The organism is Pseudomonas sp. KK4 (assembly GCF_001984065.1).
Classification (GTDB): domain Bacteria; phylum Pseudomonadota; class Gammaproteobacteria; order Pseudomonadales; family Pseudomonadaceae; genus Aquipseudomonas.
Map to the genome: position 1 here is coordinate 56,576 of NZ_LYVP01000007.1, position 57,210 is coordinate 113,785.

A 57,210-nucleotide genomic window follows, 5' to 3' on the forward strand; every position below is an offset into this window, starting at 1 on the left:
GCCCAAGTACAAGCCGATGGCAGCGTCTATACCGCCGGCGCGACCATTGGCGGTATAGACGCCGACTTTATCCTGAGCCGTTACTTGCCCGACGGGCAACTTGACCGAAACTTCGGCAACGGTGCCGGATGGGTTCGCACCCGGTTCGGCCCCAGCCTCGACACGGCAACTTCAGTGGCGTTGCAGGCCGATGGAAACATCGTCGTCGGCGGTTATTCGCTGGACGGCAATTATCATGCGATCGTCGCTCGTTATTCAGGTTGAGTTTGCCCGCACTTGATCTTCTGATTCGCTTACGGCAACTTGCGCGCTTCTTATTACAAGGAGTAGCCGATGTCCGGTTCCATGGCGCAAGCGTTCGCGCACAATTTCCTCGGCAACTCTCCTCGCTGGTACAAGCTTTGTATCGTCGGTTTTCTCATTGTCAATGCGCTGGTGTTGTGGACAATAGGTCCGGTGGCAGCCGGCTGGCTGCTGGTTCTGGAGTTCATTTTCACCCTGGCCATGGCGCTCAAGTGCTACCCGCTGATGCCTGGCGGTTTGTTGCTGGTGCAAGCCCTGCTGTTGAAGATGACCACGCCCCAGGCGCTGTATGACGAACTGCTGCACAACTTCCCGGTAATCCTGCTGCTGATGTTCATGGTGGCGGGCATCTATTTCATGAAAGACCTGCTGTTGTTTCTGTTCTCACGATTGCTGCTGGGCGTGCGCTCCAAGGCCATGCTCGCGTTGATGTTCTGCTTCCTCTCGGCATTCCTGTCGGCGTTTCTCGATGCCTTGACCGTCACCGCGGTGATCATCAGCGCCGCCGTGGGGTTTTATTCGGTGTATCACCGCGTAGCTTCGGGCACCGACCCGCGGCAAGACACCGGATACAGCGACGATCAACACCTGCCGCACCTGCACCATGACGATCTCAACCAATTCCGCGCCTTCCTGCGCAGCCTGCTGATGCACGGCGCGGTGGGCACGGCGCTGGGGGGAGTCTGCACGCTGGTGGGCGAACCACAGAACCTGCTGATCGGCCATGAGATGGGCTGGCACTTCGCCGAGTTTTTTCTGAAGATCGCCCCGGTGTCGCTGCCGGTGCTGGTGGCGGGCCTGGTGACCTGCGTGCTGCTGGAGAAACTGCGCTGGTTCGGTTACGGCACGTTGCTGCCGGACAACGTGCGGGCCGTGCTGGCCGATTACGCGGCCCAGGACAACGCCGAGCGCACCCCGCGCCAACGTGCAGCGCTCATCGTGCAGGGCCTGGCGGCGCTGATTCTGATTGCCGGGCTGGCGTTTCATGTGGCGGAAGTGGGCCTGATCGGCTTGATGGTGATTGTGCTGATCACCGCGTTTACCGGAATTACCGACGAGCATCGCCTGGGTTCGGCGTTCAAGGACGCCATGCCCTTCACCGCCTTGCTGGTGGTGTTCTTTGCCGTGGTGGCGGTGATTCACGATCAGCAACTGTTCACGCCGCTGATTCAATGGGTACTGGCCCTGCCGGCCGATCAGCAACCGGGCATGCTGTTCATCGCCAACGGCCTGCTCTCGGCGATCAGCGATAACGTGTTCGTGGCCACGATCTACATCACCGAAGTCAAACGGGCCTTCATGGCCGGGGAAATGACTCGCGAACATTTCGAGACGCTGGCCATCGCCATCAACACCGGCACCAACCTGCCGAGTGTGGCGACGCCCAATGGGCAGGCGGCGTTTCTGTTCTTGCTGACGTCGGCGATTGCGCCGCTGGTGCGGCTGTCCTATGGGCGGATGGTGTGGATGGCGTTGCCGTATACGGTAGTGATGGGGGTGTTGGGGTGGTATGCCGTCAGTGCCTGGCTATAACTCCCTGTAGGGGCGAGCTCGCTCGCGATGGTCGTCAACGATAACGCGGGTAGTCTGGTAGCCCGTGTTGTCCTGACGATCTTCGCGAGCGAGCTCGCTCCTGAACGGGTGGTCAGTGTTTGAGGATGTATTGCTCGATCGCCTGCGCTACACCGTCGTCACTGTTGCTTGCCGTGATTGCATCCGCCTGGCGCTTGACCTCTTCCTGCGCCTGCCCCATGGCAATCGACAACCCGGCCACATGAAACATCGCCGGGTCATTGCCGCCATCGCCGATGGCCGCCGTGTGCTCCAGCGGCACGCCGAGGTGCTCGGCCAGTGTCGCCAGCGCATCGCCCTTGTTGGCTTGCATCGCGGTCACGTCCAGGTAAACCGGTTGTGACCGGGACACCTGGGCCTGGCCTTCGACCTGCGCCAGCAATCGCGCTTCGAGCTCCACCAGCAATTGCGTGTTGTTGCTGGCGGCGACGATTTTGTCGATGCGCGTCAGATAGGGCTCGAAACTTTCCACCACCACCGGCGGATAGCCGAGGCCATGCTGTTCGCGCGGCACCAAAGGACCCTCGGGATCTTTGGCCAGCCAGTCACCGCCGCTGAACACCCATACCTCGACGTCCGGCTGATCGGCGAACAGCGCCAGGGTGGTCAGGGCTGCCGTGGCCGGCAGGTAATGCGCCACCAGCAGGCTGCCATCGGGATTGACCAGCGTGCCGCCGTTGAAGGCGGCTGTGGGCAGGTCGACGCCCAGCGCTTCAATCGTCTGCAACATGGCCTTGGGCGGACGCCCGGTGGCGAGGCTGAACAACACGCCAGCCTCGCGCAACGCACGCACCGCATCGATGGTGCGCTGGCTGAGACTGTGATCGGGCAGCAGCAAGGTGCCGTCCATGTCGCTGAGCAAAAATCTGATCGGTTGTGCCGTGACTTCGCTCATCCCAGGCCGTGCCAGACGCGACCATCGCGAGTCAGCAATTCTTCGGCGGCCTGCGGCCCGTTTTCGCCCGCGGCGTAACCCTGCACCGTGGCATCCTGCTGCCAGGCATCGAGGAAGGGTTGCACCGCGCGCCAGCCGTTTTCAATGTTGTCGGCGCGCTGGAACAGGGTCTGGTCGCCGGTCAGGCAGTCGTAGATCAGGGTTTCGTAGCCGGTGGACGGCTGCATCTCGAAGAAGTCCTTGTAGGCAAAGCCCAGTTCGATGTTGTCCATCTTCAGGGCCTGGCCCGGCCGCTTGGCCAGCAGGTCGAACCACATGCCTTCGTTGGGCTGAATCTGGATCCGCAGGTAGGTGGGCGCGAGCTCATCCACCTCGGTATCGCGGAACTGCGCATAGGGCGCCGGTTTGAAGCAGATGACGATCTCGGTGTCGCGCACGCTCATGCGCTTGCCGGTACGCAGGTAGAACGGCACGCCGACCCAGCGCCAGTTGTCGATCATCACCTTGAGGGCGACATAGGTTTCGGTATTGCTATCGGGTGCCACCCGGTCTTCCTGGCGATACCCGGCCAGGGCCTTGCCATCGACTTCACCGGCGGTGTACTGACCGCGAACCGAATTGGCCCGTGCCTCCTCGACCGTCCAGGGCCGAATCGCGCCAACCACCTTGGCCTTCTCGCCACGCACCGCATCGGCGCCAAACGCCGCCGGCGGTTCCATGGCCACCATTGCCAGCAACTGGAACAGGTGATTGGGCACCATGTCCCGCAGGGCGCCGGTGTTTTCGTAGAAACTGCCACGGGTTTCCACGCCAACGGTTTCGGCGGCAGTGATCTGCACGTGGTCGATGTAGTGATTGTTCCAGAATGCTTCGAACAGGCTGTTGGAGAAGCGGCTGATCAGAATGTTCTGCACCGTCTCTTTGCCCAGGTAGTGATCGATGCGATAGATCTGCTTTTCCGACATGACCTTGAGCAGGCAGGCGTTCAAGGCCTCGGCCGTTTGCAGGTCGGAACCGAAAGGCTTCTCGATCACCACCCTTCTGAACGCTTCGGGGCTTTCTTCGAGCAAACCGGAGGCACCGAGGCGGCGCACCACTTCACTGAAAAAGCGTGGCGCGGTAGCCAGGTAGAACACCGCGTTGCCCGTGCCGCTGTCGGCGATTTTCGCCGCCAGCGCCTGATAAGTGCTGTCGTCCAGGAAATCGCCCTGAACGTAGCTGATGCCTTTGGCCAGTTGCTCCCACAATTGGGGGTCCAGGGACTGGTCGCCCTTGCCCACTTTGCTGGCTACTTCCGTGCGGATGAAGTCTTCGAGCTTTTGCGCGAAGCCTTCATCGCTGATGGCGTTGTGGTCAACGCCGACGATCCGCAGTCCATCCCCGAGTAAACCGTCGCGCTTGAGGTTGTAAAGCGCCGGCATCAGCAGGCGCTTGACCAGATCACCATGGGCGCCGAACAGAAACAGCGTGGTCGGTGGAGCGGGTTCAGTCTTGGATTTCCTGCGGATCGCATGGGTCATTTTTTCGGAGTCTCCACATGGCCGCCAAAGCCGAAGCGCTGGGCCGAAAGAATCTTGTCACCGAAGGTGCCCTGGCCGCGCGAACGGTAGCGGGCGAACAGCGAGTTGGACAGTACCGGCACCGGCACCGCTTGTTCCATGGCGGCCTCAATGGTCCACTGGCCTTCGCCACTGTCGGCTACCGAACCGGAAAAACCGTCGAGCTTCGGATCGCTGGCCAGGGCATCGGCGGTCAAGTCGAGCAGCCAGGACGACACCACGCTGCCACGGCGCCACACTTCGGCGATGTCGGCGACGTTCAGGTCAAAGCGCTGATCTTCCGGGAGGTTGGTGCTGGATTTGGTCTTGAGAATATCGAAGCCTTCGGCAAAGGCCTGCATCATTCCGTATTCGATACCGTTGTGGATCATCTTGACGAAATGCCCGGCGCCTGCAGGGCCGGCGTGAATGTAGCCATGTTCGGCGCGGTGGTCATCGGACTTGCGATCCTTGGTGCGCGGGATTTCGCCCATGCCCGGTGCCAGGCTGGCGAACAGCGGATCGAGTCGCGAAACGGTCTCGGCGTCGCCGCCGATCATCATGCAGTAACCGCGCTCCAGGCCCCAGACGCCACCGGAGGTCCCGACGTCGACATAGTGCAGGCCTTTTTCCGACAGGGTCTTGGCCCGGCGAATGTCGTCCTTATAGAAGGTGTTGCCGCCGTCGATGATGGTATCGCCGGCTTCGAGCAGATTGCTCAGGGTGTCGATGGTGTCTTCGGTCGGTGCGCCTGCCGGCAGCATGACCCACACCGCTCGTGGTTTGGCCAGGCCAGCGACAAGGGCCGGCAAATCGGCGACGCCATTGGCGCCTTCTGCGCTCAGAGCGTCGACGAAGGCGGTATTGCGGTCGTACACAACGGTGGAATGGCCGTTGAGCATCAGGCGCCGCGCAATATTGCCGCCCATGCGGCCCAGTCCAATAATCCCGAGTTGCATGTGCTGATGCTCCCTACTACAAATAAAAGTGTGTCTATGGTTATAGCCCAACGCGACTACTGAGGGTTAGTCCAGAGCGCTGGCGTGAAGTTTCCGGGCATTGTGCCCGAACCAGAGAGATAACGCCTGTAATCACGCCGAAGACACAGCGACCATGAAAAATAAAAAAGTTCCCTTCACGGGCAAAAGAAATCAAAATTGGCGCCGATAGTCATTCTGGCTCCGATGTCGGGGCAGATTTACAGTTGAGGCACGCCATTTGCGAGGTGAGCAATGGGCACAGTACACACCGCACTGCCAGCACAAACCCTTTACGTCACTATCCGTCGCGACGAATTGCGTCAGTTGAAGGACGAGCGTGACCAGCTCAAGCAAGAACTGGCGCAACTACGCTTGCTCATCCAGGGCCAGCAACCCTTACCTGTGACTCAACGCGCGCCCCACGCCTGATCCCTCGCTTTTGATCGGAAGCAGCATTTCGTTGCTTCCGATGCACCGCAGCCCTTGGCCGATTCCGGCGAACTCACGAAGTTTTCACATCCGGTTATAGATACTCCCGCCGATTGTGGCCGCTCGTACGCGCGCGCCACCCGTTCGTCTGCGCTTTAGTGGTCTGACGTCTGAAGTGAACATTGGCTGGAGCATTAAATGGCTTGGTTTAAACGCAGTGATGCGACTGCGAAAGGTTTCGATTGGGCGGGGTTTCTCTGGCTGTTCCTGTTCTTCTGGTATTTCTCCGGCATCACCCAACTGCTGATTCAACTGACGGGCACTTCCGGTTTTTCCGGTTTCCGCCAGGCCTTCGTGATGAGTGCCCTCTGGCTTGCGCCAATGCTGCTGTTCCCGCGCCAGACTCGCTTGCTGTCCGCGCTGATCGGCGTGGTGCTATGGGCCTGCTCCATGGCCAGCCTGGGTTATTTCTTCATCTATCAGCAGGAATTCTCCCAGAGCGTCATCTTCATCATGTTCGAGTCGAACGTGTCCGAAGCCGGCGAATACATGACCCAGTACTTCGCCTGGTGGATGGTCGTGGCGTTCCTCGCCCACACGGTTTTCGCCTGGTTCCTCTGGACTCGCCTTCGACCGGTGTACCTGCCCCGTGTCCAGGCCCTGGTGGCGGCGACCGCCATCGTGGTGGCCGTGGTCGGTTACCCGCTGATCAAGCAGACCCTGCGCACCGGCAGCTTCGCCGAAGGCTTCGAGAAGTTCGAAACCCGCATCGAGCCTGCGGTGCCGTGGCAGATGGCCGTGGCCTATCACCGCTACCTGGATACCCTGGGCGGCATGCAGGACATGCTCGACAGCGCCAGCAAGATCCCGCCGCTGCATAACCTCAAGGACGCCGCGGCCAATCAGCCGGCGACCCTGGTGCTGGTGATCGGTGAATCGACCAACCGTCAGCGCATGAGCCTCTACGGCTACCCGCGCCAGACCACCCCGGAACTGGACAAGCTCAAGGATCAACTGGCGGTCTTCGACAACGTCATCACGCCACGCCCCTACACCATCGAGGCGTTGCAACAGGTGCTGACCTTCGCCGACGAAGACAACCCGGATCTGTACCTGTCGACCCCGTCGCTGGTCAGCATGATGAAACAGGCCGGTTACAAGACGTTCTGGATCACCAACCAGCAGACCATGACCAAGCGCAACACCATGCTCACGACCTTCTCCCAGCAGGCCGACGAGCAGGTGTACCTGAACAACAACCGCAACCAGAACGCCGCCCAGTACGATGGCGATGTGATCGAGCCGTTCAACAAGGCCCTGGCCGACGCGGCGCCGCGCAAGCTGATCGTGGTGCATCTGCTTGGCACCCACATGAGCTACCAGTACCGCTACCCGTCGACCTTCGACAAATTCCAGGATCGCGTCGGCGTACCGGCCGGAGTGCGTGACGATCAGTTGCCGACCTACAACAGCTACGACAACGCGGTGCTGTACAACGACTTCGTGGTCTCGAGCCTGATCAAGGACTACGCCAAAACCGATCCGAACGGCTTCCTGCTGTACCTGTCCGACCACGGCGAAGACGTTTTCGACTCCGCTGGCCATTCCACCCTGGGCCGCAACGAAAACAAACCCACCGCGCCGATGTACACCATCCCGTTCATGGCCTGGGCCTCACCGAAATGGCGCGAAAATCACGACTGGAGCTTTGCCGGTGACCTGTCTCGTCCCTACAGCAGCTCGCATCTGATCCATACCTGGGCGGACCTGGCGGGCCTGAGCTTCGATGAACTCGATCGCAGCAAGAGCCTGATCAGCGACAGCTTCAAGCCTCGCCCACTGCTGATCGGCAACCCTTACGAGCGTGAGCAGCGGCCGCTGATCGACTTCAGTCTGATCAAGCCCAAGGCCAAGCCGGACACCGCCGGAGTCGTGACCAAGTAGGCGTGACCCAGTAACACTGCGCATAAACGTGGGAGCGAAGCGGCTCGCTCCCACAGCGTTCATGGCCATCAGATAGTCATTCCCATTTAACGGAATCGGCGGATAATAGCCCTTCGACATTGATCTTCTGGCTCATGGACGAATGGCACCCGCCCCTTCAAGTGGGAGGCACACCATGAAATGCAGCACCCTGATCCTCGCCCTTCTCATGCTCTTCGGTTCCGCCAACGCCTTTGCCGAGCGCGGCTCCGAACGTATGAAGTACTACTACGAAACCCTGCGCTACAACCAGCAACTGGCCCTGGGCAACATTGCCCAGACCCCGTCCCGTGAACTGCGGGTCCCCGACGATCAAACCGCACAAGTGACCGAGTCCTACAGACAGAAATGATGGTTTCGCCTCTGACTGTTTGCTCTTGAGTCGGAGAACACCATTGGGCGTCCTGCAGGACGCCCTTTTTTGCGCGTATCAGAGCGGTTTGATCCAGAACATCATCCGCCCGTGCGCCGGGTCGAACGCGCCCGGGGCGAAGCCAAACTTACTGTAGGACGCCTGCGCTACCGCGTTGCCTTCCAGTACCTCCAGGGTGATCTTGCAGCAGCCTCGCTGACGGGCAATCTCCTCGACCTTGTGCAGCATCCGCTGGCTCAACCCCAAGCCGCGAAACTTCGGCACCACCGCCACATCGTGCACGTTGACCAGCGGCCTGCAGGCAAAGGTGGAGAAACCTTCAAAGCAATTGACCAGCCCGGCCGGTTCGCCCTCGACGAACGCCAGCACGCTGAAGGCATGGGGCCGTTTGGCCAGCTCGCCAGGCAACTGTTGCAAGACATCGACGGGCAAGGCGTGACCGCCACCCATCGGGTCCTGGGCGTAACTGTTGAGCACCAGGCCAATCGCCTCGGCGTGCAGCGCGTTGGTGTAGCTGGCTTGCAGTACAAGTATTTGCGCGCAATCCATTTCCATCCTCGATCAGGTTCAAAAGCCCCGGAGCGAAATCGCCCTGGAAGGCTCTGGGACAATATATCGAGCGGCGGGAAAGCGAAAGCCAACCGTGCAGGCGCAATGCTTGATTGAAAGCGGGATTCAGGCCTGAGCGAAACGCTCCAGTTGCATCTCCTGCAGGCGGCTGAGGGTGCGGCGAAACGGGAACTCAAGGTAGCCCTCGGTGTACAGCGAATCCATTGGCACCTGCGCCTCGAGGTACAGCGGCACTTTGCGGTCGTAGCATTCGTCCACCAGGGCAATGAAGCGTCGAACGCCGTCGTCATGCACCGACAGTTGCGGCAATTCACGGTCCCCCGCTTCTACCCGCTGGGCGCCATCCTCCGTGCCCCTGGCGATCCGCCCTTCGCGCTTGCGCGCGCTCAGGTTGGGGACCTCACTCAACACAATCGCACTGTAGGTATCGCACAACGCCATGAAATCCATCGCGGCAAAGGGTTGCTCGCACAGGTCAGAGTAACGGCACCAGAGCACCGATTGACTCGCCTGGACCACCTCCAGCGAACGGTAACCGACCTTCACCGGTTCGCGAGAAACCCTGTGCCCCGCCGTCAGCAGCTTGAACACGTCATCCAGTGCGCTCGGCTGCCCAGGCGCCGTCACCCAATAGCGCTGCAAACCCTGACCCGGATGCAACCGATGATCCTCGCCGCCATCCACCGCGATCACCTGCATGTGCTGCTTGATGGCGGTGATGGCAGGCACAAAACGGTCGCGGTTGAAGCCGCCGGCGTACAGCTGATCGGGCGGCAGGTTGGAGGTGCAGACCACCACCACGCCCTGTTCGAACATGACCTGGAACAGCCGCCCGAGAATGATCGCGTCGCCGATGTCATTGACGAACAACTCGTCGAAGCACAGCACCCGCACTTCGTCACTGAGCTCACGGGCCAGTGCCTTGAGGGGGTCGGCCGTGCCGGTCAGTTGAAAGGAACGCTGGTGCACCCAGCCCATGAAATGGTGGAAGTGCTGGCGCCGGGCCGGAACCCGCAGATGTTGGTAGAACTGGTCCATCAACCAGGTCTTGCCGCGCCCCACGGGCCCCCAGAGGTACACGCCCGTGATGGGTTTGCGGCCCTCATGCAGTGCCTCATGGCATTTTTGCAACGCCCACACGGCGTGTTCCTGGGCTTCGTCCTGGACGAAACCCTTTTGTTCGATGGCGTTCTGCCAGGCGCTGAGGGGAGAGTCGACATTCATGGGCGGCAGTATAGCCCGCTCCACCGAATCCTCACGAAGTCACTTGACTGCATAAATGACTGACATCATATTTAATACATGTCATCAAAAATCTATTAAACCCAGCGCTTCCCATCAGGAGTCATCCCATGCACTACAAAGTCTTCGGTCGTAAAACCGGCCTGCGGGTTTCCGAACTGGCATTGGGCGCCGGTAACTTCGGCACCGGTTGGGGCCATGGCGCCGAACGTGACGAGGCCAGGCGCATTTTCGATGGCTACCTGGAGGCTGGCGGCAACTTCATCGACACCGCCAACGGCTACCAGGGTGGCCAATCGGAAGCCATGCTCAGCGAGTTCATCGCCGCCGAACGCGATCGCCTGGTCATCGCCACCAAGTACACCTTGGGCACCACCCCGGCCGCCGGCGTTTCCCACACCGGCAACAACCGAAAGAACATGGTGCGGGCTGTCGAAGAGAGCCTGAAACGCCTGAACACCGATCACATCGATCTGTTCTATGCACACATGAGCGATGGCGTAACGCCGATGGAAGAGATCCTGCGTGGTTTCGATGATCTGGTGCGTGCCGGCAAGATCCATTACGGCGGGCTGTCGAACTTCCCGGCGTGGCGAATCGCTCGCGCTGATCTGTTGGCCGAAGTGCGCAGCTTTGCGCCGATTGCCGCGATCCAGGTCGAGTACAGCCTGGCCGAGCGCACCGCCGAACGCGAGCAATTGCCGATGGCCGAGGCCCTGGGCCTGGCTGCGACCCTCTGGTCGCCGCTGGGGGGTGGCTTCCTCACCGGCAAGTACCGCACCAGCGAGGGCGACAACCGCGCCAACAAACTCGGGGTATTGATCCATTCCGAGAAAAGCGCCCGTGAATCCGCTCTGATCGACACCCTGCTGGCGGTCGCCGAAGAGTCAGGGGCCAGCCCGACCCACGTGGCCATTGCCTGGTTGCGCGAACAGGCCAAACGCTCGACCACCGCGCTGATTCCGATTCTCGGCTCGCGCACCCGTGAACAGCTCGACGCCACCCTGGGCGCGTTGAATGTGCAATTGACTGAAGACCAACTGACGCGCCTGGATGGCGTCAGCGAGATGGCCAAAGGAGTGCCCCATGAATCGATCAGCGGGTCTGTCGCGCGGTTCAGCGGTGGTGTGACGCTGGATCTGCCAAAGATCCCGGTGGCCTGACGCCAATCAAATGTGGGAGCGGGCTTGCGCGCGAAATCGGTGTGCCAGGCAATGCCATGTTGACTGACACACCGCCTTCGCGAGCAAGCCCGCTCCCACGTTGGTTTTGCGTACTAGCAGTCGACCTTGTGCCTGGCCGCATACAGGCACAGCATCTCCATCGCCAGCGTCGCTGCGGCCAGTGACGTAATCTCCGCGCTGTCATAGGCCGGCGCCACTTCCACCACGTCCATGCCCACCAGGTTGATCCCGCGCAGCCCGCCGAGGATCTCCAGCGCCTGCACCGTACTCAGCCCGCCGCACACCGGGGTACCGGTGCCCGGCGCATAAGCCGGATCCAGGCAATCGATGTCGAAGGTCAGGTACACCGGGTTGTCGCCCACCCGCGCCCGAATCGCCTCGACAATCGCATCCACCCCCCGTCGATGCACTTGCCGCGCATCCAGCACCTCGAACCCCTGATGATCATCATTGGTGGTGCGCAAGCCGATCTGCACCGAACGCGACGGATCCACCAGACCCTCTTTGGCCGCATGCCAGAACATGGTGCCGTGGTCGATGCGCTTGCCCTCCTCGTCCGGCCAGGTGTCGCTGTGGGCGTCGAAGTGGATCAGCGACAACGGGCCATGCTTGCGCGCGTGGGCCTTGAGCAGCGGATAGGTGATGAAGTGATCGCCACCGAAGGTCAGCATCGCGCTACCGGCGCCCAGGATATGGTCGGCGTGGGCTTCGATGGCTTCCGGGGTCGACTGGGGTGAGCCGTAGTCGAAGTCGCAATCACCGAAGTCCACCACCGCCAGATGATCGAACGGGTCGAAGGTCCAGGGCCAGTGGCGTTCCCAGGCGATCCCGGCGGACGCGGCGCGAATGCCCCGCGGTCCGAAGCGCGCGCCGGGGCGGTTGCTGGTGGCGGTGTCGAACGGCACACCGCTGACGGCCACATCGACACCACGCAAGTCGCGGCTGTAGCGACGGCGCATGAAGCTGGTGATGCCGGCGTAGGTGCTTTCGGCGGCGGTGCCATACAGGCTGTCGCGGGTCATGGCCTGGTCGTTTTGCATCGGGACGTCCATCTCGTGTTCCTTATTATTGGCGGCTACGGAAAGCGGTCCACACCCGGGTGCGCTGGCGCATGTCCTTGAGGCTCATGCTGCGGTCGGCATACAGCAGGTCGCGTACGTCAGCGGGCGGATAAATGTCCGGATCAGTGCGCACCGCTTCATCCACCAAAGGCGTCGCGGCCTGGTTGGCGGTGGCGAAAAACAGGGTGTTGGTCAGCGCGGCGACCGATTCGGGGCGCAACATGAACTCGATGAATTTACGCGCAGCTTCCGGGTGCGGCGCATCCTTGGGGATCGCCAAGTTGTCCTGCCACACCAGGGTGCCTTCCTTGGGAATCCGGTAGGCGATTTCATAGGGTTTGTTGGCCTTGCGCGCCTGATCGGCGGCCATGCTGGCGTCGCCGTTGTAGGCCAGCGCCAGGCACACGCTGCCGTTGGCCAGGTCATTGATCTGCCGGCCACTGGCGACGTACAGCACCGAAGGCTGAAGCTGATGCAACAGCGTCTGGGCGGCATCGAGATCAGCCTTGTTGGTGCTGTAGGGATCCTTGCCCAGATAGTGCAAGGCCAGGCCGATCACTTCCTGGGGCGAATCGATGATCGCGATGCCGCAGTCCTTGAGCTTGCTGGCGTATTCGGGTTTGAACAGCAGGTCCAGGCTGTTGAGTGGCACGTCCGGCAGGCGTTTGTTCACCGCTTCAACGTTCATCCCCAGGCCCAGGGTGCCCCAGGTGTAGGGCACGCCGTATTGATTGCCGGGGTCCACCGCCGCCAGTTTCTCCAGCAGGTCCGGGTCGAGGTTGACGTAGCCCTTGAGGCCTTCGTGGGGAATGGCTTTCAGGGCGCCGGCCGCCAGGCCACGGGCCAGCACGCTGGATGAAGGCACCACCACGTCATAGCCGCTGCCACCGGTGAGCAGTTTGGTCTCCAGCACCTCCGGCGCGTCGAAGGTGTCGTAGCGCACATGGATGCCGGTTTCCTGCTCGAAGCGTTGCAAGGTTTGCGGCGCGACGTAATCGGCCCAACTGTAGAGATTGAGCGTTTGCTCCTCGGCCTGGGCCGCGGCGGCCATGGCAAGAAACAGCGCGGGGACACACAACTTGAATGCGGGAGCCATGACGAACACCTGACCAGAGGAAGTGGTTGCAGGATGCGCCGTCGGATACATTGGTGAAATATCAAGTTAATTAACCTGACATTAGCCAGGAGTAATGTTTCATGCTCGGTCAATTCCACGATCTGGACCTGCAGCTGCTGCGCCTGTTCGTCAGCGTGGTGGAGTGCGGCGGCTTCAGCGCGGCCCAGGGCGAACTGGGCCTGAGCCAGTCGAGCATCAGCCAGCAAATGGCCAGGCTGGAAACCCGCCTCGGTTATCGGTTGTGCAGCCGTGGCAAGGGTGGGTTCAAGGTCACGCCCAAGGGCGAGCAGTTGCTCAGTGCCACCCGTGGGTTGTTCGAGTCCATCGAAGCGTTCCGCCATCAATCCAACGGCGTGGCCGGGCGTTTGATCGGCGAGGTGCGCCTGGGGTTGTCCGAAGCGTTGGACCAATCGGTGCTGCAACGGGTGGCCGAGGCGATCCGGCGCTTTCGTGAGCGGGACCAGTCGGTGCGCATCGAACTGATGAGCGCCATGCCCGGGGAAATGGAGCGCTTGCTGCTGCAACAGCGGCTGGACCTGGCCATCGGCTATTTTTCCCTGGCACAAAGTGCCTTTGACTATCGCCCATTGTTCAGCGAAACCCAGCACCTGTACTGCGCGGCGGGCCATCCGCTGTTCGACGACGCTGCGGATGACCAGGCCCTGCAAGCCTGCGATCGGGTCGATCACCCTTATCGGTTTCTGCGCAACGACGAGCCCTTCCAGGGGGATTTGTGTTCGGCGCGTTCCGAGCAGGTCGAGGGGACGCTGGCCTTTATTCTGTCCGGCAAGCACGTCGGTTACCTGCCCGACCACTTCGCCCGCAGTTGGGAGGACAAGGGCCTGCTGCGAGTGGTGCGCCGCGCAGGGATGAGCTTCGACGTGGCGTTTCACCTGGCCCGGCATCGGGCGCAGGTGCCGGGGGATGCGCAGAAGGCATTCGAAGAGGATTTGTTGGCGGCATTCTCCTGACCCGTGGCAGGGAGCTTGCTCCCGCCGGGGTGCGCAGCGCCCCCAAAACCAGACGACACGGTTTACCTGATGCTCCGCGTGCAATGAATTGGCGGCTGCTGCGCAGCCGAGCGGGAGCAAGCTCCCTCGCCACAACAGCGGTGTCGCCGCCAGCCCTTCTGTTGCCCTCGCCTTCAGCTGCTGGCATCCTGCGCCTCCATTTTCTGACCCGGCCCCGCCTCCCGGCACGTATCCATGACTTCCCCTGAAAAAAACCTGCGCCACAACGACCTGATCTATGGTCTCGACGACCGCCCCCACCTGACGGCCACCGTGTTCGCCGCCCTGCAGCATGTGCTCGCCAGTTTCGTCGGCATCATTACCCCCACCCTGATCATGGGCAGCGCCCTGGGCCTGCAAAGTGAAATCCCCTACCTGATCAGCATGGCGCTGTTCGTTTCAGGCCTGGGTACCTTCGTGCAGGCGCGGCGCTTCGGGCCGATCGGTTCCGGGTTGCTGTGCCTGCAAGGCACCAGTTTCTCGTTCATCAGTGTGATCCTCAGCGCCGGGTTCATGGTCAAGGCCCGGGGCGGCGGCACCGATGAGATCCTGTCGACCATTTTCGGCGTGTGCTTTTTCGCCGCGTTCATCGAAGTGGTCTTGAGCCAGTTCATCGGCAAGCTGCGGATGCTGATCACCCCGGTGGTGACCGGCACCATCATCACACTCATGGGCCTGTCGCTGATCAAGGTGGCCATGACCGACATCGCCGGCGGTTTCGGTGCCACCGACCTTGGCGCGGCCAGCCATTTGGGCCTGGCGGCACTGGTACTGGGCACCATCGTGGTGTTGAACCGGGTGGACGTGCCGTTCCTGCGCCTGGGGGCCATCGTCATCGGTTTGACCCTGGGTTACGGAGTTGCCTGGTGGCTGGGGCATGTCGATTTCGCCAGCCTGCCCGCCGTACCGCTGGTGAGCGTGCCGGTACCGTTCAAATACGGCTTCTCCTTCGACTGGGTGGCGTTTGTGCCGGTGGCGGTGATTTTCCTGGTGTCGCCGCTGGAAGCCGCCGGCGACCTGACCGCCAACTCGATGATTTCCCGGCAACCGGTCAAGGGTCCGCTGTACATCCGCCGGATCAAGTCCGGGTTGCTGGCCGACGGCCTCAATTCGGCCATGGCCGCGGTATTCAACAGCATGCCGATGGTGACCTTCGCCCAGAACAATGGCGTGATCCAGTTGACCGGCGTGGCCAGCCGCTACGTGGCGTTTTTCATCGCCGGGCTGCTGGTGGTGCTGGGGCTGTTCCCGATGATCGGCGCGGTGCTGCAGTTGATGCCCAAGCCGGTACTCGGTGGTGCGGAACTGGTGATGTTCGGCACGGTGGCCGTGGCCGGGATAAAGATTCTCGCCGAAGCGGGCCTGCACCGGCGCAACATGCTGATCGTGGCAATTTCCATCGGCATGGGCCTGGGGGTCGCGGCGGTGCCGGAAGTCTTGCGCGAACTGCCCAAGGCGCTGCACAACATTTTCGAATCGCCAATCACTGTCGGCGCGCTGTGCGCTATCGTTCTTAATATCTTCCTGCCAGAAGAGTTCATTGAGCTGGAGGAAGACGATTTCGATCCGGAAGCCTCGATTCTGCAGGTCATGGAAAACCCGGAAGTCCCGGCCAAGGGTGAACCCGCCACACCATACGGTGTCGCACAGTCGAACCGCTAGACCACGCTCGAGGGCTGAGTCGTTGGCGGCTCAGCCCTTTTTTGTGAGAGCACCTCGATGCGCAATCTCCATGCAATGATCCTTACCACCCTGTTGCTCGCCCTGAGCGCCTGCGCCGTCTATCCCAACAATGACCCGCTCAATATCAATGTGGTCGGCATCCAGCCCCTGCAAAGCCAGGACATGGAAGTGCGGTTCGCCGTGAAGATCCGCGTGCAGAACCCCAATGGCACCAACATCAATTACAACGGCGTGGCCCTGGACCTCGATATCAACGGCCAGCCGTTCGCCTCGGGGGTCAGCGATGCGTCCGGTTCGGTGGCGCGCTACTCGGAAACGGTATTGAGCGTGCCGGTCAGCGTGTCGGCGTTTTCCGTGTTGCGCCAGACCTGGGGCTTGAGCCAGATGCAGACCCTGAACAACATGCCTTACGTACTGCGCGGCAAACTGGCCGGAGGCTTGTTCGGTACCCGGCGTTTCGTCGACAGTGGCAAGTTGAGTTTTCCGGGGCCGGTGACGGGCAGCCGCTGAGGTGAAACCCCCGTAATCTGTAGGAGCGAGCTTGCTCGCGAGGGTCCTCAACGATAACGCGGGCTGTCTGAACGCCCGTGGTGTCTGGACGTTCATCGCGAGCAAGCTCGCTCCTACACGTCAGGCGGTGAATTTCACGCCGGGTTTGGCGCGTTCGTCCACCGTGAGTTCGAAGATGTCCGGGCGCGCGTAGTGGCCAACCACGTCGTAGTCGTAACGGGCGCGGATCAGGTCGTCGGTGTCGATTTCGGCGGTGAGCAGTCCGGCCTCGCCGCGCAACGGCCCGGCCAAGACGTCGCCCATGGGCCCGACGATCACGCTGCCACCGGCAATCAACGGCCGATCCGCCGGCCAGTTGGCCACCTCGACGCCCAACGACTGGGGCGAATCCTGAACCTGGCAGGCGCTGACAACGAAGCAGCGGCCCTCATGGGCGATGTGGCGCATGCTGACCTGCCACATCTCGCGCTCGTCCACCGTCGGCGCACACCACACCTCCACGCCTTTGGCGTACATCGCCGTGCGCAGCAGCGGCATCATGTTTTCCCAGCAGATCACCGCGCCGATGCGCCCGACCGGGCTGTCGATCACCGGCAGGGTCGAACCGTCGCCCTTGCCCCAGATCAGCCGCTCGGTGCCGGTGGGCATCAGTTTGCGGTGCTTGCCCACCAGGCCCGCCTGGGGATCGAAATACAGCGCGGTGCAATGCAAGGTGCTGCCCGCCCGCTCGATCACGCCGATCACCAGGTTGGCCCCGGTGCGCGCCGACAGCCCGGCCAGCGCTTCGGTTTCGGCGCCGGGCACATCGATGGCATTGGCGAAATAACGGGCAAACGCCTCGCGCCCTTCCGGCAGCCGATACCCCAGCTGCGTGCCAAAACCTTCGCCTTTGGGATAACCACCCAACAATGCTTCGGGCATCACCACCAGCGCGGCGCCGGATTCGATGATTGCGTTTTCATAGGACAGGATCTGTTCCAGGGTCTGCGCCTTGCCGCCGGGCAAGGCGCCGATTTGCAGGGCGGCGACGGTCGATTTAGCCATGGGGTGAACTCCGTTGACATCAGGTGTTGCCCATTCTCGAACCTCAGCCGATCATGAATAAAGCCCCTATCGCTGCTGAATGATATGAACACCAGGAATATCAGCCGGGAATGCGGGCAATGACCTTGATCTCGAAGTCGAACCCGGCGAGCCAGTTGACACCGATTGCCGTCCAGTTGGGATAAGGCGCTTGCGCGAAGATGTCGCTTTTAACCGTCAGGACTGTCCCGAACTGATGTTCAGGATCGGTATGAAAGGTCGTGACGTCGACGATATCGTCCAGCCCGCACCCGCCCGCCTGCAGGGTCGCCTGCAGATTGGCGAAGGCCAGACGGACCTGCGCCTCAAAATCCGGCTCGGGTGAGCCATCGGTGCGACTGCCGACCTGGCCCGAAACGAACAGCAGATCGCCCGACCGGATGGCCGCTGAATAGCTGTGTTCTTTGTAAAGTTCATGCCGGCCGGCGGGGAAAACGGCTTCACGTACGCTCATGTGGGTGCTCCAGTTGTTGAGGTATGGATGCACCATAGCCCGAAGATTTGTTTGGATAATCCAGCAATTACCTACAACACTATTTGTACAATCCAAACAATTATCAGGAGCAATCATGTGGACAGGTTTGACGCAATGCGGGCGTTTGTCCGGGTAGTCGAGGCCGGCAGCTTTACCAAGGCAGCAGAAAATCTGGACATGAGCCGGACCACGGTCACTCAGTTGGTTCAACAGCTGGAAGCGCACCTGCGCATCAAACTGCTCAACCGCACCACGCGCAGAGTGAATGTCACGACCGATGGCGCGGCCTATTACGAGCGCGTGGTACGACTGCTGGCGGAACTCGACGACATCGAAAGTAACTTGCCCGGGGTCTCCACAGCGCCCCGTGGCCTCTTGCGCGTGGACGTGCCCAGCCCGTTCGCCAACATCATCCTGGTTCCAGCGCTGCCCGCGTTTTACGCCCGCTATCCCGATATCCAGCTCGAACTCGGCGTGAGCGACCGCACCGTCGACCTGATCGGTGAGAACGTCGATTGCGTGGTACGTGGTGGTGACGTCAAGGATGGTTCGCTGGTGGCGCGGCACGTCGGTGACCTGCAACTGGGCGTGTACGCGGCGCCGTCCTATCTCACCCAGGCAGGCACGCCCGCGCACCCCGATGAGCTGCTCGATCCGGGCCATCGCGTCGTCCACTACCGCTGGGCAAACGGGCTGCCGTATACGATGAACAAGGGCAGCGAGACAGTACGGATCGGCGGGCGCTACGTACTGGCGATCGATGACGGAAACGCCTACCTGACCGCAGGGCTGCGAGGACTCGGGGCGCTGTGGTTGCCCGAGTACATGGCCAAACCACACGCCGCCAGCGGTGCACTGATACGGCTGTTCACCGACTGGCGGATCGACCCGATGCCGCTCTACGTCGCCTATCCGCCCAACCGGTATGTGCGCAGGCACCTTCGGGTGTTCATCGACTGGATCATCGAACTGATGGCCGTGCACGCACCCCGCACGCTGGCGCCAGCCGTCAGCAAACAAAACCCCTTACTGCCCAATACACCAACGCCATGAATATCGCCGACATCGATCTCAACCTGCTCAAAGTCTTCGAGGCCCTGCATGAAGAGTCCAGTGCCAGCCGTGCCGCGCTGCGCCTGGGTGTGACGCAGTCGGCGGTCAGTGCAGCGTTGCGCCGCCTGCGCCAGGTCTATGGCGATCAGTTGTTCGTGCGCACCGGCCGTGGCCTGGGGCCAACGCTCAAGGCCAATCAGCTCAAACCCGTGATCAGTGATGCGCTGAACAAATGCCGGCAGAGCCTGGCCATGGTCGACCCCGACACCGGCGATTACACCGGTCGCTCGGTAACCCTGGGCATGTCGGATGATTTCGAGATTGCCTATGGCAGGCAGTTGATCGAGCGAGTGGCCCGGGCGGCTCCCCAACTGCGCCTGATCTTCCGCCAGACCCACAGCCAGATCGTCGGTGAAGCCCTGATGGAACGCAGCATCGACCTGGCGATTACCGCCGGCGGCTTTACCGAGCGGCTGCTGAGCCGGCAGGTATTGGGCGAAGGGGGTTATGCGTGCCTGGTCGACCCGCAGAGTCTGGCCGAGGGGCAGCACAGCATCAGCCTTGACCAGTTTGTCGCCCGGGAGCACATCCTGGTGTCGTCCGGGGGCTTTATCGGCATCACCGATGAAGGGTTGGCGGCTCTGGGCTTGAGCCGGCGGGTCTGCGCGTCGACCACGCATTTTGCGGCATTGCCGCACCTGCTCAAAGGCAGTCAGGCCGTAGCGACCATTCCTGATCATGCGGCCGCCAGCATCGCCGCGCTCTGTGGCCTGGCCCTGCTGCCCTGCCCGCTGGCGTTGCCGCGCTATCCGATCGAGCTGGGCTGGCGCACCAGCGCGCAGCTCGATCCAGTGGTGGCAAAGGTCCGTGAAGCAATCCTGGGCGGTTTTGCCTCAATGAACCCTGCAACCCCCGACATCAGCTATCGTTGAATCGAACATCAGGGGCAGGCCCGGGGTCTGACTTGCTTCAAGAGCGTTTTTCAAGGGAGAAATCACAATGGCTGCGTTCAAACCCGGTCACCTGCACATCGAGCGATACGCGCTGAACAAGGAAGATTTCAGCTACAACCTGAGCATCGACTATGAAGTCAGTCAGGACCCCAGTGAAGGCCCCGGCATGCAGTTCACGGTGCACGGCACGATCGAAGGCAAGGACATGAGCGAAGCGTTTTTCCTGCCCAGGGACAAGGCCTACAACTTCGCCAGCAACATCACCAAGATTCTGGAGAAGCACGGCATTCCCAAGGCTGTGAGCAGCCTGGGCTCCGAGCACAAGCAGTACGATGCCATGTTCGAAGACGTCAAGGCACAGCTCGACCTCAAGCCCGGGGACCCGGTCAAGCCCGAGCACCTGCAATAGCGGCGCCGGGTGATTACTTGTTGGCCGCCATCAGGCGATTGACTTCACTGCGCACCATGTTGGAGAACTCGGGCGGTGACATGCCGTCCAGTTCGGCCCGGACCCACTCGGCCCACTTGCCCTTGCGTTTGGCCCGCTCGCCGAACAACCGTGCGGCTTCGCCCTTGGCTTTGCCCAGGTTGTTTTGCCAGAGTTCGAACAGTCGGGATTTTTCGTCTTCAAGCGCTGCGCGCTCGGCAAGGGATTTGTCGGCCAGATTGAAGCTCATGGGAATGTTCCTGCTGCGTAAATAGCCGACATCTTACACTGTGGGAAGAATCGTCCGACTCGGGATTTTTTCCCGGACCCCGCCCGCAGCGAAAAATCGCTGCAACTTTTTCAATCGCCGCACACTCCATTGTTCACTGTCATTACCTGCAAGGAGTACTTCAATGGCCCGCAAAACCGCCATGCAAGCCGCCGAAGATCAAATCAAGGATCAGGCCTTCAGCGAACTACAAGCCTTGATCGAGGAGTCGGAAAAACTGCTCAAGAGCAGCGCCTCCCTCGTGGGTGAAGAAGCGGAGACCCTGCGTGGGCAAATCGCCCAGAAACTGCAGCAGGCCCGGGACTCAGTGACCAGCGTGCGCGACCGCACACTGCCGGCGGTGGAAGCCACCGAGACCTACATTGGCGGTCATCCGTGGCAGACCGTGGCCATCTCGGCCGGGTTTGGCCTGGTGGTGGGATTGCTGCTCGGGCGTCGTTAAACGCTGAGCCTGTAAATGCAATCCCCTGTGGGAGCGGGCTTGCTCGCGGAGACGTCATGCCAGTCAACGATGATGTTGAATGTGACACCCTCTTCGCTAGCAAGCCCGCTCCCACGTTGACCGCGTTTAATTCTCGCCCGCCAACGCCCGCAGATTCGCCAATGTCTGTTCATCCAGCGCAATGCCCTGGTCCTGCGACTTGGCCCGCTGATGATGCCGACGATCCCCCGGCAATCGCTTGAGCCCTACCCCATGCATCTGCCGAACCAGTTCCTGGCTGCGCTCGGCAAAGCTTTGTCCGGCAGCCTTGCTCGGGTCGATAACGATCAGCAACTGCCCGGTCCACGGTGTTTTGGCACCCGGATGGTTCTTCCAGTCGAACTCGAAAGAGAAATTACCCCCGGTCAACGCCGCGGCCAACAATTCCACCATCATCGACAGCGCCGAACCCTTGTGCCCGCCGAATGGCAGCAGCGCACCGCCTTCCAGTATGGCTTTGGGGTCCTGGGTCGGCTGACCAAGACCGTCCACACCCATGCCTGGCGGCAACCGCTCACCGTTGCGCGCGGCAATCTGCACGTCGCCATGGGCAATGGCGCTGGTGGCCAGGTCGAAAACGATCGGGTCGCCGTCGGCACGGGGCGCGGCAAAGGCTATGGGGTTGGTGCCGAACAACGGCCGGTCGGCGCCGTGGGGCACGACACAGGTCATGCTGTTGACCACGCTCAAGGCCACCAGGCCTTCATAGGCGAAGGGCTCGACATCCGGCCACAGCGCGGCGAAATGATGTGAGTTGCGGATCGCCAGCACTGCGATGCCGGCGCTGCGGGCCTTCTGCACCAACAGATCGCGGGCCGCCGCCAGGGCCGGTTGCGCAAATCCGTTGCCGGCATCCACCCGGACAAACCCTGACGCCACGTCCTCGACCACCGGCACGGCCTTGCCATTGACCCAACCGCTCTGCAACGTCGACACATAGCCGGGAATCCGAAACACCCCATGGCTGTGCGCGCCGTCACGCTCGGCGCCGGCGCAGTTTTGCGCCAGTACCCGGGCAACGTCGGTTGAGGTGCCATGGCGCAGGAATATCTTCTCAAGCAAGGCCGTCAGCTCGCTGAGTGACAGGTTTTGCAAGACAACAGCACAATCGTGTGGCGCAGACATCTGAAGCTCCAGACTAATTATTGGAGGGGGCAACAGCGTACATAGAGCGCCGATTAACCACGCGCCGCAGGGGGCCTGTCAACCCTTCGATCGCGCCTGTTCGCACCAACACCGGTCGACCGTGCGTTATCTATCTACCGCCTGCATCAAGGAGCCCGCTTTTAGTCTCGACGCCCTATCCACTGGCGCCATCCAAGAGACCGATCATGACCGCTACGCCCCACGCTCCCCTGTTTTTCCCCCAAGCCCTGAACGCCCCCGGCCTGTGGACCGAACTGGGCAAGACCCACGGACTCACCCGCAAGGATTTTGAATGGCTCAGCCACTTGAAACTGGCCAGCCACGACCAGCGCAACAAACAGACACCCCCCATGCTCGCCGAGCACATCATGGTCAGCATCGCCAGCCTGTCCCAGCCCCTGGCCGGCTGCTTCGTGCTTGGCGCAACGCCCAGTGACAAGGGCGAGATTCTCTACACCCCCTACGCCGGTATCAGGAAGTTCGCCAATCGCAGTGCCCTGTCCACACACCTCAAGACCCAGTTGGACAATGCGGACGAAGACCATGACTTGCTGGCCTTCCTGTCATTGTCGGCGCGCCAGGCCCTGGCGGCGGCCAGCGACATCAAGGTCACGTTCCAGGCCATAGACGGCGATGTCTTCGAAGACCAGCGCGCCGTTATCGAACTTAACCAGCACAGCAACAATCAGGCGATGCTGGACGAGTTGCACAAGCTGCCGACACTCGATGCGATGCTCGATGCCCTGCTCGGCAGCCTGCTCAAGGCTGAATTCCCGGGACTGGATCAGCGCCGGACCGAGGTCTGTTTCTATACCGCAGCTTCGAATGCGACATCACGGCGCCTCACCCAGTCGATGTCACTGGGCGATGCGCTGCTGCGGTACTACCGTCACCAGCGCTGGCCAGTTGGGCAGACGGTTGAGTTCACTCATCCGCAACGGCCGGCACGGACCGGTGATCAGCTACGCTGCGAAACTGCGATCCAACGTGCCGCCGATGGCCTGATCGCCCAACTCTCCAGCCGGCTGCAGGACTTCTGGAACCAGGCCAGCGTCGACGGCGCCCCACGCAGGGCATTCTTTGCCAGCTGCCTGCTTGAAAAAGCCCGGGCCGATCTGTTGCTCAAGCGCGAAGGCAACATCATCACACTTGAACAAAGCCGCGCCCTGCGCCCTTTGATCGAAGCCACCGCCTCTGCGCTGACGGTCGAAAGCGTACGCCTGTGGGAATACCCGCCCAACTTCGTCGAGCTGGCGGGCTCGCTGATGATCAGTCAGGACAGGGCCAACGCTTTTCTGTACACCCCCGCCAAGGGCCTGCAAGTGCTCCAGGACTATGCAGACCTCAAAGCCACGCTGCGCAGGAAGTCCACGGTGGCCGGCCACGACGATGAACTCTATGACCTGATGAGCCTGGAGGAACGCAGCCGTTTCATCGGTTTCGAACAACCTCAAGTGTCTGGCGCGGTGATCAACGGCTCTGCATTCACCGCGCTTCTGGAAGCGATCATTGGCAAACAACTGCAAAACCTCGAATTTGCCTTCCAGGTGTTCCGAAACAGCGACGGCGCGGTGAATATCCAGGCGTATTTCGACAAGGCCCTGGACATACGCGCCATGATCGGCGAGCAGCTACTGACCATCGACGCACAGGGCCGCTGGAGCACCCGGCCAGTGGCCTCAGGCGAACAACCCTCCCTGGTATTGCGGGATACGGCCGCGGGGTTCGTGAAAACCTTTCACGCCGTGGAGCTGCCCATCCTCGCTCAATTGCGCGCGCAACCCTTGGCCTCGCAGGCACTGCAGAGACAATACCTGGAACCGATGAAACCAAGACTGGCCCAGGCGATTTCCGTTGCCTTGCGTGGTGATGCCAGCCTTCGGGAACTGAGCGGATCGCTGCGCAACGCCGATTGGTTGATCGTCGACACGGTTTTCAATCCGGACCACGCCAACCGCAAAAGCCGCCCCGCCATCCGAGGCTTTTACCCGGATGCGTTCTCGCTCGTCCTCGAATGTGCCGGCGAAAAAGATGTGATGCGCCTGGCCAACTGCGTCCTGGTGACCGAGCGTGGCGGACTCGACGCGGCACACTCCGGACGTGCGATCCTGTGGACCCCTGGCGCGGGGCTGGAAGTCTTCCACAACGTCGCCCACGTGCATCGACAACTGAACCTGCGCCTGCTCAATCCTGAAAAGCGCCTGGTGCTTCTGGAGAACCTCACCCCCACCCAGCACATGTTCCATCGCCGCTACTCGCTCAACTCCCTGCGACTGATCCAGGGCAACGTTCTACAACACCTGGCGCAATCGGCCATCGATCTTTTTCTGGCGCGCTGCGAGCAGGTGCGATCGCTCAAACTCGACAAGGTCAAGCAGGCCCAGGCACTCCAGGCGCTGGCTCAAGCCGGCATCGACACCCACCTGGCCCGCGCCACGCGTATCGCCCAGGCCATCAGCCAGCAGCAGTCGATGCCCGCCTGGCTGGGACTGGCGCCGGTCGAAGAACAGAAACTGCACATCGAACTGCTGGAGCAGTATCGCCACAACGTCACCGACGACAAGGATTACCTGCACGGGATACAGACCCTGGAAGAGTACGTGCGGCAAACACTCAAGACCTTGCTTGGTGCGCGCTTCCCGAAAACCACCGTCGATCCCGACTTGATAGAGATCACACCCAATCTGGCGCTGGCCGGACCGGCACAAACCCTGACCCGATTTGCCCTTAACCATGTCAACATCGCCCAAGGCACGGGTTTTCGGGTCAGCGCCACCGCCCCGCAAAGACTCCCTGAAGGCCTGGATCAAGCTGGCGTCACTCAACTGTTGCTGTCGCTGAACATCGAGCACGACTATGCAAAGCACATCACGCAAGCCCTGTCCGGCGCCGATGCCGCCCAACGCAAACTGCGCTTCGTTCGGCAAGTCCCCTGGCAATTGCTGCAGCACGCCCATGCCCTGAAACTGCAACGTCATCTGTCTTCCAGAGCCTTCGACCTGATTGCTCAGGTGCTGGACATGCCGGACGCCATGGCCCGCTCGGTGGTGGCCGGCGCCGTCGCTATCGTCTGCCCCTTGGAACTGATCAAGACCACCGGCGCCAAAGCGGTGCAAGCAGAAGGTCTGTACCTGATCCGTTCTGGCGCGAGTAAAACAGGCCCGCACTTGTTGTACGCGCCGTATTCACCGGGCTCGCTATTCACCGAGTTCGCCAGCGAAGCGGACCTCGTCGCGGCGATCAATACACCCGGTCCCCTGGAGGACTTGGTCGTGCGACGCCTGCCGCAAAGCCAGCAGGTGCCGTTCCAGAATCTGTTCAAGGCCAGCGTCGGCGAGTCGAGCGAAATCACCCTTGCGTCAACGCCCCTGGACGGTCATCTGCTCACGCAATGGTTCAATGACAACACCCGCCTGCTGAGCAAGTTGCTTGGCAGTCAGTCCGAGGCCACGGGGCAGTCGGACTGGGACGCTGCCAGGCAATTGTTCAGCAGCGCCATCAAGCGAATTTCCGGCCAGTTACCCGGCAAGCTCGGTCACATCCGGTTTGTGTGGCAAGCCTACGAAGACTTCCAGGACTCCGCCGAAGCCTTGCAGGATCACCATTGGTCCCGGGCCATCAAGCGTTTCATCGACGGTGCCGCGCAGATGGTGACACTGGGCGACCTGTCGCTGGACGAAGTGATCGACGACGTCCCGACACCCGCAGCCCCACCCGTCAAAACACCGCTGCTGCCCCCCCAATGGTCGCGCACCAAACCGACCGCGGCCCTACGCACCCGGTTACAGCCCTTCGAGGCGTCGACCGTGGCCTTGAAGGACTTGACCAGGGACACCGCTGAAGGCACCTACACCGATACCGTCAGCAAGCAGCGTTATGCCGCTGTCGCCGGCAAAGTCTACGGCGTCGCCAAACCGGGTGCCGCGCTGCTCCTCAGTCATGCCGAACGCAGCGGGCCGGCACTTGCGAAAACCCCCGGCGGCCAGTGGATACTCAACCCGGACCGGCACACGGTGCACCACGGCAAGGCCCTGTCGAAGATGCTCAACGAGTATGCGGCGGACCGAGACGTCCGCCGGTCTTTCAACATCGAAGCCCAGGGCATGATGAGCATCCGTTTCAATTACCCGGACAAGGCCCGCATGATCATCCAGGCCATCGACATGGCGCGCTACTACGCCTTCAATTGCCTGCACAATCTGGCCCAGGCGCGACGCCTTGAAAAAGGAACGCGTCTTGAAGGTTTCCTCAAGACGTTCTTCGACGTGCCCAAGGTCGACATCAGCCTGCTGGATAAAATCGCCAAAACCATCGTTCCGCTGTGCAAGGCGTTGGTGGACCCCAACGAAGAGCTGTTGAACTCCGAGCGTTTCGTCGTCGGTTCGATGCGCCACGCGGGCGATAACACCACGGCATTCGTGATCGATGACGATGAGCGCAGGCAAGTGCATTTTACCGACGCCTTCTTCAATCCCGATCTGGACATCTACGAGGCCTTCCTCACCCAGCCTTTCGATATCGACGGCCACGCCCAGGCCGCCGTGCTGATCCATGAATTCTCTCACCTGTTTTCCAGTGCCATCGATATGTCTTATCTGGAAGCCCGCCGGCCGTTCAGCGACCTGATCGCGCCAATCACCAGCCTGGGCGCCGAGATGAAGCGCATCCAGGAGACTTTCCAGCGCCAGGCCCTGTCGATGGAGACGCCGCGCGAACAACTGTTCGCCCGCTGGAGCAATGAATTGAGTGCGTGGATCGATCTGGACGAGGTCTCAGGGGCCAAGCATGTGGGCAGACAAATCCTGAAAATTACCGGCTGCAAGACCATGGATGAGGCCCGATCCGCCTTCAGGAACCGGGTGGACCCGGATGTGCGCATCGCCACCATCCTGCGCAACGCCGACTCCATCGCGCACCTGATCTGCCAGATGGGACGACAATTGGATCCGGCGGTGTGACGGTGCCGGGGCCCGAGCCGAATACGATGGTGTCATCGACGTCATCGCGCAACGCGCCCCGAAAAGCTGAAAAAATCAGGGGCCTGGAACACCATTGCGCAGTGTTTCACGCCATGACGACGAAATTTCTACATTCATGTCTTCATGATTTGGGTCGCTCATACGTCTCGTTATAAAAGAGCACCCATTTTCCTGATCAGGCTCTGTAAAGGAGTTTTGCCATGTACAACTCGCAACTGCCAACGGACGGCAGCAACTCACCCAAGGGGACTTCCGTTGAAGTCGGTGTTTTCGAGCCGCGTACCGAGCGCCACGGTAACGAGCGCATTCGCCTGCTGCTCAAGAACTTTGGCCTGCGAACCAGTCTGATTCGTCTCAAAGTCATTGACGTCCTGCTCACCGCTGCCGAAGGCGAGCGCAGCATGGGTGTACGCGGGTTGCACACGCAGTTGCTGGAACTGGGCATCCCCCTGTCCTTCCTGAGCGTGCGTGAAGTGTTGAAACGTTTGTGCAGCGAAGGCGTGATCGTGCTCAACGCCGATAAAAGCTACAGCCTCGACCCCCGTGCCGCCGCTATGCTGCGCAATCACTGATCGACCACGGCCCTGTGGGAGCGAGCTTGCTCGCGATAAACGTCCAAGCGACGCAGGCATTCAGATAGCCAGCGTCATCGTTGACGACCATCGCGAGCAAGCTCGGCTCCTACAGGGTAATGTGTAGAGCCAAATGGACTGGGCTCAGTGCTTCACCTTGCGCCGCATCACCCCATTGACCACCACTACCACCACCGCCACGCCAATGGCGATGTACTGAAACAACTTCTCACTGATGACGCCAGTGTTCTGCAAATAGGACAGGCCGAACATGATCGCCAGCACCACCAGGGAGATCAGGATCGAATATTTCAAACGTTGCGACTGGGTCATTGGGTATTTCCTGAATGTAAGCCTGAAGCTTGAATAATGTATCCGCTTTGTATCCGATCGCATGCCAAGCCCCTACCATTTTCCGGGAATGAGGCACGGCGAACGGGGTCTCATGTTACAGCCGATGAGGATTTTTAGCTTTATCACGGCGATAACCATGAGGATTTTCAAATGTTGCGTCGAATCACACTGCTGATTCCCCTGCTGGCCCTGCTCTCTCTGAGCGGCTGCATCGTTTTCCCCCACGGCGGCTGGCACCATGATCACCATTACGACAACCGGGGCGGGCCGGGGTATTACCACCGCTGACCCTGTACTTGGGTAACTCGTGGTGAGGGGATTTATCCCCGCTGGGCTGCGAAGCGGCCCCAAAAACTGCAATGCTCGTTATGCCTGACATTACACGCCTGCAGAACCAAGGGGGTCGCTTCGCGACCCATCGGGGATAAATCCCCTCACCACAGATAAATCCCCTCACCCCAGAAAAATCCCCGCACCACAAACAAATCCCCTCACCTCAGATGAAATGACCGGCCACAAAAGCGCACTGGACTCGTGAATATTTCTGTATCACTTTGAAACACTCCCATACCTAACCACCGCCAAAACCCGTCAGAATGCGTTTTTTTCGCCCGCCACCCGAGACCATTCCCCCATGCGAACCTCTCTGCGTCTGGCTGCCCTGAGCGCCCTGTTCATCTCCTCCCTGGCCCAGGCCGCCGAACTGATCCCCATCGAAGTCCATCGCGACGCCAATTGCGGTTGCTGCAAGAAATGGATCAGCCATCTGCAGGCCAACGGCTTCAAGGTCGAAGACCACGTCGAAGCCAACATGAGCGAATTCAAGCAGCAGCACGGTGTCCCGCCGCGCCTGGCGTCGTGCCACACCGGCCTGATCAACGGCAAATTCGTCGAAGGCCATGTGCCGGCCGATCAGGTGCTGGCCCTGAGCAAACGCGATGACCTGCTCGGCGTGGCGGCCCCTGGCATGCCCATGGGTTCGCCGGGCATGGAAATGGACGGCATGAGCGATGCCTATCAAGTGATCGGCCTGAAAAAGGACGGCACCGATCTGGTCGTAGCGGACTACCCCGCCCATTGATCTTCAGCGCCTGCCTCGGTTTGTTCCTCGCGGCCTTCGGCGCCGCGACCCTGCTGCCTCTGCAATCGGAAGCCGTACTGGTGGGCCTGCTGCTCAGCGACAGGTACTGGCTCTGGTTGCTGCTGGCCGTGGCTACCCTGGGCAACGTCCTCGGCTCAGTGGTCAACTGGTGGCTCGGCCGCGCCCTCGAACGCTTCCGCCACCGTCGCTGGTTTCCAGTCAGCGCCCGACACCTGGAAAAAGCCCGAGTCCACTATCAGCGTTACGGCCACTGGTCGCTGTTGCTCAGTTGGCTGCCAGTGATCGGTGACCCGCTGACACTGGTCGCCGGGGTGATGCGCGAACCCCTGGGGCGCTTCCTGCTGATCGTGACCCTCGCCAAGGGTGCCCGTTATGGCGTGGTGGCCCTGGCCACCCTGGGCTGGATGGGTTGAACCAAGCGCCGGGGCGATTGCCTGTTTAATGTCGCCCTAATCATGCCGATCCAGCATCGGCGGATTTTCACCGGAGTTCACCCATGCCCTTTACCCTCGCCCGCTGGTTGCCTGGCCTGCTGCTGACCGCCGCATTACCGGCTATCGCCCACGCCGACGGCCCTGAATATGGCCCCGAGCTGCAAGGCTTTGAATACCCCTACACCGTCAAACACTTCGCCTTCGAGTCCCAGGGCAAATCCCTGCAGATGGGCTACATGGACGTCGCCGCCCACGGCAAGGCCAACGGCCGCAGCGTGGTGCTGATGCACGGCAAGAATTTCTGCGGCGCGACCTGGGAAACCTCGATCAAAGCCTTGAGCGACGCAGGCTACCGGGTGATCGCCCCGGACCAGATTGGCTTCTGCACCTCCAGCAAGCCCGATCATTACCAGTACAGCTTCCAGCAACTGGCGAGCAACACCCAGCAACTGCTCAAGGCTCTGGGCATCCAGAAAGCCACCCTCCTCGGCCATTCCACCGGCGGCATGCTCGCCACCCGCTATGCCTTGCAGTACCCCGAGCAGGTCGAGCAACTGGCGCTGGTCAACCCCATCGGCCTGGAAGACTGGAAAGCGCTCGGCGTGCCCTATCGCACCGTCGATCAATGGTATCAACGCGAACTCAAGCTCAGCGCCGACGGCATCCGCACCTACGAACGCAACACCTACTATGGCGGCCGCTGGAAGCCGGAGTTCGATCGCTGGGTCGACATGCTCGCCGGCCTTAACAAAGGTCCGGGGCATACGCAAGTCGCGTGGAATTCGGCGTTGATCTACGACATGATCTTCACCCAACCGGTGTACTACGAATTCCAGAACCTGAAGATGCCCACCCTGTTGCTGATCGGTACCTCCGATACCACGGCCATCGGCAGTGATATCGCCTCGCCTGAGGTCAAGGCCAAACTCGGTCATTACGATGTACTGGGCAAACAGGTGGCAAAACTCATTGCGCAATCGACCCTGGTGGAATTTCCCGGCATGGGCCACGCGCCGCAGATGGAAGAACCGGCGCAGTTCCACAAGGCGTTGCTTGACTGGCTGAACAAAACCAATCCCGTGCGTTGAAGAGGTAAGGCAGATGGCGGTGCAGATTGCAGTGATTGACGATTGGCAGGACGTGGCCCGTGGTGTGGTTGACTGGTCGGTGCTCGAGCCGATCGGTCAGGTGAGTTTCATCCACGATTACCCGGCCGACAACGACGCGCTGGCAAAACGCCTGGCTGAGTTCGAGGTGATCTGCGTGATGCGCGAACGCACCCGTTTCGACGCAGACCTGCTGGGGCGCCTGCCGAAACTCAAGCTGCTGGTGACTGGCGGCATGCGCAACTTTGCCCTCGACCTGCAGGCCGCCAAGGCACTGGGCATCCAGGTGTGCGGCAGCGACAGCTATAAACACGCCGCCCCGGAACTGAGCTGGGCGCTGATCATGGCCGCCACCCGCAACTTGGTGAATGAAGCCAATGCCTTGCGCGCCGGTCAGTGGCAGCAGGGCCTGGGCGGCGACCTGCACGGCAAGACCCTGGCGATCCTCGGCCTGGGCAGCATCGGCCAGCGCGTCGCGCAGTTCGGCCAGGTGTTCGGCATGCGGGTGATCGCCTGGAGCGAAAACCTCACCGCCGAACGTGCCGAGCAAGCCGGCGTGACCTACGTCAGCAAACAGGAACTGTTCGAACAGGCCGATATTCTGTCGGTGCACCTGGTGCTCAGCGACCGCTCCCGCGGCCTGGTGGATGCCGAGGCATTGGGCTGGATGAAACCCACGGCGCTACTGGTCAACACCGCCCGCGGGCCGATTGTCGACGAAGCGGCGCTGATCAAGGCGTTGCAGAAGCGTCGCCTGGGAGGCGCCGCGCTGGATGTGTTCGAAGTGGAGCCATTGCCGGCCGGTCATCCGTTGCGCACGCTGGAAAATGTGCTCGCCACGCCCCACGTCGGATACGTCAGCCAGCAGAACTACCAACTGTTTTTCTCGCAGATGATCGAGGACATTCAGGCTTGGGCTGCAGGGACGCCAATCCGGTTGCTGAACTGATATCGCGTTATCGTTTTTCGCGAGCAAGCCCGCTCCCACATTGGATCTTCATTTGCCACGGTTTCATGACTGGCGACCATCCCATGTGGGAGCGGGCTTGCTCGCGAATAGGCCCTCACAACCACACACCCCCAAAACCATGCACCGCAATGGTGCGCATCAACTGTTCACCCCCGCACACCAATGTGACAGTACTGCATCAATTTCACCCCATTGTGCAAAAAAACCTGCCCTTCGTCGGTGCGATCGCCTCGTAATCCGGCACGTCCGTACCCCGTGAAACCGATTGTCGAACAATTTTGCCATTCGCGCTGTACCGCTCTAAGTTCTGGTCTAGGCTCACTTTCGCGAGGCGAAACCGGTCGGTCACAAAGAGGAAAAATAATCGAAACTTTTGCTGCAAGTGGTCGGTCCTCTGAAAGGTAGGTGTGTTGCGACTGGTGCAATCCTTGCAATGACCCCTTTACCCATTTGCTTGAGCGCATGGGCAGCGTTTGCTCACCGATGCGGGGCGCTTTTGTGCCCGGCCACAGGACGTGGCCAAAGACACTTTTCTTGCCAGATTCAAGAATTAGATCAAAGAGACGGGAGATTCATATGATCAGTGCGGCTTTAGATGTTCAGGGAGAACGTGCGCTTCAGCACGTTGGCGAATCGAGTGTCTTGAATGCTCCCATTGCCCAGTCGATCAGCGTTCCCGGCACCAAGACGCTGGCCCCCGCGGCCAGCCAGAATCCAAACCGGAAAAAAGTCTTGTTCGTCACCTCGGAAATCGCCGATCTGGTGAAAACCGGCGGCCTGGGCGACGTGTCTGCCGCCCTGCCCCGGGCCATGACCCACCTGCACGACGTGCGGGTGCTGATCCCCGGTTACCCGCAAGTGCTGCACAGCGAAAATCCGATACATATCATCGGCGAACTGGGTGGCCATGCCGCGTTGCCACCCTGCAAGATCGGACGCATGGACATGCCCGACGGCCTGGTGATCTACGTGCTTATCTGCCCGGAACTCTACGAGCGCGAAGGCTCGCCCTACGGCGCCAACAATGGCCGCGACTGGCCGGACAACCATATTCGCTTCGCCCGCCTGGGCCTGGCCGCCGCCGACATCGCCGCCAACCTGGCGCAGATTCACTGGTGCCCGGACCTGGTGCACGCCCATGACTGGCCCGCAGGCCTGGCCCCGGCATACATGCACTGGCGCGGACAGCGCACCCCGACCCTGTTCACCATCCACAACCTGGCGTACCAGGGCGTGACCAGCCTGGGCTCCTGCCCGGAACTGGGCATCCCTCACCACGCCCTGCAACAGGAAGGCATGGAGTTCTACGGCAAGATGTCGTTCCTCAAGGCCGGCATGGCTTATTCGAGCCACATCACCACGGTCAGCGCCACCTACGCCCAGGAAATCACCACCCCGGCCTTCGGCTGCGGCCTCGACGGTTTTCTCGCCGCCAAGACCCAGCAAGGCCTGCTCAGCGGCATTCCCAACGGCATCGATGAAAGCTGGGACGCCGCCACCGACGCCCACCTGTTCCGCCCTTTCGCCATCGGTGACTGGGAGGGCAAGGCAGTCAATGCCGACCACGTGCGCAAGCTGTTCGGCCTGGAAGACTCCGAAGGCCCACTGTTCGCCGTGGTTTCGCGCCTGGTCTATCAGAAAGGCCTGGACCTGACCGAAGCGGTCTCCGAATACATCGTCAAATCCGGCGGGCAGATCGCGATCATCGGCCGTGGCGAGCCGGAAGAAGAACAGGCCATGCGTGAACTGGCCCTGCGCTTCCCCGGGCAAATCGGCGTGCGCATCGGCTTCAACGAAACCGATGCCCGGCGCATGTTCGCCGGCAGCGACTTCCTGCTGATGCCGTCGCGCTATGAACCCTGCGGCCTGAGTCAGATGTACGCCCAGCGTTTCGGCTCATTGCCGGTGGCGCGCAATACCGGCGGCCTGGCCGACACCATCGAAAACGGCGTGACCGGTTTCCTGTTCGACGAATCCACGGTGGAGAGTTACCAGGAAGCCCTGAGCCGGGCCTTCAAGGTGTTCGCCTTCCCGGCGCTGCTCAACGCCATGCGCTGCCGCGCCATGACCCAGCCGTTCAACTGGTGCCAGGCGGTCGAACCCTATGCCGAACTCTATGAACAACTGGTGGCTAAAGCACTGGGGAAATCGCACAAACAGTAGGAGGATTCATTGAAGATGCCGTTACGGACCCTCGAGACCTGGCCCCACGGCGCAATCATGCTGGACCCGCAACACACGCAGTTCGCGTTGTGGGCGCCAGATGCGTTCTACGTCAGTGTCGAACTGGAAAATGGACAGTCCTTGCCGTTGTTGCCCCAGGCAGACGGCTGGTTCGTGATCAACACCCGTTGCCCGGCGGGTACGCGTTACCGCTACAGCATCGATGGCGAGCTGGAGGTGCCTGATCCGGCCTCCCGCGCCCAGGCCGGCGACGTGCACGGTTACAGCGTGGTGGTCGACCCCCACGCGTACCGCTGGCACCACAGCACCTGGCTGGGTCGGCCGTGGAACGAAGCGGTGATCTACGAATTGCACGTCGGTGCGCTCGGTGGCTTTGCAGCTGTGGAGCAGCACCTGGCGCGCCTGGTGGAACTGGGCATCACCGCCATCGAACTGATGCCCGTGGCGCAGTTCCCCGGCGAGCGCAATTGGGGCTACGACGGGGTACTGCCCTACGCGCCACAGTCTTCCTATGGCACCCCCGAGCAACTCAAACACCTGATCGACACCGCCCACGGTCATGGCCTGGCCGTGATTCTCGACGTGGTCTACAACCACTTCGGCCCGGACGGCAATTACCTGCATCGCTACGCCAAGGGATTTTTCAACGAAGACAAACACACGCCTTGGGGCGCGGCCATCGATTTCCGCCGCCGCGAGGTTCGGGACTTTTTCATCGACAACGCCCTGATGTGGTTGCTGGAGTACCGTTTCGACGGCTTGCGCCTGGACGCGGTGCACGCCATCGAAAGCCCGGACTTTCTTCAGGAACTGGCCCAACGGCTGCGCCAGCACATCGATCCGCCGCGCCATGTCTGGCTGATGCTGGAAAACGAACACAACCAGGCCAGCCTGCTCGAGCAGGGCTACGACGCGCAGTGGAACGACGACGGCCACAACGCCCTGCACGTGTTGTTGACCGGCGAAACCGACGCCTACTACGAAGACTACGCACAAAACCCCACCGAACAACTGGCCCGCTGCCTGGCCCAGGGTTTCGTGTTCCAGGGCCATGTCAATCGCCACGGCCAACAACGGGGCGAACCCAGCGGCCACCTGCCCCCCAGCGCCTTCGTTCTTTTTCTGCAGAACCACGACCAGATCGGTAACCGCGCTTTCGGCGAACGCCTGCATCAGTTGGCCCATGCCGATGCGTTGAAAGCGGCCACCGCGCTGTTGCTGCTGTCACCGATGATCCCGTTGATGTTCATGGGCGACGAATGCGCCGCCGAGCAACCGTTCCTGTTCTTCACCAGCCACCACGGTGAACTGGCGAAATTGGTGCGCGAGGGCCGGCGCAACGAGTTCGCCGCGTTCAGTGCCTTTGCCGACCCGCACAAACGCGAGCAGATTCCTGACCCCAATGCCCCCGACACCTTCCAGGCCTCCCGACCGGCCCTCAGCGACGGCGCGTCGGCGATCCTGTATCGGCAACTGTTGCAGATCCGCCATGCTCAGATCATCCCGCGCCTGCCCGGTGCCCAAAGCCTGGGTGCCGACGTGCTGGGCGAAGGCGCGGTGTCGGCGCGCTGGTTGCTGGGCGATGGCAGCCTGCTGCGCATTGACCTGAACCTCGGCGCCCGCCCGGTGGTCCACACCCCACATGCCGATGCCCATGTGTTGTTCGCGCACCCTGCACAATCGGTCGGCCTGTTGGAACAGGGCACGCTTGCCCCGTATTGCGCGCTAGTCACCCTCAAGGCCGCAGCCCCTTTGCTACCCCCGGATGGAGAGCGTCAATGAGCGATGCGCAACTGGAAATACTGGCCAGCCGCGCCGGCCTGGCCGTCGACTGGATCGACGCCAACGGTCGGCCGCAAAAGGTCGCCCCCTCGGTCTTGCGCAATGTCCTGACCGGGCTTGGCCACCCGGCCGGCAGCGCCCAGGAAATCGATGCCAGCCTGCTGCAATTGCAGCAGGTGCAACAGACCCGCCACCTGCCGCCGCTGATCACCGCCGATGTCGGCGTCGGTCTCAACCTGGCGCATTATTTCGAGCCGCTGACCCCCTGCGAGATTCACCTCGAGGACGGCTCGCGCCTGAGCCTCAAGCTGGACGCCGAGGCCATCCTGCCGGGGTTGGTTCCCGTGGGTTATCAGCATGTCAGCATCGATGGCCAGTCCTTCACCCTGGCGGTCGCGCCCGAACGTTGCTACAGCGTGGGTGATGCCGTCGGCAGCCCGATTCCGCGGGTCTGGGGCTTGAGCGCTCAACTCTACGCCCTGCGTCGTGAAGGCGATGGCGGCTTCGGCGATACCCTGGCCCTGGAAGACCTGGCACGCATGGCCGGTGAACGGGGTGCCGAAGCGCTGGCGATCAGCCCGCTGCACGCGATGTTCGCCAGTGATACCCACCGCTACAGCCCCTATTCACCCTCCAGCCGTCTGTTTCTCAACAGCCTGTATTGCGCACCCGGCGCGATCCTTGGCGAGCGGGCGATGCGCGACGCCATTGATGCCACCGGTCTTGACGCCGAACTCAAAGCGCTGCAAGACCGGCCGCTGATCGACTGGCCGACCGCCTCCGAAGCCAAGCATCGATTGTTGCAGGCGCTGTACGAAGGTTTTGTCCAGGGCGAACACCCGCTGCACGCCGATTTCAGCAGCTTTCGCCATGCCGGCGGTGAGGCCTTGGAAAACCATTGCCGCTTCGAAGCCATTCAAGAGGCCCGCGCCGCTCAGGGCGAACACCTCGATTGGCGGCAATGGCCTGATCAATGGCGCGACCCGCGTAGCGCCGCGCTGGCCGAATTTGCCGAAGAGAACGCCGGGCGCATCGGCTTTTTTGCCTTCTGCCAGTGGCTGATCTACCGGTGCCTGGAACGCGCGCAAGCCGCTGCCCGCAGCAGTGGCATGCGCATTGGCCTGATCGCCGATCTGGCGGTAGGCGCCGATGGCGGCGGCAGTCAGGCCTGGAGCCGTCAGGATGAATTGCTCGCCTCACTCACTGTCGGCGCGCCGCCGGACATTCTCAACCGCAGCGGCCAGGGCTGGGGCATCTCCGCGTTTTCCCCCGAAGGCCTGGTGCGCAACGGCTTTCGTGCCTTCATTGAAATGCTGCGCGCCAACTTCGCCCACGCCGGCGGTCTGCGCATCGACCACGTCATGGGCCTGCAACGGTTATGGGTAATTCCCAATGGCGCGTCGCCCGCCGATGGCGCTTACCTTTATTACCCGGTTGACGACCTGCTGCGCCTGCTGACCCTCGAGTCCCATCGCCACAAGGCCATCGTCCTCGGTGAAGACCTGGGTACCGTGCCGGAGGGCCTGCGGGAAAAACTGATCGCCCGATCGATGCTCGGCATGCGGGTGCTGCTGTTCGAGCAGGACAACACCCACTTCAAGCCGATCCTCGACTGGCCGGACAACGCCCTGGCCACCACCAGTACCCACGACCTGCCGACCCTCAACGGCTGGTGGCATGGCCGCGACATCGACTGGAACGCGCGCCTGGGCCTGATCGATGCCACCACCGAAATCGACTGGCGCCACCATCGCGAACGCGAGCGCGAAGGCCTGCGCCGAGCCCTGGGCCAGGACCCGCAGAACTTCCGCGAAGAGTCCCACGAAACCGACCAGGTGCTCGACGCCAGCGTGCGTTTCCTGGGCCATACCCGCGCGCCGCTGGTCTTGCTGCCACTGGAAGATGCCTTGGGTATCGAGCAGCAAGCCAACCTGCCCGGCACCATCGACACCCATCCCAACTGGTCGCGACGCTTGCCCGGCTACAGCGAAAGCCTGCTGGACAACCCGGATGCCGCACGGCGTCTGGAACTGCTCGCCTGCGCGCGGCTCCAGGCGGCCGAGCGTGATTCATGAGTTCGCAAATGACCCAGACACTGCCGCTGCGGGCCACCCTGCGCCTGCAATTTCATAAAGGCTTTACCCTGGACGACGCGGTGCCCCTGGTGCCGTTCTTCGCCCGGCTCGGCATCAGCCACATTTATGCTTCACCGCTGTTGAGCGCCCGCGCCGGTTCCATGCACGGCTATGACGTAGTGGACCCGACGACAGTCAACCCGGAACTGGGCGGTGAAGCCGCGCTGCGCCGACTGGTCGCTGCCTTGCGCGAGCAGCATATGGGGCTGATCCTCGACATCGTCTCCAACCACATGGCCGTCGGTGGCAATGACAATCCCTGGTGGCTGGACTTGCTCGAATGGGGCCGGTTGAGCCCTTACGGCGAGTTCTTCGACATCCAGTGGCATTCCGCCGACCCGTTGATGGAAGGCCAATTGTTATTGCCCTTCCTCGGCAGCGACTACGGGATCGCCCTGCAGGACGGCACCCTGCCCCTGTGCTTCGATGCCGGGCGTGGCGCCTTTCATGTCGAACACTACGATCATCACTTCCCGATTTGCCCCAGCCACTACGCGCCGTTGCTCAAAGGCGACGCCGAGCCGCTCAACGCCCTGGCCCAACGCTTCGATGCCCTGAGCTATCAGACCGACGCCCGTGGCCTGGCCCTGCCTCTGAAAGATGAGTTGCGCCAATTGGCACGCGACCCGGCCATTGCCCAGGCCATCGAACGCAACCTGAAAAGCTACGACTCGCTCACGCCCGAAGGCTTCCACAAACTGCACGAGCTGCTGGACCGCCAGAGCTATCGCCTGGCCAGTTGGCGCACAGCGGCGGACGACATCAACTGGCGGCGTTTTTTCGATGTCAACGAACTCGGCGGGCTGCGGGTCGAGCGTCCGGCGGTGTTCGAAGCCACCCACGCCAAGCTCTTCGAGCTGGTGGCACAGGGCCTGATCGACGGCCTGCGCATCGATCACGTCGATGGCCTCGCCGACCCGAGGGGTTACTGCCGCAAACTGCGCCGGCGGGTCGACAGCCTGGCACCGGGGCGGCACCTGCCGATCTACGTCGAGAAAATTCTCGGCGAAGGCGAAACCCTGCACCGCGACTGGTCGGTGGACGGTACCACCGGCTATGAATTCATGAATCAGTTGTCGTTGCTGCAGCACGATCCACAGGGTGAAAAAACCCTCGGTGAGCTCTGGCAACGGCACAGCGAACGCCCGGCCGACTTCCGCCAGGAAGCGCAACTGGCCCGTCAGCAGATCCTCAACGGCTCCCTGGCGGGGGATTTCGAAAGCGTCGCCCAGGCTCTGCTGCAGGTAGCCCGGGACGACCTGATGACCCGCGACCTGACCCTCGGCGCGATCCGTCGGGCGTTGCAGGCGTTGATCGTGCACTTCCCGGTGTACCGCACCTACATCAGCCCGCTGGGGCGCAGCGCCCGTGATGACGTGTTCTTCCAGCAGGCCATGGACGGCGCCCGACAGGCGCTGAGCGAAGCCGATTGGCCGGTGCTCGATTGCCTGGCAGGCTGGCTCGGGGGCGACCCCTGGCGCAAGCGCCCGGCGGGACGGGCGCGCAAACGGCTCAAGCATGCCTGCGTGCGCTTTCAGCAACTGACGTCGCCCGCGGCGGCCAAAGCCGTGGAGGACACCGCGTTCTATCGCTCGGCCGTATTGCTGTCGCGCAATGACGTAGGGTTCAGCACCGAGCAGTTCAGTGCGCCAGTGGCCGACTTTCATGCCGCCTGCGCTCAACGCCTGGCCGAATTCCCTGACAACCTGCTGGCCACCGCGACCCATGATCACAAGCGCGGCGAAGACACTCGTGCACGCCTGGCGGTGTTGAGCGAGCGCAGCCAGTGGTATGTCGAGCAGATCGGCCTGTGGCGCGCCCTCGCCCGGCCGCTGCGCAATGATGACCCGGCGCCGTCGGCCGGCGACGAGTTGATCCTGTACCAGGCGCTGCTTGGCAGTTGGCCTCTGGACTTGCGCAGTGATGACCCGACAGCCTTCAAGGCCTACTTCGACCGCATCTGGCAGTGGCAGCGCAAAGCCCTGCGCGAAGCCAAGCTGCAAAGCAGCTGGAGCGCGCCCAACGATGCTTACGAACAGGCGTGCGAAGCCTTCACCCGGCAGCTGTTACTGGAGCCCGAAGGCGAGTTGCTGCGCTCGGCCCTGGGCAAGGCCGCCCAGGCCATCGCCGCCCCCGGCGCACTCAATGGGTTGGCGCAAACCTTGCTGCGCATGACCGTGCCGGGGATACCGGATCTGTATCAGGGCGACGACTTCTGGGACTTTTCCCTGGTCGACCCGGACAATCGCCGGCCCGTGGATTACCCCGGCCGTCAGCGGGCCTTGCAGCAACCGGCGGCCCTGCCGGAGCTGTTGGCCAACTGGCGCGACGGGCGCATCAAACAGGCCTTGATCGCCAGGACGCTGAACCTGCGCGCCGAGCATCCGCAGCTGTTTCGCCGAGGGAGCTACCAACCCCTGCAAGTGCTCGGCAGTCAGGCGCATCGGGTCTTGGGTTTTGTTCGCGAGCATGAGGGGGAACGGGTCATCGTGATCGTGCCGATTCGCTGTGCGTCGCTGCTGGAAAACAGTGCCGAACCTCGGGTAGGTGCGTCGCAGTGGGGCGATACCCGGGTTCATCTGCCGTTCACGAATGCCGAGGAAAATCTCAAGGGACTTTTTTCCAACGCAGTAGTCACAAAACACAAGGAGCTGCCGATCAGCGCCGCGCTGGGGGACTTCCCGGTCAATCTCTTTATCCAAACTGTCGACACATGAGTTGTCCAGGAGCATTGCGATGAGTACCGACGATAAACGCATCCGCGAGTTTGCCTATCAGATCTGGGAATCGGAAGGCAAACCCGAAGGCCAGGAGGAACGGCATTGGGCGATGGCGCGCAAACTCGCTGAAGCCGAAGCGCTGGCGCCGAAGAAATCACCCAAGGCTACGGGCAGCAAAACCGCGGCCAGCAAACCGGCCACCGGCAAGACCCTGAACGGCAAGGCGGGCGAGCCCAAGACCAAAGTAGCCAAAGCCAAGCCGGCCGCCGCTTCGACGGTGATCCCGCCGGGCGAAAAAGCCGTCGAGAAAAAACCCCGGGCCGCACGAAAACCGCCGGCGGTCTGACGCTTCAGCGCAATGACCCGATCAATTTTGCGTGGCGAGCTTGCTCGCCACAGGGCTTTGCTCATCCCGAAAAAAAGGAGCATGTGGTCGCCCCACCCCATTTGCAGGAGCACTTATGACCCGTCCAAAGAAAGACACGCCAGCCCCCCAAGAGCCTTCCCGCATTCGTGAGGGTCTGCCCTTTCCGCTGGGCGCGACCTGGGATGGTCTGGGGGTCAATTTTGCGCTGTTTTCCGCCAATGCCACCCGCGTTGAACTGTGCATCTTCGACGATGCCGGGGAGGTCGAACTCGAACGCATCGAACTGCCCGAATACACCGACGAGATCTACCACGGCTACTTGCCCGATGCCCATCCGGGGATGATCTATGGCTACCGGGTGTACGGCCCCTATGACCCGGCCAACGGCCACCGTTTCAACCACAACAAGCTGCTGATCGATCCTTACGCCAAGCAACTGGTGGGCAAGTTGAAGTGGTCTGAGGCTTTGTTCGGCTACACCATCGGGCATCCTGACGCCGACCTCAGCTTCGATGAGCGCGACAGCGCGCCCTTCGTGCCCAAGTGCAAGGTGATCGACCCGGCACACACCTGGGGCCACGACCATCGCGTCAGCGTGCCGTGGGACAAGACCATCATTTATGAAACCCACGTGCGCGGCATCAGCATGCGTCACCCCTCCGTCCCCGAGAACGTGCGTGGCACCTTCGCCGGGTTGATGGTCGACGATGTGCTCGAACACATCCGCAAGCTGGGCGTGTCCACCGTGGAGCTGCTGCCGATCCATGCCTTCGTCAACGACCAGCACCTGCTGCACAAAGGCATGACCAATTACTGGGGCTACAACAGCATCGCCTTCTTTGCCCCCGACCCGCGCTACCTGGCCAGCGGCAAGATCGCCGAGTTCAAGGAGATGGTCGCGCACTTTCACGAAGCCAATCTGGAAGTGATCCTCGATGTGGTCTACAACCACACCGCCGAGGGCAACGAGCAAGGCCCGACCCTGTCCATGCGCGGCATCGACAACGCTTCGTACTACCGCTTGATGCCCGACGACAAGCGCTTCTACATCAACGATTCCGGCACCGGCAACACCCTCGACCTGAGTCACCCCTGCGTGCTGCAAATGGTCACCGACTCCCTGCGCTACTGGGCCTCGGAGATGCACGTCGACGGCTTTCGCTTCGACCTGGCGACCATTCTGGGGCGTTACCACGACGGCTTCGACGAGCGCCACAGCTTCCTCGTGGCCTGTCGCCAGGACCCGGTATTGCGTCAGGTCAAGATGATCGCCGAACCCTGGGACTGCGGCCCCGGCGGCTATCAGGTCGGCAGGTTCCCACCGGGCTGGATGGAGTGGAACGACAAGTACCGCGACACGGTGCGCGCGTTCTGGAAAGGCGATGACGGTCAACTGGCGGACTTCGCCAGCCGCTTGACTGCCTCAGGCGAGATGTTCAATCAACGGGGCCGGCGGCCGTATTCGTCGGTGAACTTCGTCACCGCCCACGACGGTTTCACCCTCAACGACCTGGTGTCCTACAACGACAAGCACAACGAAGCCAACGACGAGAACAACCAGGACGGCAGCAATAACAACCTGTCCTGGAACCACGGCGTCGAAGGCCCCACCGACGATCCCGAGATCAACGCACTGCGCCATCGGCAGATGCGCAATTTTTTCGCCACGCTGCTGCTGTCCCAGGGCACGCCGATGCTGGTGGCTGGCGACGAATTCGCCCGCACGCAGGACGGCAACAACAATGCCTACTGCCAGGACAGCGAGATCGGTTGGGTCAATTGGGACTTGAGCGAAGACGGCAAGGCGCTTCTCAAGTTCGTCAAACGCCTGATCAAACTGCGCCTGGCCTACCCGATCCTGCGCCGTGGGCGCTTCCTGGTGGGCAATTACAACGAGGACATCGGGGTCAAGGACGTCACCTGGCTGGCCGCAGACGGCAACGAGATGACCACCGAGCACTGGCACGATGCGCACAACCGCTGCATGGGCATGCTGCTCGACGGCCGCGCCCAGGAAACCGGTATCCGCCGCAAGGGCGGCGACGCCACCCTGTTGCTGGTGGTCAACGCCCACCACGACATCGTCAACTTCCTGCTGCCGCAAGTGCCCGACGGCGGCTTCTGGACCTGCATGATCGACACCAATCAACCGTCGATCCGCGGCCAGGAGCGCTTCGAATTCGGCCATGAATATTCGGTCACCGGCCGTTCGCTGCTGCTGTTCGAATTGCAGCATGAGGAAGAGGAGTGAAATGGACCTTCAGGGCTTTTTTCAGCGACAACCGACCGACTACGTCGACACCCAAGCGCTAGGCCGTTGCCTGCGGGCGATGGTGGAAGCCGGCCTCGATCAGCTACCCCTGCCCGGCAGCGGTCGGACCCTGGAACGGTTCCAGCGCCTGGCCGAGGTCGGCGGCCATGATTTGGGGTTGTGCAAGCTGTACGAAGGCCATACCGATGCGCTGGCGATTTTCCGGCAACTGGGTTTGTCGGCGCCCTCGGGCACCTGGGGCATGTGGGCCGCCGAACCGCCGCAAGCACGGGCATTGGTCAGCACACAGGGTCAGCGAGTGACGCTGAACGGGCGCAAAGCCTGGTGCTCGGGCGCGGCGGTGTTGAGCCATGGGCTGATTACCGCCTGGGATGAACAGGGCCGTCAGCAATTGGTGGCGGTCGCGCTGGATCAGCCCGGCGTGACCATTACCTTTGAGGGATGGGAAGCCGTGGGCATGCAGGCCACGGCCAGTGTTCAGGTGCTGTTCGAAAACGCCCACGCCCAAGCCGTTGGCAACCCCGGCGATTACCTGCAACGGCCCGGCTTCTGGCAAGGTGGCATCGGTATTGCCGCCTGCTGGTACGGTGCCGCACAAAGCATCGGCGAACGCTTGCGCCGGCATTGCGCGCAGCGTGACGAGCCCCATGCCCTGGCGCACCTGGGCGCCGTCGACAGCGCGCTGCATGGCGCGGCCGAGGTGTTGCGCGCCAGTGCCCGGGCCATCGACGCGGCGCCGCTGGACGACGCCGAACTGCTCGCCCGACGTGCGCGTGCGGTGGTGGAAGAAGCCGCCGAACAGGTCATCCGCCACGTCGGCCGTGCCCTGGGTGCCGGCCCTTATTGTCAGGATCGGCAGTTCGCCCGGCTGATCGCCGACCTGCCGGTGTTCCTGCGTCAAAGCCATGGCGAGCGCGATCTTGCGGCGCTGGGCCAAAAAATTCACACAGGCACATGGACGTTATGAAAACCAATCCAATCGTCGGTCAGGGCACGCCCCTGCATGTGTGGCAGACCTCCGCGCACCTTGCGCAGGTCCCTGCGATCGACATCCTGTCGCTGGTGCCTGAAGGTGCTCGCGCCGTGATCATCGCCCCCCATCCGGACGATGAAGTGCTGGGTTGTGGCGGGTTACTGCAATTGCTCGCCGAGGCGGGTCGCCCGCTGCAACTGATCTCCGTGACCGATGGCAGCGCCAGCCATCCGGGGTCCGAACGCTGGCCGGTGGAGCGCCTGAGTGTGATCCGCCCCCAGGAATCAGCCGAGGCCCTGCGCCGTCTGGGCCTGCCGCTGCACAGTCTGAAATGGCTGCGCGGCGGGTTCGCCGACAGTCAGGTGGCGGCGCGGGAAAGCGAATTGAGTGCCTTCATCGAACGCCATCTGCGCGCCGATGACGTGGTGTTCACCACCTGGCGTGAAGACGGCCATTGCGATCACGAAGCCGTGGGGCGCGCCAGTGCCATGGCGGCGCAGCGGGTTGGCGCCACCGTGCATGAACTGCCGGTGTGGACCTGGCACTGGGCGACGCCAGAGGACTGTCTGGTGCCCTGGCACCGGGCGAGAAAAATCCTCCTGGCACCGCACCTGGTCGCCCGCAAGCGCCATGCGATCCATGCCTTTGCCAGCCAGCTGGAAGGCGACCCGCACATCGGTTTGCCGCCGGTGTTGGCGCCCTATGTGCTGGAGCGTTTGCTGCAGCCCTTCGAAGTGGTGTTTCTATGAGCGTCGACGATCGTTATTTCGATGGGCTGTTTGCCGGCAACGACGATCCCTGGGCGTTCCGTGAGCGCTGGTACGAACAACGCAAGCGTGCGATCACCCTGGCGGCGCTGCCCCGCCGGCACTACCGAGCGATTTTCGAACCGGGCTGCGCCAACGGCGAACTGAGCGCCGAACTGGCCAAACGCTGCGATCGGCTGCTGTGCTGCGACACTGCGGCCGCTGCCGTGACCCTGGCGCGTACGCGCTTGAGCCTGTTCGAGCACGCCGAGGTGCGCCAGTGTCGTCTGCCGCAGGAGTGGCCGAGCGGGCAATTCGACCTGATCGTGCTCAGCGAACTGGGCTACTACCTGGATGCCGAAGACCTCACAGGTTTGATCGAGCACGCTTCACAGGCCTTGACCGCCGACGGGCAATTGCTCGCCTGCCACTGGCGCCCGGCCATCGAAGGCTGTCCACTCAACGCCCGCCAGGTGCACGACCTGATCCACGAACATTTGCCGCTGCCGCGTGTGGTGCTGCATCAGGAAGCCGATTTTTTGCTGGAACTCTTCAGCCGCGAGCCCCGCTCGGTGGCGAAGCTGGAGGGGCTGCGATGATCGGCATCCTGATTCCTGCACACAATGAAGAGGATTTGCTCGAAGACTGCCTGCAAGCGGCGCTGGTGGCGGCGAGCCACGAGCGGCTCAACGGTGAAACCGTGGTGGTGCTGGTGGTGCTCGACAGTTGCACCGACCGCTCCTCGCAGATCGTCAGCCGATACCCGGTGCACAGCCTGGCCATCGAGGCGCGCAATGTCGGCCAGGCCCGTGCCGTCGGTGCGCGGTTGCTCCTCGATCGCGGGGCGCGCTGGATTTCCTGTTCCGACGCCGACAGCCGGGTCGCCCATGACTGGCTGGTGGCGCAGCTGGACCTGGATGTCGATGCGGTGTGCGGCACCGTCACGGTGGATACCTGGCACGAGTCGATTGATGAATCGATGCAGATTCGCTACCACCAGCATTACCAGGCTCGCGACGGGCACCGGCATGTCCACGGCGCCAATCTGGGGATCAGTGCCGACGCCTACCAGCGTGCCGGCGGCTTCGAAGCCATGCCCTGCCATGAAGACGTGCATCTGGTACGGCGTCTGGAGCGCTGCGGCGCGAGGATTGCCTGGAGCCATCGACCGCAAGTGATCACCAGCGCTCGCCTGGACAGCCGGGTTCGCGGCGGCTTTGGCGATTTTTTGCAGGACCTGGCCGGGGGGCGATGAAAACACCTGCCACTGGGCACATCGGCGCGACGAAATGCGCTACTTGAGCAATACTCTTGGACGCGGCGATTCCAAGGTTCGGAACGCCGCGTATCGCTCTTCCACAAGAACAAGGACGTAGCCATGAAACCGGTCTCTATCCGTGAACACAGTGTGGCGGCACAAATCTGGAACAGTGCCCCGCAACTGGACAATGTCCCGGTCATCAATACCCAATCGCTGATCCCTCCCGGGGCCCGCGCGGTGGTGATCGCCCCGCACCCGGGTGATGAAGTGGTGGCCTGCGGCGGCCTGCTGCAGCTGCTCAGCGCCCTGGGCCACCCCTTGCAATTGATCTCCATCACCGACGGCAGCGCCAGCCATCCGGGCTCCCAGCAGTGGTCGGAAAAACGCCTGAGCGTGTTTCGCGCCCAGGAGAGCGTCGAGGCCCTGCGCCGGCTCGGCTTGCCGATGCACAGCCTGAAATGGATCCGCGGCGGTTTTACCGACAACGCGCTGGCCGAACATGAAGTGGAACTGACGCGGTTCATCACACGCTATCTGCGACCCGGGGATGTGGTGTTCAGCACCTGGTCCGAAGACGGCAACAGCGACCACGACGCCGTCGGCCGCGCCAGCGCCAACGCCGCGACCATTGCCGGCGCCGACTTCAACGAAGTGCCCGTGTGGGCCTGGCACTGGGCCGCCCGCGAGCATGGCCTGATTCCCTGGCACCGCGCCCGCAAGATCCGCCTGGACACCTGGACCGTTGCCCGCAAAAGCCACGCCACCCACGCCTATGCCAGCCAACTCGACGGCGAACCCGCCATCGGCATCGCCCCCCTGCTGCCGCGGGTGCTGCTGGAGCGGATGCGCCTGCCTTATGAAATTGTCTTTGTCTGACGCCACAGAATCAGTGCAGGCCGGTGTGGGCATCCGGTAGCCAGCGTCATCGTTGACGTCCATCGCGAGCAAGCTCGCTCCTACAGGGAATGCATACACCCGCGACCAGGCCGCCTCGGTTGCCGTAGCGGTGTTCGCCCCCGGCCATGGATGGCCGATGGCGGCGGGCCCACGGAGCAGGACCGGAGCGGTGCTCCCGGTTTTTTCGCGATCGAGCCCGCCCCTGCAACTGAACTGCCCGACCTGCCATCAGTCGCATGCATAGGCATGCCCTGATTCAGAGGAGTGAAAGGTGACCAGTTCTTCCAAGTCGCAGACGGTCCCGCCCGTACCGTCGAACGCAGCGTCGGCCATCCATCGATTGCGCGTGCTGACCGTCAACACCCACAAGGGATTCACCGCGTTCAACCGGCGTTTCATCCTGCCTGAATTGCGCGAGGCGGTACGCAGTACCTCGGCCGATCTGGTGTTTCTGCAGGAGGTGGTGGGCGAACACGACAGTCACTCTTCGCGATACATCGAGTGGCCCACCACGTCCCAATATGAATTCCTCGCCGACAGCATGTGGAGCGATTTTGCCTATGGCCGCAACGCCGTCTACCCCGACGGCCACCATGGCAACGCCCTGCTGTCCAAATACCCGATCCGTGAGTACCGCAACCTGGACGTGTCCATCACCGGGCCCGAGCGCCGTGGGCTGTTGCACTGCATCCTCGACGTCCCGGGCCACGCCGAGGTCCATGCGATCTGCGTCCACCTGAGCCTGCTGGAAAGCCATCGCCAACTGCAATTGCAGCTGCTCTGCCAGTTGCTCGAATCCCTGCCCGACCACGCACCGGTGATCATCGCCGGTGACTTCAACGACTGGCAGTTACAGGGCAACGCCACCCTCGCCCGCCGCGATTACCTGCATGAAGCCTTCGAACGCCACCACGGCCGTCCCGCCAAGACGTATCCGGCGCGCTTCCCGCTGCTGCGCCTGGACCGCATTTACCTGCGCAATGCCAGCAGCCACGACCCGAAAATCCTCGGCAACAAGCCCTGGACTCACCTGTCGGATCATTTGCCCCTTGCGGTCGAAGTCCACCTCTGATCGACCGCCATCACGCCCGACCCTCGAATAGCTTAATCGGTTAACCTGTTACTTTTGACAGTAGATACCCCGCAATACTGCTGCTAATTTGCTTCCATCCATACCACCGGCATGGATGGAAACACCCATGATAGTGGCCGTCGTTGCCGAAGAATCTCGATTACGGGTCATTGCTTTCCCGATGCTGTCTCGCAACCCGCGCTACCGAAGGCGGCTGATGCCTTGCCATTTTTGACAACTGGCCACTCAGTCGCCGATCCCCAAGCGGAGACCAGCATGAACATGTCCAGCCAACTGCCCAAGTACCGCTTCAGCGCCTGTGCCGTGTCCATCTGGTTATGCATGGGCTGGTCGCCCACCCTCCACGCGGCTTGCACCCTCACCCCCACCGCCGGCAACGACAACTTTGTGTGTGACAGCGCCAGCAGTGGCCCGCTCACTGACCTGGCCGGCAACAACAGCCTCACCTTTCCCGCCAACGGTACGGGCGTGATCAACGGCAACGTCACCTTCGGGCTCGGCAATGACATTGTCACCCTGAATTCAGGCCAGATCGTCGGCGCGCTGGACCAGGGTGACGGTGCCGACACCCTGACCCTCAGTGCCGGGCAAATCACGGGTGCGGTGCAACAGGGCAACGGTGTCGACACCTTCACCATGACCGGCGGCACCATACAGTCGTTGGCCCAGGGCGACAGCCGCGACGTCTTTCGCATGACCGGCGGCACCATCGTCGGTGCCTTCGAGGATGGCGACACCGCCACCATGACCGGTGGCACCATCGGCCGGGTCGACATGAAGCTCGACAACAACCTGTTCGACCTGTCCGGCGGGCGCATTCTCGGCAACCTGGTGACCGGTTTCGGCACCGACACCATCATCGTCTCCGGCGGCAGTATCGGCGGGTTCATCAGCGTCAGCGGCGGCAACGACAGCATCACCGTGACCGGCGGCGAGGTGTTCGGTGAGATCCGCACCAGCGTCGGCAACGACACCCTGGTGTGGGACGGTGGCGGCATCCTGCATTCGCAGATCCTGATGGAGGACGGCAACGACAGCGCCACCCTGCGCAACCACAGCCAAGCCACTTTGGCACAGACCCCGTTCCTCAATGGCGGCAACGGCACGGACGTGCTGACCTTCGATCACACCACCACTGCCGGGGCCCGCCGCTATGTCAATTGGGAAACGGTCAACCTCAACAACAGCTCGCACTTCGATCTCGACGGCAATCTTGTGCTGGGCGACAGCGTCAGCGGCACCGGGGTTTTCAACGTTGACGCCAGCAGCACCCTGACCTCCACCCAAGGCAGCATTTCACCTGCCACCGCAGGCCGGCTCGCCACCTTGAACAACGCCGGCATCATCGACCTCGGCACGGGTAATACCCGCACCAACGACACCCTGACCGTGCAGGGCAACTACGCCGGCGGTGGCGGCCAGTTGCTGCTGCAAACCGTGCTCGGCGATGACAGTTCCCCCAGCGACAGACTGCTGGTCAACAACGGCACGCTGACCGGCACCACCGCCATCACCGTCACCCACCTGGGCGGCGCGGGTGCTGAAACCCTGCAAAACGGGATTCAACTGGTCCAGGCCCAGGGCTCGGCCAGCAGCGACGCCGGTGCTTTCACGCTCAAGGCCCCGGTGGAGTCCGGCGCCTTCCAATATGCGTTGTTCAAGGGCGGAGTCACCCCTGGCAGCGAAAACAGCTGGTTCTTGCGCTCCACCGTCGTGGCGCCGCCGCTGGTGCCACTTTCAGTACCCAATGCAGATCCGGCCTTGCCGCCTGAGGTGGTGCTGGTCCCCCTGGTGGCAATACCCGTCGCCGCGGCCGGCAGCCCACCGCTGCCGACGCCGGAACCGGGCGCGGCACCGATCCCCCTGTACCGTCCGGAAGTGCCCAACTGGTCGGTCATCCCGCCGGCCGCCGCGCAATTGACCCTGAACGCCCTCGGCACTTTCCATGATCGTCAGGGCGATCAACGTCTGCTGACCGAAACCGGGGCCTTTGGCGCCGGTTGGGGTCGGGTCTATGGCAAGGACTTCAACCAGACCTGGGCCGGCACCGTCGCCCCGAAAATCGACGGCTCGCTCAATGGCTTCCAGGTGGGCAACGATCTGTACAGCTCGCAGACATCCGGCGGGCAAACCCAGCGCACCGGTTTCTTCGTCGGCCACAGCCGCCTGAAAGGTGATGTAGACGGTTTCAACGAGGGCTTCGAAGACAAGCGCGCCGGCAAGGTCAAGCTTGAGGGCGACAGCCTGGGCGCTTACTGGACCCTGACCGATCCCCAGGGCTGGTACTTCGATACGGTGGCGATGTACACCTGGCTGGACGGCGACAGTCACTCCGATCGCGGCCTGAAAATCGACAACAAAGGCCACGCCGTGACCCTCTCGGCAGAGGCCGGTTATCCGTTCGCGCTGGCCGGCAACTGGGTGATCGAACCCCAGGCCCAGGTCATTCATCAAACGGTAAACCTGGACAGCCAGGACGACGGCATTTCCCGGGTGTCGTTCGATTCCGACCCCGCTTGGACCGGCCGCCTCGGCGCGCGGCTCAAGGGTCGCTACAGCGTGGCCAATCTGCCAGTGGAGCCGTATGTGCGGGCCAACCTGTGGCACACCTTTTCCGGCACCGACACGGTCACTTTCGCCAGCACAACCGACATCGACACCGAGCAACGGTCGTCCTGGGCCGATCTGGGCGTCGGAGTGATCCTGACCCTCGCCCCTGCCGTCAGCGTATACGCCAACGCCGATTACAGCACCCATATCGACAGTCATCAGCAGCGTGCTGTGGCGGGTAATCTGGGCATTCGGGTGAGCTGGTAGAGCGCGGGAAACGACTGAGCAAAGGCTCTATCCCGCGACTTTTTTGACGAATTTTCCAATAAACAAGAACTTAGGGAGACGCCGTAAATCAGTCACTTAGAGCCACTGAAATTACAATACCATTTATCGGCCATTTTCTTGACGCAGGGGCGGCGGTCCTCTTGACTTCACCGTACTACCCCCGGAAGTACTATCAGGGGCAAGCCCCCAGAGACACCCGCGCAATCGGGCGGCCCCCGGCTTGCCCCACTCCATTCGGTCGCCCCTCGTTCGGGGTAGGAGAGACGCCAAGGCAAGTACGGCACGCGATTGCAAGGTAGCCCCCCATGAAAACTTCATTCACCCAACAAGAGATCAAAGTCACTTTTTGCACTGTCTCGAGTTCACTCCTGCTGTGCTCCACCATGGAAGTGCAGGCCGCACCGGCCGACGACGACACAGCGCCCTGGTACCGCCAGTACGTTCCGGTGTTTGCCCTGCCCGCGCTCGCCACCACTTACGCTGGTCGTTTCAGCCCTGCCCCGGATATGCGAAGTAGTCACTTCATCACCGAAGATGTCACGCCCTACGCCTGGGATCAGGTCTACGGGCAGGCCTCGCGACAGGCGCAAACCGACGCCCTGGACCAAGGCTATTCCAACGTTGGCTCAGGCGAGGTCAAGGGCCCGGCCATCCTGACGCTGCAAAGCAGCAGCGGCCACACCCAGCGCGTCGGCCTGATTGGCGGCACCCTCCAACTCCAGAGCAACGGCAATGGCTTGCTGCCCAACCGCGCAATGTCCGACCCCAACAGCGATACCCTCAACCTGCAGGGCCAAAGCCTTGGCGCTTACTACAGTTTGACCGGGCCTCAAGGCTGGCACGTCGACCTGTCGGCCAGCGGCGGCCGGGTCAACGGGTTCAGTCGCAATGGCCAGGGCGAGCGTCAGGCCACCGAAGGCAGCGCGGTGACGCTGTCGGTCGAAGGCGGTTTTCCAATCGGCATCAGCGAAAACTGGGTGGTTGAACCCCAGGCGCAATTGATCAACCAGCGCATCACCCTGGATACGCCGTATGCCGGGTCGGGCAATGCGTCATCGACGGACCTGACCTCCTGGAGCGGACGGGTCGGTGCCAAGTTGAGGGGCAGTTACGACATCAGCGGCCTGCCCGTCGAACCCTATGTGCGGACCAACTTGTGGCACACGGTCTACACCGGCAATACCGTGACCCTGGACCAGGTCGACAAGATCAGCAGCAGCCGCAACTCGTCCACCGTCGAACTGGGCCTGGGCCTGGTAGCCCGGGTGACACCGGTGGTGAGCCTGTATGTCAGTGCCGATTACAGCAGTGATGTGGATGACAATGACTTGAACGGGTTGATTGGCAGTCTGGGCGTGCGGATGCGGTGGTGAGGTACAGCTTTCGAGAGGTGTAGTGCCTGTATCGGCCCCTTCGCGAGCAAGCCCGCTTCCACATTTTGGAATGCGTTCCCCTGTGGGGCTTGCTCGCGAAGGCGTCCGTGAAAACGCTACATCACTTGCCCTGGAACTCAGCCTCACGCTTGGCAATGAACGCCGCCATCCCTGCCTTCTGATCCTGGGTCGCAAACGCCGCATGGAACACCCGGCGTTCGAAACGCACGCCTTCGGACAGGCTCACTTCAAAGGCGCGGTTGACACTTTCCTTGACCATCATCGCAATCGGCAGGGATTTCTTCGCGATCAGCGCCGCGACCTTCAGTGCTTCGTCCAGCAGTTCATCGCTCGGCACGATGCGCGCGACGATACCGCAACGCTCGGCTTCCACCGCGTCGATCATACGGCCGCTCAGGCACATTTCCATGGCCTTGGCCTTGCCCACGGCGCGGGTCAGGCGTTGGGTGCCGCCCATGCCCGGCAGCACGCCGAGGTTGATTTCCGGCTGACCGAATTTTGCGTTGTCGCCGGCCAGGATGAAATCGCACATCAGCGCCAGTTCACAGCCGCCACCCAGGGCGAAACCGTTGACCGCGGCGATGATCGGCTTGCGGCGGTTGGCCACGCGGTCGCTGTCGCTGAACAGATCATCGAGGTAGATCTGCGGGTAGGTCAGCTCGGCCATTTCCTTGATGTCGGCCCCGGCGGCAAAGGCTTTTTTCGAACCGGTGAGCACGATGCAGCCGATGTTCGAATCCTGTTCCAGGCCATCGAGGGCGTGGTTCAGTTCGCTGACGATCTGCGCGTTCAATGCGTTCAGCGCCTGCGGACGGTTCAGGGTGATCAGGCCAACTCGGCCGTGGATTTGCAGCAGAATCGTTTCGTAATTCACGTCGTCTTTTCCTTTTCAGAGATTGCGCGAAATGACCATGCGCTGAATGTCGCTGGTGCCTTCGTAGATCTGGCAGACCCGCACGTCGCGGTAGATCCGCTCCAGCGGGAAGTCGTTGAGGTAACCGTAACCGCCCAGGGTTTGCAATGCCGAAGAGCAGACCTTCTCGGCCATTTCCGAGGCGAACAGCTTGGCCATCGAGGCCTCGACCAGCGCCGGTTGGCCGCTGTCACGCAGCGCGGCCGCGTAGTGCACCATCTGCCGGGCCACGGCGATCTGGGTGGCCATGTCCGCCAGGCGAAAGGCAACGGCCTGATGCTCGATGATCGGCTTGCCGAAGCTCTCACGCTCGCGGGCATAGTCCCGGGCGGCTTCGAACGCAGCGCGGGCCATGCCCACCGATTGCGAAGCGATGCCGACGCGGCCGCCTTCGAGGTTGGCCAGGGCGATTCTGTAGCCTTCGCCCTCCTCGCCCAGACGATTGGCCACCGGCACTTTCACGTCTTCGAAGAGGATCTGGCAGGTGTCGGACGCATGCTGGCCGAGCTTGTCTTCGACCCTGGCGACCTTGTAGCCGGGCGAGTCGGTGGGCACGATCAGCGCGGTGATGCCGCGCTTGCCGGCGCCCGGGTCAGTGACCGCGAACACGATCACCACCCCGGCGTTCTGCCCGGAGGTGATGAACTGCTTGCAGCCGTTGAGCACGTAGTGATCGCCCTCCCGCCGCGCTCGGGTTTTCAGACCGCTGGCGTCGGAGCCGGCCTGGGGTTCGGTGAGGGCAAAGGCGCCGAGCATCGCGCCGCTGGCCAGCGGTTTGAGGAAGCGTTCTTTCTGCTCGTCGGTGCCGTAGTTGAGGATTGGCACGCAACCCACCGAGTTGTGCACGCTCATGATGGTCGAGCAGGCGCCATCGCCGGCGGCGATCTCTTCCAGGGCCATGGCGTAGGCCAGGTAGCCAGTGTCGCTGCCGCCCCACTGTTCCGGCACCAGCATGCCGAAAAAGCCGAGCTCGGCCATTTCGCCGATGGCTTCCTTGGGGAAGCGATGCTCACGGTCCCATTCGGCGGCGAAGGGCTTGAGCCGTTCCTCGGCGAATTGCCGGGCCATGTCGCGGATTTGTTGCTGGTCGTCATTGGGGATCATGACTATTCCTTGAAAATCAATTCACAAATGCCCGATTGAATCACCGGACCTGTGGGAGCGGGCTTGCTCGCGAAGGCGGTGTGTCAGTCAATGATGATGTCGACTGACACGGCCTCTTCGCGAGCAAGCCCGCTCCCACAGGGGCGAAGTTTGCTTAATAGAGGCATTCCACGGCCATGGCCGTGGCTTCGCCACCACCGATGCAGATGGCCGCGACGCCGCGTGTGAGGCCTTTCTGGCGCAGGGCCGAGAGCAGGGTCACCAGAATCCGCGCGCCGGACGCACCAATGGGGTGGCCCAGGGCGCAGGCGCCGCCGTGCACGTTGAGCTTTTCATGGGGGATTTCCAGGTGGGTCATCGCCGCCATGCCGACCACGGCGAAGGCTTCGTTGACTTCCACCAGGTCCACCTCGTTGAGCGCCCAACCGGTTTTCTTCATCAGCTTCTTGATCGCACCGATCGGCGCCACCGGGAACAGGCCCGGGGTGTCGGCGAAGGCTGCGTGGCCGTGGATCACCGCCAGCGCCTTCAGACCGCGCTTGTCCGCTTCGGAGCGACGCATCAGCACCAGCGCCGCCGCACCGTCCGAAATCGAACTGGAGTTCGCCGCCGTCACCGTGCCGCCTTCGCGGAACGCCGGTTTGAGCGAGGCGATCTTGTCCAGTTTGGCTTTTGGCGGCTGTTCGTCGTTGCTGATGACCACCTGCGTTTTACCGACGGTCACGGTCAGCGGCACGATCTCGTCCTTGAAACTGCCGTCGGCGATAGCCTGCTGGGCGCGGGTGGTGGAGGCGATGGCGAACGCGTCCTGGGCCTCGCGGCTGAAGCCGTTGGTTTCGGCGCAGTCTTCGGCGAAGGTGCCCATCAGCCGGCCTTTGTCGTAGGCGTCTTCGAGGCCGTCGAGGAACATCGAATCCTGAATCTTGCCGTGGCCCATGCGGTAACCGCTGCGGGCGCGGTCCAGCAGGTACGGCGCGTTGGACATGCTCTCCATGCCGCCGGCGATCACCACCTCGGCACTGCCGGCCAGCAGCATGTCATGAGCCAGGATGGCCGCTTCCATGCCCGAACCGCACATCTTGTTCAGGGTGGTGCAACGGGTCGATTTATCCAGCCCGGCGCCCAGCGCCGCCTGACGGGCCGGCGCCTGGCCCAGACCGGCGGGCAGCACGCAGCCGAACAGTACTTCGTCGACAGCGTCGCTGGCGACACCGGCACGCTCGACCGCGGCCTTGATCGCAGCGGCACCCAGTTGCGGCGCGCTGAGGCTCTTCAGTTCGCCCTGGAACCCACCCATGGGGGTGCGCACGGCGCTGACGATAACGATTGGATCGTTGGCGATAGTCATGACAAATCCTCCTATTTGGCGGCCATGCGCAAGGCGCCGTCGAGACGGATCACCTCGCCATTGAGCATGCTGTTTTCAATGATATGCCGGGCCAGCGCCGCGTATTCGGCAGGTTTGCCCAGGCGCGGCGGGAACGGCACGCCGGCGGCCAGTGAATCGCGGACCTCGGGTGTCATGCCGGCCATCATCGGCGTTTCGAAAATGCCCGGGGCGATGGTCATCACGCGGATGCCGAAGCGCGCCAGTTCACGGGCGGCGGGCAAGGTCAGGCTGACGATCGCGCCTTTGGACGCCGCGTAGGCCGCCTGGCCGATCTGCCCATCATAGGCCGCCGCCGACGCGGTATTGATGATCACCCCGCGCTCGCCATCGGCGTCCGCCTCGCTTTCGGCGATCGCCGCCGAGGCCAGGCGCAGCATGTTGAAGCTGCCGATCAGGTTGACGTTGATCACCTGGCTGAAGCTGGACAAGGCATGCGGACCGTTCTTGCCGAGGATCTTCTCGCCCCGCACGATGCCCGCGCAGTTGACCAGGCCATTGAGGCCGCCAAAGGCCTTGACCGTGGCCTGCACCGCCGCTTCAGCCTGGGCTTCGTCGCTGATGTCGGCCACCACGCTGTGCGCACCCAGGCGCTGGGCCTGGGCCACGACGGCTTCGGCGTTCATGTCCACCAGCATCACGTTGGCGCCGGCAGCCACCAGCATTTCAGCGGTGGCCGCGCCCAGGCCGGACGCACCGCCGGTGACGAGAAAAACCTTGTTTGCGATCTGCATCGTTGTTTCCTTGGATTCAAGCTGAAACGTTCTTCGCCGCGGCCTCTTGAGCCTTGGCGATTTCCTGGTTGCGCAAGATAAAGCGCTGCAATTTGCCGCTGGGGGTTTTCGGCAAGTCGCTGACAAATTCGATTTCACGGGGGTACGAGTGCGCCGCCAGACGCTTGCGCACGTGCTGGCGCAGCTCTTCGGCCAGTTCCGGCGTGGCGCGGTATTGCTCACTGAGCACGACGAAGGCCTTGACCAGTTCGGTGCGCTCCGGGTCCGGCTTGCCGACCACCGCCGCCTCGATCACGGCCGGGTGTTCGATCAGCGCACTTTCGACGTCGAACGGGCCGACGCGGTAGCCGGAGGTGGTGATCACATCGTCACTGCGGCCGACGAAGCTGATGCTGCCGTCCGGGTTCCACTCCACGGTGTCGCCGCTCAGGTAGTAGTTGCCGACGAAGGCCTTGGTCGGCGCGCCTTCGTAACCGGCGAACCAGCACATCGGCGACTGGGTACGGTCGATGGCCAGGATACCCGGCTGACCGACG

51 protein-coding genes (2 of these 51 only partly in view) are annotated in these 57,210 nt (G+C 62.3%); 34 read left to right on the forward strand and 17 right to left on the reverse strand.

Annotated features, from left to right (window positions below):
• A protein-coding gene (locus B0W55_RS04665; protein ID WP_077044846.1) for a hypothetical protein crosses the window boundary here: on the forward strand, positions 1–264 show its 3' end. It extends 1,026 nt beyond the left edge of the window; 264 of the gene's 1,290 nt are visible here — the last part of the coding sequence; its start codon lies off the left edge, out of view; it ends in the stop codon at positions 262–264.
• A gap of 69 nt (positions 265–333) precedes the next feature.
• Positions 334–1,836, forward strand: a complete 1,503-nt coding sequence (nhaB, locus tag B0W55_RS04670; protein WP_077044847.1) for a sodium/proton antiporter NhaB — start codon at positions 334–336, stop codon at positions 1,834–1,836.
• A 112-nt stretch (positions 1,837–1,948) separates the two neighbouring features.
• On the opposite strand, the gene B0W55_RS04675 is transcribed toward nhaB, so the two are convergent.
• From B0W55_RS04675 to gnd, 3 genes are read right to left on the reverse strand one after another with little or no spacing between them, the layout of a single operon-like run.
• Entirely contained in the window at positions 1,949–2,770 is an 822-nt protein-coding gene (locus tag B0W55_RS04675) for a Cof-type HAD-IIB family hydrolase (RefSeq protein WP_077044848.1), read from the reverse strand.
• Entirely contained in the window at positions 2,767–4,290 is a 1,524-nt protein-coding gene (zwf, locus tag B0W55_RS04680) for a glucose-6-phosphate dehydrogenase (RefSeq protein WP_077044849.1), read from the reverse strand. The genes B0W55_RS04675 and zwf overlap by 4 nt, the downstream gene beginning before the upstream one ends.
• Positions 4,287–5,267, reverse strand: coding sequence for a phosphogluconate dehydrogenase (NAD(+)-dependent, decarboxylating) (gnd, locus tag B0W55_RS04685; RefSeq protein WP_077044850.1), 981 nt, complete (start codon positions 5,265–5,267; stop codon positions 4,287–4,289). The genes zwf and gnd overlap by 4 nt, the downstream gene beginning before the upstream one ends.
• A gap of 273 nt (positions 5,268–5,540) precedes the next feature.
• On the opposite strand from gnd, the gene B0W55_RS30720 reads away from it, so the two are divergent.
• The 3 genes from B0W55_RS30720 to B0W55_RS04695 all read left to right on the forward strand — a co-directional run bounded on the left by B0W55_RS30720 (position 5,541) and on the right by B0W55_RS04695 (position 8,052).
• Entirely contained in the window at positions 5,541–5,717 is a 177-nt protein-coding gene (locus B0W55_RS30720) for a DUF6026 family protein (protein WP_175645467.1), read from the forward strand.
• 198 nt (positions 5,718–5,915) lie between these two features.
• Entirely contained in the window at positions 5,916–7,661 is a 1,746-nt protein-coding gene (locus B0W55_RS04690) for a phosphoethanolamine transferase CptA (protein WP_077044851.1), read from the forward strand.
• Between the two features lie 175 nt (positions 7,662–7,836).
• A complete protein-coding gene (locus B0W55_RS04695; protein ID WP_077044852.1) occupies positions 7,837–8,052 on the forward strand; it encodes a hypothetical protein in 216 nt (71 codons plus the stop codon).
• Between the two features lie 78 nt (positions 8,053–8,130).
• Here the strand turns inward: B0W55_RS04695 and B0W55_RS04700 are convergent, their stop codons facing one another.
• Together B0W55_RS04700 and zapE are read right to left on the reverse strand one after the other, a co-directional pair.
• On the reverse strand, positions 8,131–8,622 hold the full coding sequence (locus B0W55_RS04700; RefSeq protein ID WP_077044853.1) for a GNAT family N-acetyltransferase: 492 nt from the start codon (positions 8,620–8,622) through the stop codon (positions 8,131–8,133).
• Positions 8,623–8,748: 126 nt separating this feature from the next.
• Positions 8,749–9,867 (reverse strand): cell division protein ZapE, encoded by a 1,119-nt coding sequence (zapE, locus tag B0W55_RS04705; protein WP_077044854.1) that lies wholly within the window; start codon positions 9,865–9,867, stop codon positions 8,749–8,751.
• 128 nt (positions 9,868–9,995) lie between these two features.
• Between zapE and B0W55_RS04710 the strand changes: the two genes are divergently transcribed.
• Positions 9,996–11,048 (forward strand): aldo/keto reductase, encoded by a 1,053-nt coding sequence (locus B0W55_RS04710; protein WP_077044855.1) that lies wholly within the window; start codon positions 9,996–9,998, stop codon positions 11,046–11,048.
• A 113-nt stretch (positions 11,049–11,161) separates the two neighbouring features.
• On the opposite strand, the gene speB is transcribed toward B0W55_RS04710, so the two are convergent.
• Together speB and B0W55_RS04720 are read right to left on the reverse strand one after the other, a co-directional pair.
• Positions 11,162–12,121: an agmatinase gene (speB, locus tag B0W55_RS04715; RefSeq protein WP_077044856.1), complete on the reverse strand. Its 960-nt coding sequence runs from the start codon at positions 12,119–12,121 to the stop codon at positions 11,162–11,164.
• 13 nt (positions 12,122–12,134) lie between these two features.
• On the reverse strand, positions 12,135–13,226 hold the full coding sequence (locus tag B0W55_RS04720) for a polyamine ABC transporter substrate-binding protein (RefSeq protein ID WP_077044857.1): 1,092 nt from the start codon (positions 13,224–13,226) through the stop codon (positions 12,135–12,137).
• 101 nt (positions 13,227–13,327) lie between these two features.
• Here B0W55_RS04720 and B0W55_RS04725 point away from each other — a divergent pair, with 101 nt between their 5' ends.
• The 3 genes from B0W55_RS04725 to B0W55_RS04735 all read left to right on the forward strand — a co-directional run bounded on the left by B0W55_RS04725 (position 13,328) and on the right by B0W55_RS04735 (position 16,450).
• The gene (locus B0W55_RS04725) at positions 13,328–14,218 is read left to right on the forward strand and encodes a LysR family transcriptional regulator (RefSeq protein WP_077044858.1); all 891 of its coding nucleotides are present in this window, start codon (positions 13,328–13,330) and stop codon (positions 14,216–14,218) included.
• Between the two features lie 234 nt (positions 14,219–14,452).
• Complete coding sequence (locus tag B0W55_RS04730) at positions 14,453–15,919, forward strand: nucleobase:cation symporter-2 family protein (protein ID WP_077044859.1); 1,467 nt, start codon at positions 14,453–14,455, stop codon at positions 15,917–15,919.
• 57 nt (positions 15,920–15,976) lie between these two features.
• Complete coding sequence (locus tag B0W55_RS04735; protein WP_077044860.1) at positions 15,977–16,450, forward strand: LEA type 2 family protein; 474 nt, start codon at positions 15,977–15,979, stop codon at positions 16,448–16,450.
• Between the two features lie 120 nt (positions 16,451–16,570).
• Here the strand turns inward: B0W55_RS04735 and B0W55_RS04740 are convergent, their stop codons facing one another.
• Both B0W55_RS04740 and B0W55_RS04745 read right to left on the reverse strand, forming a co-directional pair.
• Positions 16,571–17,494, reverse strand: a complete 924-nt coding sequence (locus B0W55_RS04740; RefSeq protein WP_077044861.1) for a carbon-nitrogen hydrolase family protein — start codon at positions 17,492–17,494, stop codon at positions 16,571–16,573.
• Between the two features lie 100 nt (positions 17,495–17,594).
• The gene (locus B0W55_RS04745; protein ID WP_077044862.1) at positions 17,595–17,987 is read right to left on the reverse strand and encodes a RidA family protein; all 393 of its coding nucleotides are present in this window, start codon (positions 17,985–17,987) and stop codon (positions 17,595–17,597) included.
• A gap of 117 nt (positions 17,988–18,104) precedes the next feature.
• On the opposite strand from B0W55_RS04745, the gene B0W55_RS04750 reads away from it, so the two are divergent.
• The 3 genes from B0W55_RS04750 to B0W55_RS04760 all read left to right on the forward strand — a co-directional run bounded on the left by B0W55_RS04750 (position 18,105) and on the right by B0W55_RS04760 (position 20,423).
• Positions 18,105–19,061, forward strand: coding sequence for a LysR family transcriptional regulator (locus B0W55_RS04750; protein WP_077044863.1), 957 nt, complete (start codon positions 18,105–18,107; stop codon positions 19,059–19,061).
• A complete protein-coding gene (locus B0W55_RS04755) occupies positions 19,058–19,993 on the forward strand; it encodes a LysR family transcriptional regulator (protein ID WP_077044864.1) in 936 nt (311 codons plus the stop codon). Before B0W55_RS04750 ends, B0W55_RS04755 begins: the two co-directional genes overlap by 4 nt.
• Positions 19,994–20,060: 67 nt before the next feature.
• The gene (locus B0W55_RS04760) at positions 20,061–20,423 is read left to right on the forward strand and encodes a DUF5064 family protein (protein ID WP_077044865.1); all 363 of its coding nucleotides are present in this window, start codon (positions 20,061–20,063) and stop codon (positions 20,421–20,423) included.
• Positions 20,424–20,436: 13 nt separating this feature from the next.
• Here B0W55_RS04760 and B0W55_RS04765 read toward each other — a convergent pair whose 3' ends face one another.
• Positions 20,437–20,691 carry a hypothetical protein gene (locus B0W55_RS04765; RefSeq protein WP_077044866.1) on the reverse strand — a complete coding sequence of 85 codons (255 nt, stop codon included), beginning with the start codon at positions 20,689–20,691 and terminating at the stop codon, positions 20,437–20,439.
• A 163-nt stretch (positions 20,692–20,854) separates the two neighbouring features.
• Here B0W55_RS04765 and B0W55_RS04770 point away from each other — a divergent pair, with 163 nt between their 5' ends.
• Entirely contained in the window at positions 20,855–21,172 is a 318-nt protein-coding gene (locus B0W55_RS04770; RefSeq protein WP_077044867.1) for a YqjD family protein, read from the forward strand.
• Positions 21,173–21,298: 126 nt separating this feature from the next.
• Here the strand turns inward: B0W55_RS04770 and B0W55_RS04775 are convergent, their stop codons facing one another.
• Positions 21,299–22,336, reverse strand: coding sequence for an Ldh family oxidoreductase (locus B0W55_RS04775; RefSeq protein ID WP_077044868.1), 1,038 nt, complete (start codon positions 22,334–22,336; stop codon positions 21,299–21,301).
• Between the two features lie 206 nt (positions 22,337–22,542).
• On the opposite strand from B0W55_RS04775, the gene B0W55_RS04780 reads away from it, so the two are divergent.
• Positions 22,543–27,315 carry a dermonecrotic toxin domain-containing protein gene (locus B0W55_RS04780; protein WP_077044869.1) on the forward strand — a complete coding sequence of 1,591 codons (4,773 nt, stop codon included), beginning with the start codon at positions 22,543–22,545 and terminating at the stop codon, positions 27,313–27,315.
• A 221-nt stretch (positions 27,316–27,536) separates the two neighbouring features.
• On the forward strand, positions 27,537–27,908 hold the full coding sequence (locus tag B0W55_RS04785; protein WP_077044870.1) for a fe2+ zn2+ uptake regulation protein: 372 nt from the start codon (positions 27,537–27,539) through the stop codon (positions 27,906–27,908).
• Positions 27,909–28,052: 144 nt separating this feature from the next.
• Here B0W55_RS04785 and B0W55_RS04790 read toward each other — a convergent pair whose 3' ends face one another.
• On the reverse strand, positions 28,053–28,241 hold the full coding sequence (locus tag B0W55_RS04790; protein ID WP_077044871.1) for a hypothetical protein: 189 nt from the start codon (positions 28,239–28,241) through the stop codon (positions 28,053–28,055).
• 171 nt (positions 28,242–28,412) lie between these two features.
• Between B0W55_RS04790 and B0W55_RS30725 the strand changes: the two genes are divergently transcribed.
• The 19 genes from B0W55_RS30725 to B0W55_RS04880 all read left to right on the forward strand — a co-directional run bounded on the left by B0W55_RS30725 (position 28,413) and on the right by B0W55_RS04880 (position 52,515).
• Positions 28,413–28,550, forward strand: a complete 138-nt coding sequence (locus B0W55_RS30725) for a hypothetical protein (protein ID WP_175645468.1) — start codon at positions 28,413–28,415, stop codon at positions 28,548–28,550.
• Positions 28,551–28,896: 346 nt separating this feature from the next.
• Positions 28,897–29,343: a DUF411 domain-containing protein gene (locus tag B0W55_RS04795; RefSeq protein WP_077044872.1), complete on the forward strand. Its 447-nt coding sequence runs from the start codon at positions 28,897–28,899 to the stop codon at positions 29,341–29,343.
• A complete protein-coding gene (locus tag B0W55_RS04800) occupies positions 29,343–29,777 on the forward strand; it encodes a YqaA family protein (RefSeq protein ID WP_077044904.1) in 435 nt (144 codons plus the stop codon). Before B0W55_RS04795 ends, B0W55_RS04800 begins: the two co-directional genes overlap by 1 nt.
• An 83-nt stretch (positions 29,778–29,860) precedes the next feature.
• Entirely contained in the window at positions 29,861–30,886 is a 1,026-nt protein-coding gene (locus B0W55_RS04805) for an alpha/beta fold hydrolase (protein WP_077044873.1), read from the forward strand.
• A gap of 13 nt (positions 30,887–30,899) precedes the next feature.
• Positions 30,900–31,853: a D-2-hydroxyacid dehydrogenase family protein gene (locus B0W55_RS04810; protein ID WP_077044874.1), complete on the forward strand. Its 954-nt coding sequence runs from the start codon at positions 30,900–30,902 to the stop codon at positions 31,851–31,853.
• A gap of 597 nt (positions 31,854–32,450) precedes the next feature.
• A complete protein-coding gene (gene glgA, locus B0W55_RS04815) occupies positions 32,451–34,037 on the forward strand; it encodes a glycogen synthase GlgA (RefSeq protein WP_077044875.1) in 1,587 nt (528 codons plus the stop codon).
• A gap of 15 nt (positions 34,038–34,052) precedes the next feature.
• On the forward strand, positions 34,053–35,840 hold the full coding sequence (treZ, locus tag B0W55_RS04820) for a malto-oligosyltrehalose trehalohydrolase (protein WP_077044905.1): 1,788 nt from the start codon (positions 34,053–34,055) through the stop codon (positions 35,838–35,840).
• The gene (gene malQ, locus B0W55_RS04825) at positions 35,837–37,915 is read left to right on the forward strand and encodes a 4-alpha-glucanotransferase (RefSeq protein ID WP_077044876.1); all 2,079 of its coding nucleotides are present in this window, start codon (positions 35,837–35,839) and stop codon (positions 37,913–37,915) included. Before treZ ends, malQ begins: the two co-directional genes overlap by 4 nt.
• 8 nt (positions 37,916–37,923) lie before the next feature.
• Positions 37,924–40,692, forward strand: a complete 2,769-nt coding sequence (locus B0W55_RS04830) for a malto-oligosyltrehalose synthase (RefSeq protein ID WP_077044877.1) — start codon at positions 37,924–37,926, stop codon at positions 40,690–40,692.
• Positions 40,693–40,711: 19 nt separating this feature from the next.
• Positions 40,712–41,041, forward strand: a complete 330-nt coding sequence (locus B0W55_RS04835) for a DUF2934 domain-containing protein (protein WP_077044878.1) — start codon at positions 40,712–40,714, stop codon at positions 41,039–41,041.
• 115 nt (positions 41,042–41,156) lie between these two features.
• Positions 41,157–43,313, forward strand: coding sequence for a glycogen debranching protein GlgX (glgX, locus tag B0W55_RS04840; RefSeq protein WP_077044879.1), 2,157 nt, complete (start codon positions 41,157–41,159; stop codon positions 43,311–43,313).
• A gap of 1 nt (position 43,314) precedes the next feature.
• Positions 43,315–44,301 carry an acyl-CoA dehydrogenase family protein gene (locus B0W55_RS04845; protein WP_077044880.1) on the forward strand — a complete coding sequence of 329 codons (987 nt, stop codon included), beginning with the start codon at positions 43,315–43,317 and terminating at the stop codon, positions 44,299–44,301.
• On the forward strand, positions 44,298–45,056 hold the full coding sequence (locus tag B0W55_RS04850; RefSeq protein WP_077044881.1) for a PIG-L deacetylase family protein: 759 nt from the start codon (positions 44,298–44,300) through the stop codon (positions 45,054–45,056). Before B0W55_RS04845 ends, B0W55_RS04850 begins: the two co-directional genes overlap by 4 nt.
• On the forward strand, positions 45,053–45,652 hold the full coding sequence (locus B0W55_RS04855) for an SAM-dependent methyltransferase (protein WP_077044882.1): 600 nt from the start codon (positions 45,053–45,055) through the stop codon (positions 45,650–45,652). The genes B0W55_RS04850 and B0W55_RS04855 overlap by 4 nt, the downstream gene beginning before the upstream one ends.
• Positions 45,649–46,308 (forward strand): glycosyltransferase family 2 protein, encoded by a 660-nt coding sequence (locus B0W55_RS04860; protein WP_077044883.1) that lies wholly within the window; start codon positions 45,649–45,651, stop codon positions 46,306–46,308. The genes B0W55_RS04855 and B0W55_RS04860 overlap by 4 nt, the downstream gene beginning before the upstream one ends.
• Before the next feature lie 123 nt (positions 46,309–46,431).
• On the forward strand, positions 46,432–47,190 hold the full coding sequence (locus B0W55_RS04865; RefSeq protein WP_077044884.1) for a PIG-L deacetylase family protein: 759 nt from the start codon (positions 46,432–46,434) through the stop codon (positions 47,188–47,190).
• Positions 47,191–47,482: 292 nt separating this feature from the next.
• Positions 47,483–48,283 carry an endonuclease/exonuclease/phosphatase family protein gene (locus B0W55_RS04870; protein WP_077044885.1) on the forward strand — a complete coding sequence of 267 codons (801 nt, stop codon included), beginning with the start codon at positions 47,483–47,485 and terminating at the stop codon, positions 48,281–48,283.
• Between the two features lie 276 nt (positions 48,284–48,559).
• On the forward strand, positions 48,560–51,121 hold the full coding sequence (locus B0W55_RS04875) for an autotransporter outer membrane beta-barrel domain-containing protein (RefSeq protein WP_077044886.1): 2,562 nt from the start codon (positions 48,560–48,562) through the stop codon (positions 51,119–51,121).
• Positions 51,122–51,447: 326 nt separating this feature from the next.
• On the forward strand, positions 51,448–52,515 hold the full coding sequence (locus B0W55_RS04880) for an autotransporter outer membrane beta-barrel domain-containing protein (RefSeq protein WP_077044887.1): 1,068 nt from the start codon (positions 51,448–51,450) through the stop codon (positions 52,513–52,515).
• 121 nt (positions 52,516–52,636) lie between these two features.
• On the opposite strand, the gene B0W55_RS04885 is transcribed toward B0W55_RS04880, so the two are convergent.
• The 5 genes from B0W55_RS04885 to B0W55_RS04905 all read right to left on the reverse strand — a co-directional run.
• Positions 52,637–53,410 carry an enoyl-CoA hydratase gene (locus tag B0W55_RS04885; RefSeq protein WP_077044888.1) on the reverse strand — a complete coding sequence of 258 codons (774 nt, stop codon included), beginning with the start codon at positions 53,408–53,410 and terminating at the stop codon, positions 52,637–52,639.
• A 15-nt stretch (positions 53,411–53,425) separates the two neighbouring features.
• Positions 53,426–54,553 carry an acyl-CoA dehydrogenase gene (locus B0W55_RS04890; protein WP_077044889.1) on the reverse strand — a complete coding sequence of 376 codons (1,128 nt, stop codon included), beginning with the start codon at positions 54,551–54,553 and terminating at the stop codon, positions 53,426–53,428.
• Between the two features lie 154 nt (positions 54,554–54,707).
• Positions 54,708–55,901, reverse strand: coding sequence for an acetyl-CoA C-acyltransferase (locus B0W55_RS04895; RefSeq protein ID WP_077044890.1), 1,194 nt, complete (start codon positions 55,899–55,901; stop codon positions 54,708–54,710).
• Between the two features lie 11 nt (positions 55,902–55,912).
• Positions 55,913–56,674, reverse strand: a complete 762-nt coding sequence (locus tag B0W55_RS04900) for an SDR family NAD(P)-dependent oxidoreductase (protein WP_077044891.1) — start codon at positions 56,672–56,674, stop codon at positions 55,913–55,915.
• A gap of 16 nt (positions 56,675–56,690) precedes the next feature.
• A protein-coding gene (locus tag B0W55_RS04905) for an AMP-binding protein (RefSeq protein WP_077044892.1) crosses the window boundary here: on the reverse strand, positions 56,691–57,210 show its 3' portion. The gene runs 1,145 nt beyond the window's last position; only the last 520 of its 1,665 coding nucleotides appear in the window; its start codon lies off the right edge, out of view — the gene reads right to left on this strand; it ends in the stop codon at positions 56,691–56,693.

What these genes read in the sequence shown, in the direction of transcription:
- B0W55_RS04900 (WP_077044891.1), bottom strand. Translation starts at nt 56,674, where the DNA reads ATGCAGATCGCAAACAAGGTTTTTCTCGTCACCGGCGGTGCGTCCGGC.
- B0W55_RS04730 (WP_077044859.1), top strand. Translation starts at nt 14,453, where the DNA reads ATGACTTCCCCTGAAAAAAACCTGCGCCACAACGACCTGATCTATGGT.
- B0W55_RS04890 (WP_077044889.1), bottom strand. Translation starts at nt 54,553, where the DNA reads ATGATCCCCAATGACGACCAGCAACAAATCCGCGACATGGCCCGGCAA.
- B0W55_RS04675 (WP_077044848.1), bottom strand. Translation starts at nt 2,770, where the DNA reads ATGAGCGAAGTCACGGCACAACCGATCAGATTTTTGCTCAGCGACATG.
- speB (WP_077044856.1), bottom strand. Translation starts at nt 12,121, where the DNA reads ATGGACGTCCCGATGCAAAACGACCAGGCCATGACCCGCGACAGCCTG.
- gnd (WP_077044850.1), bottom strand. Translation starts at nt 5,267, where the DNA reads ATGCAACTCGGGATTATTGGACTGGGCCGCATGGGCGGCAATATTGCG.
- B0W55_RS04845 (WP_077044880.1), top strand. Translation starts at nt 43,315, where the DNA reads ATGGACCTTCAGGGCTTTTTTCAGCGACAACCGACCGACTACGTCGAC.
- B0W55_RS04755 (WP_077044864.1), top strand. Translation starts at nt 19,058, where the DNA reads ATGAATATCGCCGACATCGATCTCAACCTGCTCAAAGTCTTCGAGGCC.
- B0W55_RS04855 (WP_077044882.1), top strand. Translation starts at nt 45,053, where the DNA reads ATGAGCGTCGACGATCGTTATTTCGATGGGCTGTTTGCCGGCAACGAC.
- B0W55_RS04735 (WP_077044860.1), top strand. Translation starts at nt 15,977, where the DNA reads ATGCGCAATCTCCATGCAATGATCCTTACCACCCTGTTGCTCGCCCTG.
- B0W55_RS04860 (WP_077044883.1), top strand. Translation starts at nt 45,649, where the DNA reads ATGATCGGCATCCTGATTCCTGCACACAATGAAGAGGATTTGCTCGAA.
- B0W55_RS04720 (WP_077044857.1), bottom strand. Translation starts at nt 13,226, where the DNA reads ATGGCTCCCGCATTCAAGTTGTGTGTCCCCGCGCTGTTTCTTGCCATG.
- B0W55_RS04775 (WP_077044868.1), bottom strand. Translation starts at nt 22,336, where the DNA reads ATGTCTGCGCCACACGATTGTGCTGTTGTCTTGCAAAACCTGTCACTC.
- B0W55_RS04810 (WP_077044874.1), top strand. Translation starts at nt 30,900, where the DNA reads ATGGCGGTGCAGATTGCAGTGATTGACGATTGGCAGGACGTGGCCCGT.
- B0W55_RS30725 (WP_175645468.1), top strand. Translation starts at nt 28,413, where the DNA reads ATGTTGCGTCGAATCACACTGCTGATTCCCCTGCTGGCCCTGCTCTCT.
- B0W55_RS04740 (WP_077044861.1), bottom strand. Translation starts at nt 17,494, where the DNA reads ATGGCTAAATCGACCGTCGCCGCCCTGCAAATCGGCGCCTTGCCCGGC.
- B0W55_RS04700 (WP_077044853.1), bottom strand. Translation starts at nt 8,622, where the DNA reads ATGGATTGCGCGCAAATACTTGTACTGCAAGCCAGCTACACCAACGCG.
- nhaB (WP_077044847.1), top strand. Translation starts at nt 334, where the DNA reads ATGTCCGGTTCCATGGCGCAAGCGTTCGCGCACAATTTCCTCGGCAAC.
- B0W55_RS04785 (WP_077044870.1), top strand. Translation starts at nt 27,537, where the DNA reads ATGTACAACTCGCAACTGCCAACGGACGGCAGCAACTCACCCAAGGGG.
- malQ (WP_077044876.1), top strand. Translation starts at nt 35,837, where the DNA reads ATGAGCGATGCGCAACTGGAAATACTGGCCAGCCGCGCCGGCCTGGCC.
- B0W55_RS04725 (WP_077044858.1), top strand. Translation starts at nt 13,328, where the DNA reads ATGCTCGGTCAATTCCACGATCTGGACCTGCAGCTGCTGCGCCTGTTC.
- B0W55_RS04835 (WP_077044878.1), top strand. Translation starts at nt 40,712, where the DNA reads ATGAGTACCGACGATAAACGCATCCGCGAGTTTGCCTATCAGATCTGG.
- B0W55_RS04805 (WP_077044873.1), top strand. Translation starts at nt 29,861, where the DNA reads ATGCCCTTTACCCTCGCCCGCTGGTTGCCTGGCCTGCTGCTGACCGCC.
- glgA (WP_077044875.1), top strand. Translation starts at nt 32,451, where the DNA reads ATGATCAGTGCGGCTTTAGATGTTCAGGGAGAACGTGCGCTTCAGCAC.
- B0W55_RS04770 (WP_077044867.1), top strand. Translation starts at nt 20,855, where the DNA reads ATGGCCCGCAAAACCGCCATGCAAGCCGCCGAAGATCAAATCAAGGAT.
- B0W55_RS04690 (WP_077044851.1), top strand. Translation starts at nt 5,916, where the DNA reads ATGGCTTGGTTTAAACGCAGTGATGCGACTGCGAAAGGTTTCGATTGG.
- B0W55_RS04830 (WP_077044877.1), top strand. Translation starts at nt 37,924, where the DNA reads ATGACCCAGACACTGCCGCTGCGGGCCACCCTGCGCCTGCAATTTCAT.
- B0W55_RS04880 (WP_077044887.1), top strand. Translation starts at nt 51,448, where the DNA reads ATGAAAACTTCATTCACCCAACAAGAGATCAAAGTCACTTTTTGCACT.
- B0W55_RS04795 (WP_077044872.1), top strand. Translation starts at nt 28,897, where the DNA reads ATGCGAACCTCTCTGCGTCTGGCTGCCCTGAGCGCCCTGTTCATCTCC.
- B0W55_RS04895 (WP_077044890.1), bottom strand. Translation starts at nt 55,901, where the DNA reads ATGACTATCGCCAACGATCCAATCGTTATCGTCAGCGCCGTGCGCACC.
- B0W55_RS04760 (WP_077044865.1), top strand. Translation starts at nt 20,061, where the DNA reads ATGGCTGCGTTCAAACCCGGTCACCTGCACATCGAGCGATACGCGCTG.
- B0W55_RS04850 (WP_077044881.1), top strand. Translation starts at nt 44,298, where the DNA reads ATGAAAACCAATCCAATCGTCGGTCAGGGCACGCCCCTGCATGTGTGG.
- B0W55_RS04745 (WP_077044862.1), bottom strand. Translation starts at nt 17,987, where the DNA reads ATGAGCGTACGTGAAGCCGTTTTCCCCGCCGGCCGGCATGAACTTTAC.
- B0W55_RS04710 (WP_077044855.1), top strand. Translation starts at nt 9,996, where the DNA reads ATGCACTACAAAGTCTTCGGTCGTAAAACCGGCCTGCGGGTTTCCGAA.
- B0W55_RS04780 (WP_077044869.1), top strand. Translation starts at nt 22,543, where the DNA reads ATGACCGCTACGCCCCACGCTCCCCTGTTTTTCCCCCAAGCCCTGAAC.
- B0W55_RS04865 (WP_077044884.1), top strand. Translation starts at nt 46,432, where the DNA reads ATGAAACCGGTCTCTATCCGTGAACACAGTGTGGCGGCACAAATCTGG.
- B0W55_RS04695 (WP_077044852.1), top strand. Translation starts at nt 7,837, where the DNA reads ATGAAATGCAGCACCCTGATCCTCGCCCTTCTCATGCTCTTCGGTTCC.
- zapE (WP_077044854.1), bottom strand. Translation starts at nt 9,867, where the DNA reads ATGAATGTCGACTCTCCCCTCAGCGCCTGGCAGAACGCCATCGAACAA.
- B0W55_RS04875 (WP_077044886.1), top strand. Translation starts at nt 48,560, where the DNA reads ATGAACATGTCCAGCCAACTGCCCAAGTACCGCTTCAGCGCCTGTGCC.
- zwf (WP_077044849.1), bottom strand. Translation starts at nt 4,290, where the DNA reads ATGACCCATGCGATCCGCAGGAAATCCAAGACTGAACCCGCTCCACCG.
- treZ (WP_077044905.1), top strand. Translation starts at nt 34,053, where the DNA reads ATGCCGTTACGGACCCTCGAGACCTGGCCCCACGGCGCAATCATGCTG.
- B0W55_RS30720 (WP_175645467.1), top strand. Translation starts at nt 5,541, where the DNA reads ATGGGCACAGTACACACCGCACTGCCAGCACAAACCCTTTACGTCACT.
- glgX (WP_077044879.1), top strand. Translation starts at nt 41,157, where the DNA reads ATGACCCGTCCAAAGAAAGACACGCCAGCCCCCCAAGAGCCTTCCCGC.
- B0W55_RS04765 (WP_077044866.1), bottom strand. Translation starts at nt 20,691, where the DNA reads ATGAGCTTCAATCTGGCCGACAAATCCCTTGCCGAGCGCGCAGCGCTT.
- B0W55_RS04790 (WP_077044871.1), bottom strand. Translation starts at nt 28,241, where the DNA reads ATGACCCAGTCGCAACGTTTGAAATATTCGATCCTGATCTCCCTGGTG.